This window comes from Bradyrhizobium sp., from assembly GCF_049519115.1.
In the GTDB taxonomy this organism is placed as follows: domain Bacteria; phylum Pseudomonadota; class Alphaproteobacteria; order Rhizobiales; family Xanthobacteraceae; genus Bradyrhizobium.
Map to the genome: position 1 here is coordinate 1 of NZ_JBEKRB010000040.1, position 57,671 is coordinate 57,671.

Below are 57,671 nucleotides of genomic sequence, written 5' to 3' on the forward strand. Positions count from 1 at the left end.
GGAGTCTTCGGCAGACAAGGCGAGGAGCGTGCCGGGTATAAGTTCGCGCTTTGCAGAGTTGGCGATAGAGACCAGTTCTCTCGGTTGAGAGAGAACGATTTAAAAAAGGGTCGGTTAGAATCCGTTGTTACATCCGGTAAATCGGAAACCAGACGTTTTAATGCGGTACAGAGGCTATGGAGAAAAATGCATTCTCCGAGCCTTATCGAGCGCAACTGAGGGCGCCTCGCCAAAATCTCCTGGGCGAATCTTCGACAAAATCTGCGGAATTCCCGTAGCTTTCGCGGGTCGCGGTACGGTTTGCTGCAATTTGGCGGCGAAGCGAGCGGGATTCAAACTCAACGTACGACGCGAAGTGCCTGATTGCGCCTCCGTGAATGCGGCCTGCTGGCTCTTGCAGCCCCAGAGTCTGCCGATTCCGTTCTGATGACACAGTGTTGACACGAGTAGAATGCGCGAAACTGCATAAAAACAAGCCGCCCAAGTTATTGACCTAAGCGGTGTAGAATGGCGCGCCATTAAACTATTGAAGCTGCGTGGTAATTTTAGCCGTTTTTGCGATTTGCGTCAGCGCGGGCGGCGCCGGTCGTTAGCTTGTACGTCCCCCAATCAAGCTCAACACCAGCTTTGCTGGCCGCTTTCAGAAAATCATCTCGCGATCGAACAACAGCTTTATGCTCGATCCGCCACCATTATCCTTGATGATGCGCAGCTTCTTGCCACCGTCGACAATCTCGAAGAGCGATTGCCTTCTATCCGGCACCTATATGTCCAGACGAAATTGTCGATTGGCCGGACGTAGGTCAGGAACAGCACGTCGCCGGCGGTTAGAGATATCTCCATCATCTTTGGATCGCGATCCATAATCGCCCCAATCGCCGTTCGGCAGATCGCCTCGACCTTGAAGGCGGGCTCCGCCGATGCAGGTGCGGTGCCGGCGAGCAATATCGAGAATGTGACAACGCGAAGAATGAAGAGCAGTGGCAACACCCGGCGCTCAGTATTCGCGGGGTGCGTTGCCAAATCGTCGAAGAATTTGCTTTTTATCGAACATGCCGATCTCGAAATCACTGGTGCGGCTGAGCGCCACCGCGCCTGCATGGCCGAAGAACTTCCAAAGGTCTTGCGCATGTTGAATGGCTTCTGCAGGGCTTGGACATTTTACGGGGTCACCGGCAACGATGCCGTCATTTGCGTAATCGAAAGGCACTGCCACGAACTCAACGATCTCCGTCATAGGTTATCCTCCCTCACGCCGTTACTTTTTTTCCAAGCTAGTGGACGCCCGGCCGGTTATTTTGAGTTAGATCAATTGGGTCGCGCAAGGACGCCACCGGCGCTCGGCGGTTCGGTCGGCATGGGCCATTGATGGACCAGCTACGGAGTTCCGATTGACATGATTTCCAGAAGCACACCGAGATCGACTTCTGCACAGGCTAAGATTATATTCACAAAAAAAGCGCCGAACCGCGCGCTAACATGCCGGGCCTGCTTTGAGGACAAGACCCATGATCGGGCTATTTTTTGAGGTGACCCCCCGGGAAGGCCGCGCCTCGCGTTATTTCGAGCTGGCGGCCAGCCTGAAGCCCGAACTGGAGCGCAGCGGCGGCGTCCTGTTCATTGACCGCTATACCAGCACTTCAAGAGCTGACGTCGTTCTCTCGCACCAATGGTGGGAAGACGAGGAATCCCTTATCCGCTGGCGCCAGAATACGCAGCATCGCGCGATCCAGCGCGCCGGGCGCGAGCAGCATTTCAGCGATTACCGTCTGAGGATCGGTCCTGCCGTGGATCCTTTGCGCGCTGTTCCCGCACCCCGGACCCTTTGGGTTTCCTACCTCGATGCCGCACCGGCGGCGCCTGCCGGTGAGCTCTTCAAAAGCGTCTATCGGGAAAACAAATTTCTTGTGCTTTCCGAGCACGCGCCGGCTGCGCAGGAAGCATCGGCCGACAGCAAGGTCTTCGAGATTACGCGCGACTACACGATGTATGATCGCGTTGAGGCGCCGCAGTCATACCCGCCGGTGTTGCGCGACCGGCCGCGGTAGCAGAGAGCGTAATGGCGGCGCCTCTCGATCAGGCTGCCGCAGAGCTGCGGACGGCGGTCACGATGACCCGGCGCAACGAAGACACCGCTTCGTTGACATCGGCGGCGCAGTCATGAACCCGCCCGGCCTCGCCGCCGAGCCGCGTCGCCTCGCCCGACACTTCGGTAATGCGGTTTGAGACCTCGCGGGCGCCATTGGCCGTCTCGGTCACATTGCGCGAAATTTCGCTGGTCGCGGCATGCTGTTCTTCGACGGCCGCGGCAATCGATCCTGCAATTTCGTCGATCGTGCGCACGGTGCTGCTCACCTCGTCCATGCCGCGCACGGTTTCCTGGGTGATGCTCTGGATTTCGCTGATCTGGCGGTTGATCTCTTCCGTCGAGCGTGCGGTCTGGGTCGCCAGCGACTTCACTTCGCTCGCAACCACTGCAAAACCCCTGCCGGCTTCGCCGGCGCGCGCCGCTTCGATGGTGGCGTTGAGGGCAAGGAGATTGGTTTGCGAGGCAATCTCTGAAATCAGCGTGGTCACCTGGCCGACCCGCGTGACGGCTTCGGCCAGGGTCGCGATCGTGGTGCGGGCGGTCTCGCTGCGGGTGACCGCGACACCCGTGGCTTTGGTGGCATTGGCGACCTGGGTGCTGATTTCCCGAATCGAGCTCGACAATTCTTCGGTGGCGCTGGCGACCGTCTGCGCGTTGGCGAGAGATTGTGCCGACGCGGTTGCGACGGTTTGGGCGCTCGCGCCGACCAATTCGGCCGACCGGCTCATCACCGAAGCAGCCTCGGTCATCGCCGTCATCCGGTTGTCGATGCCCGTCACGGCGGTGTCGGTTTCGGTCTCGACGGTTGCAACCATGTCGGCCAGGGCCTTGCGGCGTGCAGCTTCGGCCTCGCCCTTCTGGACATCGACCTGACCGCGCAGCCGTTCGGCTTCCGCCGACCTCCCCTTGAAGCCCTGGAGCGCGCGCGCCAAGGTGCCGATCTCGTCCTTGAGGCGCAGATCGCGTTCGAACTCGGCTGACGGTGCAGCCGACATCGGTTGCTCGGTAAACTGCACGAGACGGTTAAGGGGCCGGGTGATCTGGCGCGACAACCAGTAGGCGCAGACCGCCATGAACAGGCCGACAAGGCCCGCAACCAGGAAGAACTGCCAGGCGATTTCGGAATAGCGTGCATCGATATCGTCAACGAACATGCTGGTGCTGACGACCCAATGCCAGGGCTCGAAAGCAATCGCATAGCTTAACTTGATGACGGGTTCGGTGGAGTTGCCGCGCGCGACCGGGCTCAAGGCAAAGACAGCGCCGGTTCCGCTGCGGCCAGCTTCGATCTGCTCCTTGATGATCTGCCGGCCGCTGCCATCGACGAAGTTGATGTAGTTGTTACCCTCGCGCTCCGGCTTGCCTCCATGCAGGACGCAGGTGCCTTCGTAGTCGTGGATGTAGTAATACTCGCCGCTGTTTCCGTATTTCACCGTCCGCAACTGGTCCTTGACCAATTTCTTGGCGGCCTCCTCGGTCAACTCGCCGCTCTGAAAGCGCGCATAGGCGGTTTTGACCATGGACACGGCGACCTCATCGACATGGTGGACCATTTCGATGCGTTCGGAGGTAATGGTCTGGTGGATCTTGTGGCTGGCGAGCCAGGCAAGAAAAGCATAGCCGGCAAAGATGATCGCAGAGAACATGAGCAGCTTTGCGCTAATTCCAAACTTGGCCATCGATAACTCCGATCATCCAGATCGCCTTAATTGACACTAAATCTTAAACCTGCCGTTAATCTTAAAGGCGATTGAGCGTCATGGTTGTCGAGTGGAGACGGTGACCGAGTGCCGTAAAATTGGGCCAACCGGAAACGGCGCGGGTTGCGGCATGGGTTATCCGCTGGAACGAATCAGCCCAAATCTCTAAGAACGGCTGACCTCAAAGGTTTTCCGGCCAGTCAATCATTGGAAAGCGCGATGCCGACCGCAAACGCCGAACAAGCAAAGCTCCTGCTGCTGGAAGGCGTGAACGACAGCGCGGTGGAATTGCTAGAAAGCTCGGGTTTTTCAACCATCGAGCGACTGCCGAAGGCATTGGAAGGCGAGGCGCTTCGCAAAGCGCTCAAAGGCGTTTCCCTGCTCGGGATCCGCTCCAGAACGGCGCTGACACAGGACGTATTCGCCGCGGCCGATCATCTGGTCGCGGTGGGCTGTTTCAGCGTGGGGACCAACCAGGTCGACCTCAACGCGGCCCGGCGACGCGGCATCCCGGTCTTCAATGCACCGTTCTCAAATACGAGGAGCGTTGCCGAACTTGTGATCGGCGAGATCGTGATGCTGCTTCGGCAGATCTTCCCGCGTTCGGTCGCTGCCCATGATGGCGGTTGGGACAAATCCGCTGCCGGCAGCCGCGAGGTGCGGGGCCGCACGCTGGGTATTATCGGTTATGGCAACATCGGCTCCCAGCTTTCGACGCTGGCGGAGGCGATGGGGATGCGGGTCATCTATTTCGACCGCACCGACAAGCTACGGCACGGCAACACGGAGCCGGTGGATCGGCTGGAAACTTTGCTGGCGCAAAGCGACGTCGTCAGCCTGCATGTTCCGGAGACGCCCGAAACCCACAACATGATCGGCGCGCGGGAGTTGCGCCTCATGAGACCCGGCTCCTGCCTGATCAACAACAGCCGCGGCACCGTGGTCGATCTGGATGCGTTGGCGGCAGCGCTTCGCGACGGACATTTGGCCGGTGCAGCGCTCGATGTTTTTCCCGTTGAACCTTCATCGAATTCCGAGCGCTTTCAAAGCCCGGTCCAGGGTCTCAAGAACGTGATCCTGACCCCCCATATCGGCGGCTCGACCGAAGAGGCTCAGGAGCGGATCGGCGGGGAAGTCGCGCGCAAGCTGATCGACTACTGCATCAACGGCTCGACCATGGGCGCGGTCAATTTTCCGCAGGTGCAGCTTCATTCGCGTGCCCATGGCGTACGCTTCAGCCATGTCCACCACAATGTGCCGGGCATGCTGAGGCGCCTGAACGAAGTATTTCTCCAGCGCGACATCAATATCGCGGCCCAATATCTCGAGACCGACAGCGATGTTGGCTATGTCGTGCTGGATGTAGATCTCGCTGACCACGACTGCAGCGAATTGCTCGACGAAATTCGCGCGCTCGATGGCACGATCAGCGCAAGGCTGATCTATCAACACTAAGGCAAAGATCGCCTGCGAAGCCCGGCGGCAGTCTGCTTGTCGAGGAAGACAACACAACAGATTCGCCGCCGCGTCGGCCTCGATTCAAGTAATCGCATGCCATGTGGGGCTGTTTGCCATGGCTGCAAACCTCACAACATGGGCAAGTGTCAAACCTTAACTTAGGCGGCGAGTTTTTTGGTCTCAGGCATTTGCACTGGCTCGAGCAGGTAGAACGCTGACCGGAAGCCGAATTGCATGTAGAGCAGGCTCAAGAGAAGAAGCGCAGGAGATTTCAGCGGCATGCGCTTGACCTCAACCAGCTTCAGGCCTCGCTCTGCGCCGAGCCGTTCGATCAGTCCGCGGAACCATATCGGGTACTGAATCAGAAGCCGGCCGTCATCGGCGAGGTGCTCGCGGACCTGCGCGAAAAGCATAGGCAAGTAGCGCACTGACGTTGCGAACTGTTTGTCGTTGTCTGCAAACTCCGCCTCGAGATAGGGCGGGTTGGCTAAAATCAGATCGAATTTGCCATCGACGGCGGAAAACATGTCGCTCTGCTTGACGGTGACATTGCTCAAGCCGTTGAGGCGGCAATTCTCCGCGGTATTCTTCACCGCCGATAGATTGATATCGACAGCGAGCAGCTCACTTGCCTTGGGTGCGCAGAACACGGCACCTACGCCGCTTCCGCAGCCCAGATCCAGTACCCTGTCGCCGGCGCGGCAATAATCGGCACAAGCATATTCGTTTTCCAGCGGTTTGTAGACGTCAGGAAATACGACGAGCCGTTTCTTCTGAACAACAATCGACGGCAAAATGACGTTCAGCATTCTGACGTAGGGATACCAGAAGATCATGAAGGTGTGCTTGGCAGACGACCAAATTCTCATAACCAAAACTCCGCTGATATAAAGATTCGACCAGAAGGCGGTTAAAGAAACTCTCATCGCAATCAGACCAACTGCGGAATGACACGAGAGCTTAAACTTAAGCAGCCTTTCGATCAGTACGTTCTGGCTCACGGTTAAGGCTTTCCATCTCCCGTGCAGCCTCCGCCTTTGCCGTTTTCATGATACGGACGGCATCGGTAATATTTTCTTCGGTGTGGTTGGCCATTACCTGCATGCGAATGCGCGCCGCGCCTTTTGGAACCGCCGGGAATTCGACCAGATTGGCAACCAGGCCAAGATCGGGCAGGCGGCGGGACACTAGACGCGCGAGCCCTTCCGATCCCATCTTGACGCAGACGATCGCAGAGGGGTCGCCGTAATATTCGAGGCCGGCCTCGGTCAACTTACGGCGGAGCGTCATGACGTTGGCGAGCAACTCGAGCCGCAGCACCCGTCCTTCGAGCGAATCGACGATATCGAACGCCTTCAGGATCGTCGCCGCCTGCACCGGTGACAGCGCGTTGGAGAACGTCGCCGGTGCGCTGTAGAAACGCAGATATTCTTTCACGGCCCGGCTCTTGCTCGCGACAAATCCGCCGTTCGAGGCGAATGTCTTCGAAAAGGCGCCCATCACCACGTCGATCTTGCCCAGCATGTCCTGAATGCCGATATGGCCGCGGCCTTCCTTGCCGAGGCAGCCGAGATCGTGCGCGACGTCGACGACGAGCGTCGCGTTGTATTCGCGGCAGAGTGTCTGAAGCTCGAGAAGCCTGGGCGTGTCCGAGTCCATCGAGAACAGGCCTTCGGTGAGCACCAGAATGCCGTTGTCCTTGTCCTTGGCGCGGATCTTGGCGAGCACGTCGCGGCAATAGTTGTTGTCGAGATGGCGGAACAGATGGATGTTGTTTGTGGCGGCGTTCGCGCCTTCCTGAAGGCAGGAATGCGCAAGCATATCCATCACGACATGGTCGGCAGAACGAACCAGACCCTTCACGACGCCGAATCCGGCGCCCCATCCCGTCGGATACAGCACGACGTGTTCCATGTTCAGGAATTCGGCGATCTTGCGCTCGAGCGCCACCGAGTGCGAGGTGTTGCCGACCAGAGCAGGCGAACCCGCGCTGTGGACGCCGCAACGCTCGATCGTTTCGATTGCAGTCGCCTTGATTTCCGGATGTGACGACAGGCTCAAATAGTCCTGCGATGCAAAGTTGACGCCCTGCATCTTGTTGCCGCTGTCGTCTTGCGCCGCGCAGATGGTTTTCGGCCCATCTTCAGTCGCACGCGAAAATGGCCAAAGGCCGTTTTGCCGTCGCAGGTCCTGCCAACGGTAGAATCCTTCGGTTCGACCCAACAGGTCCGCGCCGCCCGGTACGCGGAAATCGCGCATGCTTCCCGTCAGGGCAGCAGAAGGCACTTGGGCATAAATATCGCCGTTCATCGTCATCCCCGTTCGGCCGATTAGATTCTTATTTTGCCGAAAGGGGCACGATGCACGGTCGAGATTAACAACCCGGCGGGATTTGGTACCGAGCCGGGCATTTTTTCGGACTTTTTGATGACGTTATAAATTTTTGGTTGGCATCGACGAATTCAGGCGCAGCAACAAGCATAGCGCACTCAATGCCGGAATTTTCGTTTAGCGGAATATTAAACATAAAGGCTGGATCTCGATTGCCACAATCCTTAAGACGCCGCAGGCCCGTTGCAGCGTCTCGTGGCCAGTCGGCTGCTACGTCGCGAAATACTGAACAGGCTTTCGAATGAGAGCGCCTTTTCCGGCGCCCTCGTCTTAGGCGACTGCGGCGCCGGGTTGTTTTGCTTCAAGCAGCAATGCCCGCATCTTGCCGAGAAGGCGCTGCAGGTCGACAGGCTTGGTGTCGAAATCCGAGCAGCCGACTTCCACGCTCTTCGAACGGTCGCTGGCCAAGGCATGAGCCGTGAGCGCAATGATCGGAATCGCTGAGGTCGCCGGATTGGCCTTGATCAGCTGCGTTGCCTCCCAGCCGTCCATTTCGCCTAGCGCCACATCCATCAGAATGAGGTCTGGATCTTCGCTTGCGGCCATGGCGACGCCTTCGGCTCCGTCGTGGGCGCAGCAGACCGAAAAGCCGTGACGTTGCAGACGTCGGGTCAGCATGTCCCGGTTCATTTCGTTGTCTTCGACAAGCAGAATCTTATGCATGATAGATTTCAGCGATCGGCTCGAGCGAGGCGTCTGAAGCATCCGGTGCAAGCGTTGCCTCTACGTGAGCGTCGGTGCGCCGCCGGCCCGCGGTTAAGGGCATGCGAATCGTGAAGCGGCTGCCCTCGCCCAGCGTGCTTTCGACCGAAATCTCTCCGCCCATCAGTTTGCAGAGCTTCTGGCTGAGGGCCAGCCCCAGTCCCGTCCCGCCGTACTTGCTCGTGCTGGAATCGTCGGCGACGGTGAATTTTTCGAAAAGATGCGTGATCTGGTTGGGAGCAATACCGATCCCCGTGTCGATCACGTCAACCACCAGCTGGTCGCCATCCTTGTCTGGAGTGCGATTGGCGATGATCTCCACCTTGCCGTTTTGCGTAAACTTCGCCGCGTTATCGAGCAACTGCCCGGCCATGTTGCGGAATTTGCCGGAATCGCAGAGCGCTAGTCCAAGGTAAGGCGAAATCACGCAGCTGAATTCGTTTCCGTTGTTCGTTGCTGCGGACCTGGCGTTTTCGGCGATTTCCTCGATCAACTCGCAAATGTCGACCTCTTCCAGGTCGATCTCCATCTTGCCGGCCTCGATCTTTGACAGATCGAGGACTTCGTTGACGAGCTTCAGGAGGTGCTGGCCGGCCGTGTGAATCTTGGTCAGATCCGCGACGCTAGTATTGTCGTCCTCGATCTCGGCGTCTTCAAGCAGGATCTGGCTGTAGCCGATGACCGCATTGAGCGGGGTACGCAGTTCATGGCTCATCTTGGCCAGGAAATCGGCCTTTGCCGCGCCTGCCCTTTCGGCTTCCTCGGTCGCCGCGCGCAATGCCGTCGCGGTTGCCACGTGCTGGCGCATCTCGCTTTCCAGTTCGCCGTGCGAGGCTTGAATTTGCGCATAATAGAGCGCCATCATCGCGACGTAGAGCGCCGCCGCCGTGGTGGACACCAGGCCAAGGCCCTGCATCGCTGCGACCGGCAGGTTGTTATTGACCTGGAAACCAAAGAAATAAAATGAACTGAAGATTGCCACGTTAGCGGCAAACATCACCTGGACGATCAGGGCCAGCTTGCTCGAAGAGCCGATGTAGAAGAACGCAAGCAGCGGAATGACGAGAACCCAGGCGAGCGTCGGCGACGTGACGCCGCCATAAAAATAGCAGCTCCAGAAAATACAGAAGATCAGATTCTCGATCGAAACCAGGGCCAGCGGATTATACGGCACGCCGGCTCGCAGCACGAAGGGAAACACCCAGAATGCGATGATCGATACCGCCAGCACGGCGACGTCGTATCCGGGCGCGGGATCCAGTACGTAGATCGAGATCGGAACCACGCTTCCGATGAATGGGCCAAGGATGTGGCTGACAAGAAAGACGTGCGCCCGGTTTCTTGCATCCCGGTCAGCCGCAATGTTGGCAGGGATGAAATAATTAACCAGACGATCAAGGGCGGCAATTGCCGTTGCAAGTTTCGCTTTCATGAAAGTCGCGCCGCCTTCTGCAAAGTGATTCTGTCAAAATATCGGTGGGTCGCTGCTTCGACACACCGCGGACAAGCACGCAGAGTTGCCCACGGCTAACATTTTCAGGCTCGGCTTAAAACCGCGTTAATGCGGGGTCGGGCAAAGCTAAACCGATTTTTAAAGGCGGCCGCGCTAAGTTTCGCAGCGACAGAAGTCTGCGGGGGCGAAGAATGCAAATCTGGAGCCACATCGTCAGGTTCATCGACTGGTTCATTCCCGCTGAAGCCAAGCTGGAGCGCTCCGAGCTTGGGCTTGCGCAGAACTTTGTCTTCACGCATCTGGCCGGACCCGCCCTCTCGCAATCGATCAGCGTCTTTCTGTATCTCACCGACCCGCACCCCGGCATTGCCTGCTGGACCGTTATCGTCTGCATCTGGCTGTTCTGGACGCTGCCTTTTGTTTACAAATACACGGGCAATCTGCGGCTTGCGGCCACGATGTCGGTTGAGCTGCTCGCCTTTGCGTCGTTGTTCGGCGCCTATTTTTACGGCGGCGTCAGCTCGCCGTTCCTGCCGTGGATGCTTGTCAGTCTGCTGCTCGGATTTTTCTATCTCTCGGACCGGCCGATCCTTGTCGTCGGGCTGTTCACGTTCAACATCGGCGGCTTTACGGCAGCGTACCTCACCTATGGCTTTCCCGAACTGCTCTCTCATGATCAGTTGTCGATCGTCGGCTGGATATCGATCCTCTCGGCCACCGTCTACATGTCCTGGATGGCGATCTACTATGCCAACATGATTTCGGCGCGATCGGACCTTGAGCGCGAGGCCGAGCGGCATCGCGAGACCGCGATCCGGCTGCGCGAGGCCAAAGATTTGGCCGATGAGGCGAACCGGGAGAAGTCGATCTTCCTTGCCAAGATGAGTCACGAACTGCGTACACCGTTGAACGCAGTGATCGGCTTCAGTGAAATCCTTCTCGATGACGTCGAACTTGACGGCAAGAACAGCCGGAAGAGGGCCGATCTCCAGCGCATCAATTCCGCCGGAAAGCATCTGTTGTCGCTGGTGACAGACGTTCTGGATCTCTCGAAAATCGAATCCAACCATATCGACCTGAAGATCAGGGAGTTCGATCTCAACGAGATGGTGCGGGAGGTCGTGGCGACCGTCGAGCCCATGGTGGTCGAGAACAAGAACAAGCTCATCGTCAAGTGCCCGCAGGATCTCGGCGTTGTCTTGAGCGATCAAACAAAGCTAAGGCAGGCGGCGCTCAATCTGTTGAGCAATGCCGCCAAATTCACCCAGGATGGAACGGTCACGTTGAGCGTACAGCGCAGGAAGCGTCAGGCGGGAGACTGGATCGAGATCCAGGTGCAGGACACCGGTATCGGCATCGCGGAATCGGATATCGGGCGGCTGTTCCAGAATTTCGGTCAGGCCAACCGCTCGACTTCCAGCAAGTATGGCGGCACCGGCCTCGGCCTTGCGCTCAGTCAGAAGCTGTGTGCGCTCATGGGCGGCGGCATTTCCGTCAAGAGCGAAGTCGGCCAGGGCTCGAGCTTCACGATACGGGTGCTCGCCTGGATGAGTGAACAGCAGGATACGGAAGATTCCACCGGCGCCGTACTAAATTTCGCACATTCAGCAGCAGTATAAAAATCAGAAGCAGAATTAAAAATGTCGAATTCCTCCACTAACCTCCGCGAGGCTTTTTTGCCTCAAAACCAGGTGGCCGACGGCCGGCAGGAGGTGCAGCCGCGCCTCCTGATAGTCGATGACATCAGCGACAACCGTACCGTCCTCAAGCGGCGATTTGAACGCCGGGGCTTTGACGTTAGCGAAGCGGAGTCTGGCCTGATCGCGATCGATTTGATCGAGAGGAGCCAGTTCGATCTCGTGCTTCTTGACGTGATGATGCCGGGGATCGACGGAATGGAGACCCTCAAGCGCATTCGGGGCCGAAAGTCCGCCTCCGCTCTGCCGGTCATCATGGTCACGGCCAAATCGGAAAGTGACAATATCGTCGATGCGCTCGAGCAAGGTGCAAACGATTACGTCACCAAGCCGGTCGATTTCGCAGTCGCTTTGGCGCGCGTGAATACGCAGCTCAGCCGCAGGCGGGCGGAGCAACAGGCTGCCTTGGCCAACGAGGAGTTGCGCAAAGCCAACGAGGATCTCGAGCGTCGGGTCGAAGAACGGACCCGCCGGCTGATCGACGCCAATCAGCGGCTAAAGGAAGAGATTGCCGACCGCGAAGAATTGCAGGCCAGATCGCAATATCTCGCCTATCACGATTCCCTGACCGGGCTAGGCAACCGCCTGCTGTTCAAGGAACAGCTCGACGAAGCTCTCAGGGACGTCTCGGTGACTCCGCATCCGCTGGCGGTTCTGTTCCTCGATCTCGATGGCTTCAAGGCTGTCAACGATACCCTTGGACATTCCGTCGGCGATTTGCTGTTGAAGTCAATTGCGGTGAAACTGCGCGACTTGCTTCCGTCCACGGATCGAATTGCCCGGCTCGGGGGCGACGAGTTTGCCATCCTTCAGATGTCGAGCCCGCAACCCACATCTTCCACGTCGCTCGCTGAACGGATCATCGAAATCGTCGCTCAGCCACACATTATCGATGGCCACGACGTCACCGTCGGCGCCAGCGTCGGCATTGCGATCGCTCGTCCAGGCGAAATGAGCACCGAAAACCTGCTCAAAAGCGCCGACCTTGCGATGTACAGCGCCAAGTCTGAGGGGCGCGGTACTTACCGCATCTTCGACCCGCAGATGGATGCGATCGTTCAGACGCGCCGCTCGCTCGAGCGCGACATGCGGACCTCACTCGCGCTGGGCGGGTTCGAACTCTACTACCAGCCATTGGTCAACCTGCAGACCAAGCGCGTGACGGCCTTCGAGGCCCTGATGCGCTGGAATCACAAGGACCGCGGCGCGGTGCCACCGTCGGAATTTATCCCGGTGGCAGAGGATATGGGCCTCATCATCCAGCTCGGAGAATGGGCCTTGCGGCGCGCCTGCATGGAAGCGGTGGAATGGCCGGACGATATCCGCGTGTGCGTCAACCTTTCCCCCCTACAATTCTCCAAGGGCAATCTGGTCTCGACTGTCGTCAGCGCCCTTGCTTCCTCGGGTCTCCCGGCGTCGCGGCTGGAGCTCGAGATTACCGAGTCGGTCCTGTTGGAAAAATCAGAGCGCAATATCTTGATCCTGAATCAAATGCGCGAACTCGGAGTTCGCATATCGATGGACGATTTCGGTACCGGCTATTCCAGCATTGGCTATTTGCGCAGTTTTCCGTTCGACAAGATCAAGATCGACCAATCGTTCGTGCGCGACCTTTTGGTTGACGAGGGCAGCCTTGCTATCGTTCGCGCGATCGCGGGTCTTGGTGTCAGCTTCGGCATGACGACGACGGCCGAAGGCGTCGAAACCGAAGAGCAGATGCGTTGTCTCAATCTCGAAGGCTGTGTCGAAGTTCAGGGATATTTTTATAGCAAGCCAGTTCCGACCAGCGAGATCGCCCGCGTTCTCGCCGATATCGAGCAACATCGCTTGCGGCGCCCCTGATAAGACCGCCAACTACGCAGTGGCACCACGGCTGTTGTCCGGACGCAGTCGATCGCCCCACCGCTCCACTACCGCGGCTGAGCTGCGGCTGTTGCGGGAAGGCTGCCGGTCGCCTCGCCGGTTGAGGATTTGCGCAAGCGTATTTCGATGCGGCGGCGTTGCTGAATGTCGCCGGGCGAGCCGGAGATGGCGAGCGTCTCATCGGTATTGACGAGTTGCGCGCCCGACAATGGAATCAGTTTGTATCCGGCAAGCAGCGGGCTTTGGCGCAGAACGCTGACGACCGCAACCGCGCGCGCGAGTCCCAACCCGGCATTATCCGCGGGCACGAGGCTGACGATCCCGGCGTTGTTCTTCAACACCGGCAGCAGGTCGCGGTCGAGGTTGGAATATTGGCGTAGTCCGATCGGCCGCTCATCGGTATGGCCGACGACCTCGATGATATCGACGTCGTATTTACGGATGTAATTGAGAATTTCGGTTGGGGTCTTGGTGACCAATGCTTCCTGAAAAGTCGGCGACAACTCCGCGCTTCCCGATTTGAAGAAATAGCCGTCGGCCTCGCTCATCCGGATGATCGGTGGCCATTGATGGCCGCCGTTGCCCGGTGACATGCCGCGCGCCAGCGTATCAAGCACGTTTTGCGCCGACACCGGCGGGTCGTCCGGCTTGCCCATCGCGCGATTGATGGCGCCGACGATTTCCGCGTCACGAATAGCCTTGTCGACGTCGATGTGACTGGCGCGCATCGCCGCAATATTGGCGAGGCCTTCGCGAAGCTCATTCACGGTCAGGTTCTTCTCGATTTCCTTGACGACGCTGCGGCTATCCACCAGTTCGCGCCAGTATTGGTCGATCGCCTGGGGATCGCTCAAGCCCGAGAGGCCTTCGATCTTTTCCGCAACCGCGGCACTTTTGCTGAGTGTGTTGACGATTTCGCGGATTTGTACGTTTTGCAGTTTTTCCTCTTTGAGCTCCTGCTCGGCGGCGATGCGCCTGGTTTCCTCGCGTTTCAGGAAGGTCGCCATCGCGATCAGGAGGCAAAACACCAACAGCACCATGATCTCGGCCATGGTCAGGCCGAGCACCAGCCCCCGCCGGTACGATGATCGCTGCTGGAGTATCTGTCCTTCCACCGAAAGCCGGCCCTATCTCGGATTGTCGTTTGATCGTGGCATCATGTAGCCCAAAGCGCGCGGAATGATACCTCGTTTCGTGGCCTGGATCTCGATCAGAAGTTCCTTCATGGCGACCACGACGCTGTGGGCGTGTCGCAAGTTGATCTCCGCACTCCTTGCCTGCGTCTGCGCGTTATTGTTGAGCGCATCGACCGATTCGGTGAGGCGCTCGATCATCGGAACCAGTTGTGTCCCGATGGCTTCTTCAGAGGTCTGGTGCGCGGTGAGGCGCGCGAACAGCGCATCGATCGACCGGACAATGCTCGTGGTGTTCCTGGCAAGCTCTTCGCCTTCCTGGACCAGTTGCCTGGATATTTCGAGGACTTCGACCGTACGCTTGTTCAGGCTCGACAAGGTTGCGCCGGAAATCTTGGAGGACTCCTCGAACGGCAGGCTTGTGCTGGTCGCGAGCTTCGCCAACTCGCCGGCATATTGCTGATGCGCTTTGCCGATGCTCTCGCGCACTTCATCCAGCACATCGGTGATGGATTGCTGGGTCATGCGGCGGAAATAGCCGAATTCGAGTATCGAGCTTTCGAGTTCGCGCTTCACCCGCCGCGAGGCTTCCGCCAGTTCCAGCCGCGACGTGGCCTCGGTCTCGACCGGGTCGCGCCGCATCTGGTTGAACATGATGCGCAAGGTGATGCCGGCAATCGTCGAGGCAATCGCGATGCCGAAATTCTGCACGATCTGCTCGGCCGAGCCAGCCGCCGAAAATTGATAGAGCGAGACGGCAAGACTGGTCAGCGTGAACAGGAATCCCATGTAGTAGAGATTGTCGCCGGACTGGTCGTCGCGCAGGCGAAACAGCCGCGCCGCGAGCAGGACAGCATAGCCGATCATGACCATGACCGGGACGGCGGTCGCCGCCAGCGCGCCGAAATCGTGCAGTTTCGAGAAGATGATGTAACCGCTGCCGAAGATGACCACGCCGAAGAAGACGAGCCCGTTGAAGAGGCCGGGCGGCAAATTAGGTTTGAAGTCGTAACCCGCCATGGCGCTCCACTAGGCTCCCTGCAGCCGTTTGACGCCGCCAAACGAGCCGCGGTTGTCTTCGATCCAGGACTTCCAGAATTCCATGTGCTTGGTGCTGTCCACAATCTGCTGGTTACCGGTTTGCCGGGTCACGTAGCGGAGAATGACGGTGGCGCCGTGCAGGTCGGTGCGAAACTTCAGATAGGCCGGAGATTGCTTGTAGCGCTGGAACGACAAATCGCCCGCCCGCGGATATTGGCTGTAATCCTTCGTGTACTCGATCATGTCGGAGATAATATAGAGCGTTTTTCGGGCATTTTCGCTCGCGGCGCTGGAGAATTGTCCAATCGCAATGTCCTGTATCGCGGCCATGATCGGCGAACTGTTGGCCTTCGCGGACGAGATGCTGTTTTTCACGGCTTCCGCGGCCGGTTTGCGGAAATCCTCGATCCAGCGCAGCCGCGCAATCCGCGGATTATCGGTCCATGCGCTCAAGCCCGCGCCGTCGCCGGGATTGCATTTCGAAAACAGCGAGCGGCTTCGAACGCCGGCGATGTCGAGAACGCGGATGTCGAGTTTGTAGAACGGCGGCAGCGTCGTGATCATGTCATCGAGCTGGCCCAACACCTCGCGCCGCGTCGTATCCGGCAGGTCGTCCGACGTGTCGACCAGCACCACGGTAATTCCCTTCGGGCCGTCGACCGGACACAGCGTTTGCGGATCGAGCACCGGCCGCTCGGGGGCCGCGAAATAGAAATAAGCCAGTGTGCCGCCGGCTCCGATCGCCAGCAGTAGCAGCAAGACACCGCCGAAGCCTGACCAGCCGAGTGTGGACGAACCGCGCTGCCTCGGCCGGCGTCTAGCCACGCTTCTTCTCCGGCAGCAACTCGTCGATCTCGCGATAGGTGCGCACGGCCTGATCGAAGGCTTCGTGGATGGCCTTGATCTGCTGGCTCAGCAGTTCCTGCGTCTCGGCAATCATGCTGCGTAAATTTTCCCGGGCGCCGGCGCTCGGCTCGCTGCCCGCGTAGCTGATCCGCTCCATTGTGTAGGGCTTGGCAAAATAGCCGGGAGCAGGCGTCGAGCGGGCCTTGCGATTGGCCTCGCGGTAGATCTCGAGCAGCGCGCGGGTGGTTTGCTCGATCTGTTTTTGATGCTGGTCGAAGCGCTGGGCGAGCCGTGCCCGGCCTTGCAATAGCGAATCGTATTCGCTGCGCCGGACCGAAAGATCGCGCGCGGCTTCGTTCATGGCTTCGGTGGCGTCCTCGCGGATATCGCGAAGCCGCTCGATCAATTCACCGCGCACATCGGCGAATTGACGGGTTGCCTCGATCCATCGCCGTTCGAGACCGGCATAGCCCATATAGGGATCGAAAAACATCAAACCGTCGGCCATCGCAATCAGCGAGAACACAAAGCCAAGGGCAAACAGCAGCCACGAATTGATGTCGGTGAGGGCATAGGGCGCGGTCAAGAGGCGATGCAACACCTCCTGTCCAACATTGTCGCTTAAGGCAACGGCGGGCGGAATCTCGCGCAAGTGCGACAGCGTCAAATTGAGTGCGATTGCGAAGGCGAGATAGGCAAGGAACGACAAAACGCCAACCAGCTTCAAAAAGTAGTTCCGGCGGTTGACGAGCCGGATCAGCACCAAGCCCCAGAAGAAGCTCGCAATGATGTTGAGCGCGGCAAACGTCACCGCCTGCACCGCGCCGCCGAGCAGGCCGCCGAGATTGGCCTTGGCGAGAAAGCTGCCGTTGATCACGACCTCGAGGATGAACAGGATCGCCAGAATGCCGGCTTTCAGGACGATCTTGCCGGGGCTTGCCAGCCGGGCCGGCCGCTCGATGCGGTGGTGCTTGCGAAATTGCTCGCGCTCGAGTTCCGATTCGTTGAGGCGGCGTCGCAGCACGAAAAGCTCGTCGCGGCCGACGGTGGCTTCGGCGCGAAAATCGCCAACCGCTTCCGGCGCGGCCTGCTGGATGGTCGCAAAACGTTCCTCGAAGCTCAGCGCATTCATCCGCTCGTCATAGGTGTGAAGCTGGTCGAGGTAGATGACGTTGGCATCCTGCTTGTGAGCCTCGATGCGCTCGACGATCTTGTGCTCGACATCGTCCATCGTTTGTGCGTCCGACGTCGGCCGATTTTCCGCGCCACGCTCGCCGCCGAGCACGGCCAGTCCAAATTCGTCCGCGACACGGTCGACGTTCAGGTCGAGAAAGACCGTGGTTGCCGGGCGATAATGGTGGGCGGGCTGACTTAGCAGGGCCCGGATGCGCGCGATCGCTGACGGGCGGGTTCCGGGGACGCTCACGATGTCTTCAGCCTGCTAGTAAAAGGGACAGCCTGATTCGAATTATCACGGATTGAATGCTCCTGTCCGCATCGCCCCGCGCCCCTCCCGATGATTTTAGGCGTAGGACTTTGTCCGGCCAAAGGTGTATCGCCGGTGGTGGGCCGATGGTCAGGGCGGATAAAGTGGCTAATTCAGCCGAAGAAGTCGCGCAGCATCTTGTTGACGATATCGGGGCGTTCGACTTCCGGAAGGTGGCCGGCGCCGTCGAGGATTTCCAGCCGGCCTTGCGGCAGAGCCTCGACCAGAACGGCCGCATTCTCGTCGATCGGGTTGACGCGGTCCTCGCGCCCGGAAATCAGCAACACCGGAAAGGTGAATTTCGGCGCAACTTCTTCCGGGCTATAGCCATCGACCAGCCCGAGCTTGACGCCGTGCATTAAGCCGCGCGGATTGGTGGCGCGGACGACATCGCGCACCAGCTCGACGGTCTGTGGCGAGGCATTGGCGGCAAGCAGCGCATTGACGCGTGCACCGAAGGCATATCCGCCCTTGGCGATCTGGGCCTCGCGCGCGGCGATGATCTCCTTCTTTTTCTCCTCGCTGAGGCCATGCGGGCCGATCCCGGTCCCGGTCATGGCGAGCTTGATGACGCGGTCGGGATAGTGCAGCGCGAAGCATTGCGCGACGCGGCTGCCGAATGAATTGCCGACCAGGTTGATGCGGCCGAGCTTCACCGCCGTGAGAAAATCGTTGAGAGCGTCCGCAAAGGTTTTGCAATCGGGATTATCGGTCTTCAGAGCGTCGGAAAGCATATATCCCGGCGCGTTCCAGGCAATGACGTGATAGTGGTCGGACAGCCCCGCAAGCTGATAACGCCAATGCATGGAATTGGCGCCCACGCCATGAAGCAGAACGAGCGGCGGAGCATCGGAGCGTCCCGTCTCCATATAGCTCCAGCGATCGCCGAGATAATTGGCGCGCGAATCGGCCGGGATTTCGGCAAATTTCAACTCGGGCAGCGGCGGAATCGAAGGCATCTCTGCCTGCGCAGGGACAACCGAGCACAGGACCACGAACAGAAGCCAAAATTTACGAAAGGGCATCGAAAAATCCGAACCTAGCTAACAACCTGCACCTCAACGAAGCCCAATCCCTCGAGTGTGAAGCGATAATGCGCATCGTGCTCGGGAAAAATGGTTTTCATGACGCTTCCGGTCATCACAATCTGGCCGGCCCTCAGTGTTGTGCCACGCGAAGCCAGTTGGGTGGCAAGCCAGGCCACCGAATTGAAGGGATGCCCGAGGATGTCCCGGCCATATCCTTCACCGATCAAATCGCCGTTCTTGGTGGCGCGGCCGAGCACGGCCTCGAGGTCGGGCCAGACCGGTTTGAATTCCGAAAGCACGATGCCGGCGTTCCAGGAATTGTCCGCAACCAGCGAGCGCACGTCGATACTCGCGTAATCCGCGGACCTGTCGTCGACCAGTTCGATCGCTGCGCAAACGCCGTCGATGTGAGGGGCGGCTTCAGCCGTGAAAGCCTTATCAGTCCCAGGAATGTCCGATTTGATGCGAACGGCGATTTCGAATTCGAGGCCAAGCCGCCCGAAATCCCTGAGCAGGACCCGGGCTCCCGATCGATGCAGGCGGGAAGCGAGCACGACGCCCGCGATCGGGTGATCTATCCGACAAAACGCCTGCATCGCCGCCGAGGTCAGCCCGACTTTATAGCCGACCGGCTCTCCATTGCCGCGACGCAGCAGCGCCACATATTTTTCCTGGACATCATAGGCATCCGCGATAGTGACGGGTGCAGCCGGCGGACCCAGTGTCGTGAAGCGATGTCTGGCCCGATGTTCAGCCAGCAGCCATTCGGCCGTGCGCTCCGCCGCGATGTCCTCCATATTTCTTCTCCCCTTTTTCCGGCAAATCTTAGCGCGGGATCATCCGGGGTCAAACAAGGCGGGCGAAGGGACATGCTGCGGTCGAATTCATGGCGCGACAGCGACGGGGGTCCCGCCGGCCAGACTGGGAGATAAGCCGGTCAAACTTTCGCTTAAGGTCCGACGGCGCGGGCAATGACTTCGGCCAATTCGCGCTGGCTGAACGGTTTGGCGAGACGCGGCAATCCTTCACCTTCTCCCGGTCCCAGTTCGGCATAGCCGGTTGCGAGGATAATTGGCATGTGCGCATTTTCTTGCCGGATACGAGTGGCGAGCTCCAGGCCGGTCATGTCGGGCATCAATTGATCGGTGATGATCAAGTCGATTTTCTTTTCCCGGTGCAAAATCTCGAGCGCATGCAGGGCTGATGGCGCGGAATAAACCGTATGGCCAAGCTCTTCGAGTAACGCGGAGGTGTTGAGGGCGACCAGGGGATCGTCGTCGACGGTGAGGATCGTAAGTTTCTTGTCGGTATGTGACGTCTGGGCCGTCAGGTCTTGCGTTGCGGAAATCGGCTCGCCGAGTGCAACCGGCAGACAGAGCTCGGCTGACGTTCCACGGCCCGGCCTGCTTTTCAAAAGCAGCGTCCCGCCGGATTGCTCGGCCATTCCATGGACCATCGGCAGCCCAAGTCCAGTGCCTTTGCCAACACCTTTTGTCGTGAAGAATGGCTCCATCGCACGCTTGAGCGTTTCTTCGTCCATGCCAGTGCCGGTGTCCGTCACGCTAACGCAAAGATAGTCTCCTGCTTTCAACCCGGGCACGTCGGTTCGCTTCGTCGCGCTGATTGTGACCGTTCCCCCCTTTGGCATCGCGTCGCGCCCGTTAATTGCCAGGTTGAGAAGAGCCAACTCGAGCTGGTTGGCGTCGGCGTTGATTCTCGGCAGTTCGAGCGGGAAATGCGTTTCAACCCGGACCGACGGCCCGAGCGAACTTTGCAGGAGGTTTGCCATTCGCTGTACAACATCTTGCACATCGAGCGGGACGAGTTTGAGTTCCTGACGGCGCGCGAATGCCAGCATCCGTTGGGTCAGCGCCGCGCCACGCTGGGCACCTTGAAAAGCGTTGTCGATCAGTTGCGTGACTCTTGGGTCATCGCTCGGCAGCCTTCTTCGCAAAAGCTCAAGGCTACCCTGAATGGCCATCAACAAATTGTTGAAGTCGTGGGCGATGCCGCCGGTCAGGTGCCCGATCGCTTCCATCTTCTGTGACTGCAGGAGCGCCTCGCGAGCCTCCTCCAGCGCGCGCTCCGCCTTCGTTCGCTCGGTGATGTCACGGGTGATTTTGGCAAAGCCAAGCAGCGACCCGTCGGGGTTATGGATCGCGTCGACCACGACGTTGGCGAAGAATTTCGTTCCGTCCTTTCGAAGGCGCCAACCCTCCCGTTCAAACCGGCCCTCGCGCGTGGCGATCGCCAGCGTCTGCTGCGGTAATCCGGCCTGCCGGTCCTCTTCCGTATAGAAGCGCGAGAAGTGCTGACCGATAATCTCTTCGGGAGCGTAGCCCTTGATTCGTTGAGCGCCCGGATTCCAGCTCGATACATATCCTTCGGGACTCAGCAAGTAGATCGCGTAGTCAGTGACGCCCTGCACCAGCAGGCGAAACTGCTGCTGGCTTTCGCGCAAGTCGGCTTCGGCTCTCCTGCGCTCGGTCAGATCGCGCGTGATCTTGGCGTAGCCAACGAGCCTGCCGGCACCGTCCCGGATCGGATCGATGACGACATTGGCCCAGAACTTCTTCCCGTCCTTGCGGACGCGCCAACCCTCTTGCTCGAATTTGCCTTCGCGTTTGGCGATCTCAAGCGCGCGTTGGGGAAGCCCGCTCTTGCGATCTTCCTCGGTGTAAAAGCGCGAGAAATTCTCGCCGATGATTTCGGACTCGTCGTAGCCTTTGAAGCGCCTGGCCCCGGGATTCCAGCTTATAACGGTGCCGTCGGGGTCGAGCATATAGATCGCGTAGTCGGTAATCGCATCGATGAGCAAACGGAAGCGGCCGTCGCTGGATTTCGAGGCCTCGAACCGCTCCGTATGCTCCACGTAAATTCCCCCCCCCCGCTGTCTTGAAGGCGTCAACTTAACTGAAATAAACGCGTGACTTAAGGACAAGTTCCGGCGGGTGGCCAATTATGGCGGCCTAACCCGAAGGCCCGGTGCCGGTTGTAATATCAGCTGCGACCGTGCAAGGCTCAATTTTTCGTCCTTCCGGCCGCACGTCCATGACCGTCCCCGCTATCGCCCCCTCGAAAATCCGCAGCATGTTGCTGCTGCGCGAGGAAATCGCCCTGCTCGATCTGCGCCATGAGGCGGCCTATGCCACCGGTCATCCTTTGTTCGCAGCCAATATGGCGGCGAACCGGATCACGCTCGAGGCCGAGGTCAGGTTGCCACGCAAGGATGTGCCGATCGTGGTCTTCGATGCCGGCGAGGGTCTTGTTGTTGAGGCTGCGGATCGTTTTGCCGCGCTGGGCTACACCGACGTCCGCCAACTCGAAGGAGGCCTGGAAGGTTGGCGGAAAGCGGGATTTGAGATTTTCATCGACGTCAATTCCTACGCCAAGGCGTTCGGTGAACTGGTCGAATCTCGCCGCCATACGCCGTCATTGTCGGCGGAAGAAGTCGCCGCGCTGATCGCGAGCGATGCCGATGTCAGGGTCCTCGATGTGCGGCGGCCGGACGAATACGCGACGATGAACATCCCCGGCTCGGTCAGCGTGCCCGGCGCGGAACTGGTGCTTTGCGCAGGCCGCGTCGCGCCCGATTCCGAAACCACCATTGTCGTGAACTGCGCCGGCCGCACCCGATCGATCATCGGTACGCAGTCGCTGATCAATGCAGGCATTGCGAACAAGGTTGTGGCGCTTCGCAATGGCACCATCGGCTGGACGCTGGCCAATCAGACGCTTGAGCACGGCGCCGACCGACACGGTGGCATCGGCCTGTTCGAGGGCGCGAAGGACAAAGCCCGTGAAGTCGCATACCGCGCCGGCGTCCGGTATTTAAACCCGAACGAGGCGGCTGCACTTGAAGCAGAACCAACGCGAACGCTCTATCGCTTCGACGTCCGTCCGGTGGGAGATTATGCGGCGGGGCATATCAAGGGTTTTAGGCACTATGCGGGCGGCCAGCTCGTCCAGGAGATCGACATGGCCGCGCCCGTGCGCGGCGCGCGCATTCTGCTGACCGACGACCGGGGGATTGGCGCCGACATGACGGCGTCCTGGCTCGCGCAGATGGGTTGGGAAGTCTACGTGCTCGAGGGCGGTTATGATGACGCGCTCGAAGCCGGGCCACCGCAGATTTTGCCCAAGCCCGATCCTCAGCATCGCTACCTGCGTCCTTACGAAGGCACCGAGGCATCGAGGGATGCGATGCAGGCCTATCTCGATTGGGAATACGGTCTGGTCGAACAGCTCAAGCGCGACGGCACCCACGGTTTCGTCGTGATTTGAGAAGGCCTTCGCCTTGTTTGTGGTTAACGCCGAGGCGAAATGCCTATCCAGAGAGCAGGTGGCATAACCGGAACGCGTGCCGCGGGCGCATGATCCCGACATTCATATTATTGCCCGAATTTCATCCGCTTTTCACGGTTCCGTGCGATCAATAGACGCGGTTGCTCACGATTTCGTGCGATCCACACAAACCCAAGAGCAGGCGTGGCTGAACAGAATCACCACACGAAGTTGGGGAGATCGAAGATGTGCGATGCGGCCGGGCGGCAATCGATTGAGATTGTCAGGAGAAAAACTTCGACGGTGAAGCCGGCGGTGCTGGCTTTCGCATTCGCGGCAGCGCTGCTGCCGTGGCCGAATTTTGCGCTCGCCGCTTCCCAATTTGGCACCAGGGACGAAGCCGTTGCGATGGTTCACCGCGTCCAGGAGATGTTCAAGAGAGTCGGATACGAAGCAACGATCAAAGCTGTTCTGAGCAAGTCCGGGGGGACCATCGACCGCGATCTCTACGCCTATATCCTCGACCAGAACGGGGTCGTCATGGCCAATGGCGCGATACCCACGATGACGCCGGGAACGAACCTTTACAATTTTCGGGATCAGAACGGCAAATATATGATGCGGGAGCAGCTGGAAGTCTGCAAAGGCGCAGGCAGTGGCTGGGTCGACTTTCGTTTCCTGAGCCCCCTGACCCAAACCATCGAGGACAAGTCGACCTACATCGAACGCATGGGCAACTATTGCGTCGGCGTAGGCGTCTACGCAAACGAGCAGATCAACGAGAATACGGTTTCAATCATCTCGGGCAGTCCTACCGTCGACGACACGTATCTCGAAGTCGCGAGTGATCTCGCGTCGGTTCTGAACGACCATGATCGATTGCGCGTTGTTCCGTTGGTTGGAATTGGCGGGCCGCAGAACATTCGCGACGTGCGCTACCTGAAGGGCGTCGATATCGGATTAACGCAGGTCAGCATCATGGACGGGATGCGACGGTCGAATCAGGCGCTTGGCAAAGACGATGACAAGATCGTCTACATCACCAGACTGTTCAATGAAGAAGTCCATTTGATTGCGGGGCCGGATATCACCTCGATCGAGCAGCTTGCCGGCCGCAAGGTGAACATCGATGACGTTCGCAGCGGGACCAACTACACCATGCGCGATATATTCAAGCGCCTCGGGATGAAAGTGGAGGAGGTCAACGTCTCGCAAACGGAAGCGGTCAAGATGCTGAACGCCGGCGAGATCGCTGCCACGGCTTACATTGCCGGCAAATCCGCCAAACTGATATCGAATCTGCAACTCGACCGCGGCATGCATTTCGTTTCCATTCCATTCGCCAAGGATATCGCCACCGAATATCTGCCGACATCGTTCACCCACGATGACTACCCGAACCTGGTTGCTGTCGGTCAAAAGATCGATACGATTGCAGACCGCGTGGTACTGATAGGGTACAACTGGCCAAAAAATACGGATCGCTACCGTCGCGTCGCGCAGTTCGTGGATGCCTTTTTTCCGAAGGTCGCAGCATTCCAGAATCCGCCGTTTCACCCCAAATGGCGTGAAGTCAACGTCTCCGCAAAGATCGATGGCTGGAAGCGCTCCGACGCGGCCGAGGATTGGCTGGCAGCCCGATCGAACGCGTCCAGTTCCGACTCTCTAGCACCGTCGAAATTCAAAGAGCTTGCAATTTCTAACGGCGCTGTTGACCCCAATTCCGCCGATGCCAATTCGAAGGCCAGCCAACTTTATCAACAGTTCCTGAAGTGGAAACAAACGGGACATTGACCATTGAGCTGCCCCCGGGCAGGTCAGCCGGTCTACCCTGCTGAATCGGGGGAAAACCAATGATGAGAAGCTGGCTTTTTGCAGCATTGTTTCTCGTTCCTGTCGAATGCGCCCAGGCCGGGTGTCCGGATTCCTTTACCGCGAAGTCGGGACTTCCCGGACACGTCGGCGACTGGACGGCGACCTACGACTTGAAAACTGGAACATTTACAGCGCGCCACGTCAGCGGCAATTCTATCTCCGGCAAAATAACGGCTTCCTGCACGGACCAGAAAATTCTGCTCCAGGAGTCGGAAACCACCAATAACAATGACGGTCGGTGCGAGTTGAGCCGCACCGATTCGCATCAATACCGCGGGATCTGCACCCCGCGCGGATTCGAAATGCGCATTGCCGGGTTTTGATCCGCCAGCCCTGATGGGGTGAGGGTACGAGGCCCGCTAAATCACTGCCATGAGGGCGCTTCGCGCCGGAGCTCGCATCGGGTGCGGGCAGTGCCGAAAATCGTTTTTCGCGTCAAGACGACTTTTTCGCCGCACTTCCAATTGAGCCGCAATGTCATCCAAGTTTCCGCCCAGATTCGCGCACTATTGATTCTGGTGATTCGGCGGGATGATCTCGAGGATATTAAAAATGGCATTTTTCAAGCGGGAAGTCGGCCCGGTCGAGCGGTTCGAAAGTACGCTCAGGGACCGGCGTGCGGCGCGCCAGAGGCAGGCTGACCGGGTGAGCGTCGTTGAAGGGGTCGTTGGAGAAAAACGTGCTCTTGCCGAACGGCTGGCGGTGACCGGTGCGACCGCTGACAAACTCGGCCGAGCAGAGACCAAGCTGCGCGCCGTCGAGGAACGCGCCAAGGTTCTCCGAGCCGAATTGACGGAATTCGATGAGCAGATTGCTTCAACCGAACGTGCATTGGCTGACGCCAGGGCGCAACGCGAACGCGACACGCTGGCGGATCAGATAGAAGAGATGGCCGCGGCAATCGAGCAGACTGCGCCGGGATTTGGCGCCAGTGCTGCCGCGCTTGTGGACGCCGTCACAAAAAGTTCTGCGTCGGTACCGGAGGCGACGAGGTTCTCGACCAGCGTGGATGCGGTACGGCGGGAAGTGCTCGCGGCTGCGGACTTGATCTGCTGGCAGCTTCGATCTGCCGCGGTGCGCACTCGCGCTGGCAACGCGAACGTTGCCGTCGACGCGACGGCCGAGCTTGAGCAACTGCCAGATCAAGATAGGCAATTAATTTACACGCTCAATACGCTGCTTTGGCGGGAGGGCGGTGAAGTGCGTAGAGCTCCAGCATTCGCGCTGGTCGAGCTGCCGAAAATCCTGCTGTCGGTCGCGCTGCGGCATCAGCACGTGGACTATCTGAATGCCCGGCGTGTGCAGACCCTGATTCACATTCATGGCAGCGAAGGGTCGCACGGCGAGCCCAGTCCTGACGATCCGCAGCTCATCGATCTCGATGCGCTTGCTGCGGAGGAGGAGAGCATCCGAGCTCATGTCGCATGAGCGCACCGAATGATGTCGGCCTCTATGCCGGCTGCCGATGTGCTCGATGATCGTTGCCAGTTCTGCTTCTGGCGGCAGAACAGGTCATCGAGTTGCAACTCAGTTGCAACTCGGTCGAGAAGACGGCAGCGCGCTACCGTGAAGGGTTTCGCGGGTGTCATTGATTTGTCATCGATTCCAATGATTCCGATTGTTTAACGCCTCGCCCGCCATTCCGTGACGCAATATTGATTATTCCGTCGCGAACATTGTTCGCGCCTTGCGCGACCAATTGGCCGCAGCCACATCTGCACCCCTGCAATCTTTGGCTGTCGCAAAATGATCCATTGGACGGATCGATTGCAGGCATCGGAGATGTCACATGGACGTCAATAGTCTGATTAACGGCTGGACCCACCCCGCGCTCTGGGCTGGCACCGTCATCGCCTTTCTCATTCTGCTGCGCATTGCCAACATCTTTCGCTACATACCGAACAACCAGGTCGGCATCGTCGAGAAGCTGTGGTCGACTAGAGGGTCGATCAAAGACGGATTCATCGCCTTGAATGGCGAAGCCGGCTACGAGCCAGAAGTGCTGCGCGGTGGTCTTCACGTGTTCGTCCCGTTCATGTACCGGATCCACAAGTCGGATCTGGTCACGGTCGGGCAGGGCAAGATCGCCTACGTGTTCGCGCGCGACGGTGCGGCGCTTGGCGCATCGCAGGTGCTTGGCGCCAACGACACGGAAGAGAAGTCGGACTTCCAGGACGCACGGAAATTTCTGCTCGCGGGCGGCCAAAAAGGCCCGCAGCGGAAAATCCTTCGCGAAGGCACCTACGCGATCAACACCACTCAATTCGCGATCATCACGGACGAGCGCGTCTACGGGCATGCACTCAGCCCGCAGGAGCGCGCCGTTCTCGACGGCATGCAGCTGACCATCAGCGAGCGGTGGGGCTTCACGCCGGTGATCCTGGCGGCGGATCAGGACCTCGTCGGCATCGTGACGGTGCACGACGGTCCGTCACTGCCTCCGGGCGAAATCATCGCGCCTGAGCTCGGGATCGATTTGCGCGACGCGCGCACCTTTCACAACAACTTTCAGGAGCCGGAAAAATTCCCGAACGCGGGCGGCTATCGTGGCCGTCAGTTGCAGATCATCGTCGAAGGCACCTGGTACATCAACCGGCTGTTTGCGACGGTCGAGGCAGTGCCGAAGACGGTGATTCCGGTCGGTAATGTCGGCGTGGTCATTTTCTATACGGGGCCGAGGACCGACGACGTCTCCGGTGAACAATATCGCCATGGCGAGTTGGTGCTGAACGGCAGTCGCGGCGTCTGGAAAGACCCGTTGTTGCCGGGCAAGTACGCGTTCAATACCTATGCCGGCAAAATCGAGATCATTCCGACCGTCAACTTCATCCTGAAATGGGTGCGCGGCGAAGTCGGCGCGATGAAGCTGGATGAGAATCTGTCGGAGATATCGCTGATCACGAAGGACGCGTTCGAGCCGACGCTGCCGCTCTCGGTGGTGATGCATATCGACTACAAGAAAGCGCCGATGATCATCCAGCGTTTCGGCGACGTGAAGAAGCTCGTCGAGCAGACGCTCGATCCGATGGTCAGCGCGTTCTTCAAGAACATCGCGCAGAAGATGACGCTGATCGAATTGCTGCAAAACCGTGCTTCGATCCAGGAGGAGTCGGCTGCCGAGATGAAGGCAAAGTTCGAGGCCTATTCGCTCGATCTCCAGGAGGTCCTGATCGGCACGCCGCGGGCGCCGGCCGGCGATCATACGATCGAGAACATCCTAATTCAGTTGCGATCGCGCCAGATCGCCCGCGAGCAGGTCGAGACCTATCAGGAGCAGGAACGGGCCGCGATCCAGGAGCGCACGCTGAACGAAGCCAAGGCGACGGCTGCGGCGCAGTCGGCGCTGACGCAGTCGCTCATTCAGGTCAAGGTCAACGAAAACGAAGGCGCGGCCGCGCTCGCCCGGGCCCAGAAGGATGCCGAGACCCGCAAGGTGACGGCGGCAGCCGTCGGCGAGCAGTCGCGGCTCGAAGGCCAGGGCGAGGCCGATCGGGTGCTGGCGGTTGGCGCTGCCACGGCTCAGGCCACCAAGCTGTCGGTCGATGCCTATGGCGGCCCGGAGTTCCGGTTGGCCGAGCAGAACTTCGCAAAGTTCGCTGAGGCGCTGACCAAGATCAATCAGCCTTTGGTGCCGCAGTTTCTGATGTCCGGCGGGCAAGGTCAGGAGAGCAACGGCGCCGGACTGATCCCAACGGCGATGTTGAGTTCGATGTTCGGCCAAATGATGCCGGACTCGCTGGCGAAACTGAAGGACGAAGCGCCGAAGGCGGTACGCAGGACCAACGGCTCCTGAACGCGCAAGGGGCGAGACGGCGACCGTGTCCACGCGGTCGCCGCCGCCGTCTAGACGCGCAAAGGGGGGAAGCACCTTCCGGGCTGGCCGCCCGGTCAAACGGCCGGGACCAACCCGGCCGTCCGGCCGATAGTCTGAGGGCACTGCATTCCGCAGTTTAGTTCCTATCTTCACCGATAGGAGTAACTCATGTCTTTTTCATCAGACGTACTCAGCCAGTTATCGAATGCGATATCGGCGCGCGCAGAAGCCGCCAAAAATGTCGTCGTTGCGGTTCGCCTCGGCGAGGGGCGGCATCTGACCGGATTGGTCTGGCAATCGGGCGTTGTCGTCGTCTCCGAACAGGCGCTGCCGCGCGGGGACGAATTCGAACTGGTCGCGCCGGGCGGCTCGACCGTGGCCGCACAGTTCGCCGGTCGTGATGCCTCAACCAACATCGCAATTCTGAAAACCACAGATTCGATTCCTGCGCCGGCTTTTGCCGCGGCCGAAGCTCATATCGGCGCGCTCGCTTTAGCGATCGGCGCCGATGGTGAGGGTGGCGCGAGCGTACGATTGGGCACGGTCAATCTGGTCGGCGGAGAGTGGCATTCCCGCCGCGGCGGCCTGATCGACCGGCGCATCGTCCTCGATATCGGGCTTGCTCATCGCGAAGAGGGCGGACCTGTGTTTGATGCAGCCGGCGGTTGCCTGGGCATGTCGACCTTCGGGCCGCGCGGTCACGTCATCGTCATCCCTCACGCGACGCTCACGCGCGTGGTGCCGCAACTCATCAAGGATGGCCACGTCGCGCGCGGCTGGCTCGGCGTCGCGCTGCAGGCCGTCGCGGTCCCCGATGCGTTGCGCGAGAACGCCGATCAAACTGGCGGGATGATGGTGATGTCGGTCGTGGAGGGTGGCCCGGCAGCGCAAGCTGGCATCGTGGCCGGCGACATTATCCTGAGCGTCGATGGCATCTCGGCGCACCGGGTTCGAAAGATTGCACGCTATTTCGGCGGTGACAGCATCGGACGCAAGGCGGACGTCCGCCTGATCCGCGGCGGTGCCGTCATCACGGTCCAGACGACCATTGCAGAACGGCGGGCTGCGTGAGCGAAGTGGCCAGCGATATCGTCGTTGCCAGCCGGTTGCGGGTCGCGGTCCATGCCGCCGATTCGCTTCGCCGCACCGCGCTTTGCAAGGTTGTCGCCGAGGCCGGCCACATCGTTGTCGGCCTACAAGACGAAGCCGACATCGTGCTGGCCGACGGCAGCCGTCCGACGGAAGAAGTCCGTAACGTCATTGGGCTTGGCATCGCGGACGATCGTCTGCGTGGTGCCTTGCCGCGCGAGGCTGACCCGCGCCAGATCGATGCGGCCATCCGCGCAGTCGCCGCCGGCCTCATCGTTCGTGCGCCCGTGCGTGAAAACGGCTTTGGCGCGACGCGCGAAAGCGAAGGCCATGCCCTGCTGACGCCGCGCGAACTCGAAGTACTTGCGGCGCTAGCCGAGGGTATGACCAACAAGGCGATCGCGCGCCGGTTGGAGATCTCGCTGCACACGGTAAAATTTCATGTTGAATCGCTGTTTCGAAAACTCGGTGCGCGCACGAGAACGGAAGCCGTAGCGAAGGCGGCCGAACGCCGCCGCAGCGAGATCATCATGTTGTGATCGGAAGCGGGTATCGGCATCTGCTTACCCCGATCGTCAATCAGATGCATCGTTAAGCAAAAAGCGCAGGAATAAAGTAGCGATCGCTCCAGTCTTCTCCGCATCGAATGATGCCTGACAACAAGATACGGAGCAGATCACATGACGAAAAATTCAGAATCAACGGAAGTGGCCGTCGTCGCAATATCGCGCGAAGATGATCGCTTCGACCGGACCAGCATTATTCTTCACTGGTTGACGGCATTCTTGATCCTTGCGCAGTTTGTAAGCATCTGGTCGCTCGAAGCCGCTGGCGACGAGAGCAGCCTCGGCTTGGCATTTCTATCAATACACCGGGCCACGGGGGTGTCGACCTTGGTCGCCGTCGTGGCACGGCTTTTTTGGCGGCATTATTTCGCCTATCTGCCGCCATTTCCGCCGAGAATGCCGAAACTTCAACAAACCATTGCAAAGGCCAATGAATATGGCCTCTACATTCTGCTGCTGGCGATGCCAATCACAGGGTTGGCAAGAGTTGTTTTGCGCGGTCAATCTTTCGATTTATTTGTCTGGCAAGTGCCGGCGTTAATGGAGCCAAATCCGGCGATGCGTAGCTTGTTCGTGGAGGCCCATGAGATCGGCGCCAAGGCGTTGATGATCCTCATCGGCCTTCATGCTGGTGCGGCGTTGTTCCATCGCCTGGTGCTGCGTGATGGCGTGCTGCAGCGGATGTTGCCGCGAATGCTGGCGCGCGCGAAATTGACGCCGGCTCTGGCCGGGGACGACGCGGAATAAAATCGATGCTTCGTAAGTCTTGTAGATGGGCGGGCTGGATCGCAACGGAGTTTAAATGATGTTTACCATATCGAAATCGATTACCGGACTTGTGGCTTCGATCAGTCTCTTTGCGGCGTTCGCGACGGCCACGCCGGCCGCTCGCGCCGACGACAAGGATATCGCGCAGGCCTTGCGCGCCGGCGGTCTCGTCCTTGTTGTTCGTCATGGTGCAACGGACCCGGACAAGGCGGACACCGATCCGCTCAACTTCGACAACATCGCCGCTCAGCGTAACTTGAACGACAAGGGTAAGGCGTTGGCGAAGGCATTCGGTGATGCGGTGCGTCAGGCCGGCGTTCCCATCGGTAAGGTGTACACCAGCAAATATAACCGCGCTTACGAGACGGCCGTCATCGCCGGCTTCCCGGACATCGAGAAGACGATCGACTTGACCGAGGGTGGGCTGATCGTTTCGCCGAACGAGAACAACCGGCGCGCCGCGGCCTTCCGCAAGATGCTCGCCGTGGCGCCGAAGGATCACTCCAATACGATCCTCGTCACCCATCAGCCCAATATCGTTGCCGCGCTCGGCAAGGATTGGTTCGATGTCAAGGAAGGTGAGACATCGATCTTCCGTCCCGCCGATGGTGGCTACAAGCTCGTTGCCCGTGTCCAGATGGACGAGTGGCCGCGCATTGCAACCGTCGCGTCGAAGTAACGCGGCCAGCTTCGCAGCATTTACAGCCAATCACCCGGCGCCGATCACGGATTGCGCAACCGCCCTTCTGGGCGGTTGTTGCATTTGTGGCAGCAGCTTTGAGGGCGCAGGCCGTTCCTGAACGAGTTCGGCCTTTGCCGCATAGGCGCTCGCATTGCGGCCGGATTGATCCGGGATACGAGGCCATATATGGAGAGATCATAACGGCGTTGCCGACAAGGGCGGCGCCCAAGACCGCGAAGGACAAGGGACCTTCAAGATCCAAGGAGCGGCAGAAGGCATGACCTCACCCAAAATTGCAATCATCGGCGCCGGAATGGGCGGCATGGCGGCCGCCGGCACGCTTCGGCAGGCGGGCCTTGACGTTGCAGTCTACGAACAGGCGCATCAGTTCGGGCGGATCGGCGCCGGCATCCAGATGCTGCCGAACTCGATGAAGGTCCTGCGCGGCATCGGCGTTGAGGACCGTCTGCGCCAACGCGCCTTTGCGCCTTTCTCTCATCTTAATCGCGTTGGCGACACGGGCGAACTCAAGCGCGAATTGCCGATGCCGGAAGACCTTTACGGTGCGCCATTCCTGTGCATGCACCGCGCCGACCTGCATGAGGCGCTGACCTCGATCATTCCCGCTGAGATCGTCCATCTGAACAAGAAGCTGGTTCGGCTGGAGCAGAACGGCGGCCCGGTGACGCTGTTCTTTGCCGACGGGACGACGGCCACGGCCGATGCCGTGATCGGCGCCGACGGGGTTCATTCGGTCGTGCGCGATATCATCATCGGGCCCGACAAGCCGATCCATCGCGGGCGCATTGCTTACCGAGCGGTGTTCAACTCGAATCTTTTGCGGCAGGAAATCTCGCGCTCACGCGTCAAATGGTGGGGCGAGGACCGCCACATCGTGATCTATTACACGACCAAGGACCGCAGCCAGCTTTACTTCGTCACCAGTGTGCCGGAGCCGGCCGACTGGATGACCAAGGAATCCTGGTCGGCGAAAGGTGATGTACTGGAGTTGCGCAAGGCCTATGCGGGCTTTCATCAGGAAGTGCGGATGGTGCTCGATGCCTGCCCCGATTGCCACAAATGGGCGATCCTGGAGCGCGATCCGCTGCCGACCTGGAGCCAGGGCAGGGTGGTCCTGATCGGCGACGCCTGTCACCCGATGACACCTTATATGGCGCAAGGTGCGGCGACCTCGATCGAGGATGCGGCGGTGCTGGCGCGTTGTCTGAAGGGTGTGTCCGTCGACGGCATCGAAGCGGAATTCAGGCGCTTTGAGGCCCACCGCAAGCCGCGCACGTCGAAAATTCAGGAGATCTCGAGCGCCAACACCTGGATGAGCGGCGGCAATGACGATCCAAGCTGGCTCTACGGCTACGATGCCTGGAACATCTCGCTCGATGAACCGGCGCCGACGCCAGGCTCGTCAAAATCGGCCGCGGCATGAACGACGCCGTGAGTTCGTCGACGGCAAGCGCCATCGCGCCGGACGGTGCTTCGATCGCCTACACGCTCTACGCGGCGCCGCTGCGCGATGGCGCGCCTGCGCGCTCGCGTATCGCGTTGATCCATTCGCTGGCGCTCGACCGCAGCTTTTGGAATGGCGTGGTGCCGCTGTTGACCCCTCATGCGGATGTCCTGACCTATGATTGTCGCGGTCACGGCCAATCCGCCAAGGTCAAGATGACCTACACGGCTGAGCTCTTTGCCAGCGACCTTGCCAGCCTGCTCGATCATGTGAATTGGCCACGTGCGGTGATCGCCGGTTGCTCGATGGGCGGATGCGTCGCGCAGGCCTTTGCGGGCGTCTATCCCGACAGGGCCAGGGCGCTTGCGGTGATCGACAGCACGGCCTGGTACGGTCCGTCAGCGCCAAAAGACTGGCGCGAGCGTGCTGCGACCGCGGTGACCAAGGGGCTTGCGGCGTTGTCGGCGTTTCAGGCCACACGCTGGGTCAGCGACGGGTTTCGCGACGCGCATTCGGAAATCGTCCGCGCGCATATGGACGTGTTCCTCGCCAATGATGTCGATTGCTATCGCTCGACCTGCGAGATGCTCGGCGATGCCGATCTCAGGCACTATCAGGCGTCGATACGAATGCCGATGAGTGTGATCGTCGGCGAAGAAGATTACGCCGCACCGGTGGCGATGTCCGAGCAAATCCAAAAGGCGGTACCGGGCGCCACGCTTTCGGTGTTGCCGAATGTCCGCCATTTGACGCCGATCGAGTGCCCGGCGGTGATTGCCGAAAAAATTCTGGAGTTGGTCGCGCGGGCTCCCGGTATCTGATTAGACTCTGAATAATGGGCCGCTCGAAGCGGCCCGAAAAATAAGACAGCGGAGGAAGCCTTGTCAGTTGTCAGCGCCACGTCGCGGCCCGAGGCTTCCGGCGTCTCATCACCCTCGCCGGCTTTCGACGCCGAGCAAGTCGCTGCCGATCTGATCGCGCGGATGGAACAGGTGCCGACATCGCGCTGGTTCGTCGTTGCGCGGATCGTGATGGGAAGCGCGACTTTCTTTGACGCCTTCAACGCGCTCTCGATCGCCTTTGTTCTTCCGATCCTGGTGCCGCTCTGGCACATCACGCCCCCGGAAATCGGCATTCTGATTGGCGCAAGCTATGTCGGCCAGATCATAGGCGCGCTCGCGTTCAGTTGGGGCGCTGAACGCTACGGCCGCATTCCCTGCGCTGCCGCCGCCACGGCCATCTACGCGGTCATGAGTCTGGCCTGTGCCGCGGCCTGGAGTTTCAACATTCTGCTGGTTCTCCGCTTAATTCAAGGCATCGGCGTCGGCGGGGAAATGCCGGTTGCCGCGACCTATATCAGCGAGCTTTCCAGAGCCCGCGGCCGCGGCCGGTTTTTCCTGCTCTATGAGATGATCTTTCCGATCGGACTGATGGTGACCGGCCAGGTCGGCGCGTGGCTGGTGCCGTTGATGGGGTGGCAGATCATGTTCCTGATCGGCGGCATTCCCGGCCTCGTCATTGCGGTGATGTTGTTGCGGCTGCCGGAATCGCCGCGCTGGCTGATCGGGAAGGGCCGGCTTGCCGCGGCCGAGGCCGTTGTCAGGCGGTTAGAGGCGGCATCTGACAAGTCCGGCGCCGTCGATGTGGCGTTGCCGGCTGCGGTATTACCGGCACAGGTCGAGGTGCCGGCGCGATCGCGCGGCAAGTGGAGCGAACTGCTGTCGCCCGCCTATCGTGCGCGCACGCTGATTGCCTGGGTTCTGTGGGCTTCGGCGTTTCTGGTCGCCAACGGCCTCAACAACTGGATGCCGACGCTTTACACCACGGTCTATCATCTCGCCCTGCCGCAGGCGCTGCGCGCCGCCTCGCTGACCAACGTCGCTCAGGTGTGTCTGGTGCTGATCTGCGCGCTCGTGATCGACCGCACCGGCCGCAAATACTGGATGATGGGGGCCTTTGGTCTTGGCGCGGTGACGCTCGGTATCTTAGGGCTTGGCGGCGCGCAAGACGTCTCGTGGTTCATCGTTCTGAGCACGATCAGCTATGGGCTGATCGGATCGATCGCGGCCGTGGTCTATCTCTACACGCCGGAAATCTATCCGACGCGGATGCGCGCGGTAGGGACGGGGGTTGCGACCTCCTGGCTTCGGGTAGCCTCCGCGATCGGCCCCGCGCTGATCGGCTTCATGCTGGGTAAAGGCGGCGGTGTCGATGCGGTCTTTTTAATGTTCGCCATCGTAGCCATCGTGGGACTGATTGCCGCAACCCGCATGATTGAAACACGAAATTTACGCTTGGAAGAAATTTCGCGCTGATATCGGGTTCAATCTCTGCCCACGTTGCCGTGATCAATAGCGCTTGATCCCTCACGCTGCGCGCAAAAATGGATATAATCGGCCTGTGGTCAATGACAGGTCATTCATTCATGAGCGCTTCTGAACGTAATCCTTCACCCATCGATCCCGTGAAACTCGATCGCCTCGCGGAGGTCGCCATCAAGGTCGGGTTGCGGCTTGAACGGGGGCAGAATCTCCTCGTGACGGCGCCGACCGTCGCGTTGCCTTTGGTCCGTAAGGTCGCCGAGCATGCCTACAAGGCCGGTGCGGGTCTCGTGACCCCGATCCTGTCGGACGAAGCCATCACCTTGCTGCGTTATCGATTTGGGCACGACGAGGGTTTCGACCAGGCGGCCGATTGGCTCTATGAGGGAATGGCGAAGGCATTTGCCGCTAATACGGCGCGGCTTGCCATCGTTGCCGACAACCCGATGCTGCTTTCGGGCGAGGACCCGACAAAGGTTGCGCGCGCCAGCAAGGCCAACTCCATTGCATACAAACCGGCGCTCGAGCGGATCGTCAATTTCGATATCAACTGGAACATCATTGCCTATCCGTCGCCATCATGGGCGAAACTCGTGTTTCCCCAGGACGAAGAAGATGCCGCGGTCACAAAGCTTGCGGACGCCATTTTTGCCGCTTCCCGGGTCGACAGGGATGACGCCGTCGCGGCTTGGCAGGCTCACAACGAGATATTGCGCGGCCGACGGGAGTGGCTGAACGGACAGCGATTCGGCGCACTGCACTTTTCCGGACCCGGCACCGACCTCACGGTCGGTCTTGCCGACGGACATGAATGGCAGGGCGGCGGTTCCACGGCAAAGAACGGCATTACTTGCAATGCGAATATTCCAACCGAAGAAGTCTTCACCACGCCGCATGCCAAGCGGGTCGACGGTTACGTCGTCAGCACCAAGCCGCTGTCCTATCAGGGCTCGCTGATCGAAGGCATTGCGGTTCGCTTCGAGGAAGGCCGCATTGTCGAGGCCAAGGCGACGCGTGGCGAGGAAGTTCTCAATAAAGTCCTCGATACCGATGAAGGCGCCCGTCGTCTCGGCGAAGTAGCGCTGGTGCCGCATTCGTCGCCGATCTCGCACAGCGGGTTGTTGTTCTTCAATACGCTGTTTGACGAGAACGCCGCCTGCCACATTGCGCTCGGCCAATGTTATTCGAAGTGCTTTGTCGACGGTACGAAACTGACGCCGGAGCAGATCTCAGCGCAAGGCGGCAACTCGAGCCTGATCCACATCGACTGGATGATCGGCTCGGGCCAGATCGATATCGACGGTCTTTATGCCGACGGCCGCCGCGTGCCGGTATTCCGGAAGGGCGAGTGGGCCTGATCCTCGCTGCGCCAGCCGGATCATGGCAATGCATGCCATGCACCGTGGCCCCACCGGCCTGTGGAGTCCTGGGCCGTAAGGAAAGCTTAAACGATTGTTATTAGTTTTTGCTCGCAAACGTTATCGGGCGGAAACTAATCGCAATTTTAAGCAGGCGTTTCGGAAAATTTGAGGGGCGAGAGGTGGCATTGATCGAAACAACCAATCTCGTTGTCAACCTTGAGCTAAGGCCGATCGAGCCGTCCTGGATCATCGAAGGCAATCCGGTTGCGCAATCCTGCGTGCTGTCGAAGAGCGCCGATGGCCTCGCCACCACCATCGTCTGGGAGTGCAGCGAAGGTCGGTTCAACTGGTATTACGATTTCGACGAAACCATCCTGATTCTTGAGGGATCGATCGTGCTTGAAAGCGACACGCTGCGCCCGACCCGCTACGGTCCGGGCGACGTGATCTTCTTCCGGAACGGCGCGCATGCGCGGTGGTATGTCGAGGGCCGCGTTCGCAAGCTCGCCTTCTGCCGGACCACGCAGCCGATGGTGCTGGCCTTCGTGGCGCGGGCGTTCAACAAGATCAAGCGCGTGGTGTTCCTGTCGGAGAAACGCGCGGCGCCGGGCCTCGCCTCGACCTGAGAAAGTCAGGCTAGTGGAGTGGATTTGACATTCGCTACCTCCGGCCGCGCATTCGCCATGCGAATGTCAAATCCAAAACGCCACTAGAAACGCATGTCCTACTAGTGGTCCTTTGATTCTAACATTTGCAAAAGCGCATGCCTCACCGGGATGCGAATGTAAGAATCGGACCACTAGTTCTCCAGCCGATAGACCTTCATCGCCGTCTTCGAAAACAGCGCGTCCTTCTCCGTCTCGCTCATGGAAGCCGTGATGCGTTTAAACGCGTTGAAAATCACCTGATAGCTGCACTGGCCTTTATCGGGCGGAAAATTGCTCTCGAACATCGCGCGTTGGACGCCGAACGCCTCAATGCAGGTCTCGATATAAGGCCGCCACGCCGTAGCGAGCTCTTCCGAGGACGGCGGCAGCGGACGCTCGTGAAAGTCATAGCCCAGCAGACACATCGCCAGACCGCCGAGCTTCACGGAGACATTCGGACATTTGGCGATCTCGTGAATTGAGGTTTTCCAGGTCGTAAAAATTTCCTCGCGCCGTCCGGCATATTGGCCGGTACCGGCCGGGCCACCACAATGGTCGAGCACGATGCGTGTGTCCGGAAAGGCGCAAGCGAGATCGGCGAGTTCGCTTATCTGCGGATGAAACAGCCAGGCATCGAAGCTCAGGCCGAGCGGAGCCAGACAGCTAAAGCCTTTGCGAAATGTCGGATCGAGCAACAGGCCCTTCGGCCGCGTCGCATACATATGGGCGACGCTGGGGTCTGTGTCCCAGGCCGACGAATGCCGGATGCCGCGTAAGCGGCCCTGGCCCGCCGATATTTCTGCCTCCAACACCGCACGGGCGCCGTCCCCCGACAGAAGATTGACGTGGCCGATAATGCCGGCGCAGACGGCGGCAGGACCATAGCCGCCGCTCGCGCTCATCGCGGCTGCGCCATTGGCGAATTCAACCTCGCCTACGGGACGAAACGCTTCCGGTCCGTTCGCACGGTACATCGAGCGCGCTTCGACATAGACGGTTGCGATAACGTTGTGGCCCGAAGCGATATCGGAGGTGAGTTCGTCGAGAAGGTAGCGCTGGCCACCGCGATCCCACAAATGATGATGAGGATCGACGATGGGCCGGGCCGGATCGAGCACTTGCTCTTCGTGCAAGGCAAGCCAGTCCGGCCGTGGGTCGGCATAGAGGCCGGTCTTGGCAGATGGCAATGTGCTGGTGACCACGAAAATCCTTCCCCGGTATTTTATTGATCAGGCTGGATGCCGCGAAGACTAGTGCCGCCTATTTGAAATTCCTGCACCCAAGCGGCGAATTCGGTTCAGGAACTTCAAATGAAAGCGGCACTAAAATAGTAAGTTCGCTAGTGCCCATGACTTTTCGAAGTTCGTAAAAGTGGGTGTTGCGATGGGGCACGAACTTCGAAAAGTGGGCACTAGACGCCGCGCAGAATGATGACAGTTGGCGCCGCAGGCAAGGAATCCCGCGATATCGTCAGGCTGCGTTCGGTCCGCTCGTCGATCGCGAATTGCTGGCCGATCTTGCGCATGAACTCGTCGAGCGGGGTGGCGAAGCGATGCATGGGCAACACCACCGAGGCGCGCACGCGCCGCGTGATCTCGGAGACGCCGTCCAGCGACATCGTATAGGCGCCGTCGATCGGCACCATCAGGATATCGAGCCGTCCGATCGCCGCGAAATGGCTGTCGTCAAGCTTGTGATGCAGGTGGCCGAGATGGCCAATGCAAAGGCCGGCGACCTCGAAGATAAAGATGGAATTGCCATCCTTGATCATCTCCCCGCTGGAGTCGTCCATGAAATAACGGCGGATGTCGGTGGTCACGTTGCGAATGAGAACATCACCGATGCGCTCGTTGATCCGGGCCGGACTGCCGTCGTCGTTCCAGCCGTGCAGGACGTGAGGAATGCGCGGGTCAGGAAATAAAGTGTAGTGCGTGCTGTGCGCCCGGTTCATGGTGACGACGTCGGGCAGACGGCCGCTGGTGTAGACGCCGCTGAAATCGGTCGCGATCCGCACGCCGCCGGGCGTGTCGATGTAATAGGTCGAATGGCCCGCATAGGTGATCGTGACGTCGTCGGCTTTCGCCGACAGTCGGCGCAGCGACACCGGCGTGGCGCGAGGCGGCGCTTCCGCCATCGCGAGGCATTCGCTGCCTCGTGGAGTGTCCTGCGCGGCGGCCATCGAGACCGAAAGGCCCGCAAGACCAAGGACGAGGGCGGCAACTCGCAACATGAGGGTCATGCAACCGGCACTTTTTCGCGAAGTCCCACTCTATCGCCGAATTTCTGCGCCGTCACGATGGCGATCGCGCATGTCTGGGCTGACGCCGCATGTCATGGTGCGACGATTTGAATGACTGTCTTCCGGCTTTCTGGTTAGACTTTATCGGATCGCCGCGCGTTCGGATTGTCGATCCGGGTGCTGTGATATCCAGGGTGCCATGATGTCAGAATCTGTCGATCGCCGGCACGTCCTTGCGTTCGGTGCGGCCCTAACCGGAGGTTTTGCGATGGAATTCGCTCAGGCAACTGCGGCCGATAACGGGGCAGGGCAAACCGCGACGCCTTCGCGCGCGGCTTCATCGCGCCGTCTGGAGCCGCTTCGTTCAGTCGAGGCCGGCGTCCTCGATATTGCCTATTATGAGGAAGGGCCCGCCGATGGCCCGGCCGTCGTGCTTTTGCACGGCTTTCCCTATGACATTCACTCCTATGTGGATGTCGCCCCGCTATTGGCCGCCAAAGGCTGCCGTGTCGTCGTGCCTTATCTGCGCGGCTACGGCCCGACCCGTTTTCTCGATTCCAAAACGCCGCGCTCGGGTGAACAGGCCGCTGTCGGTGCCGACCTAATCGCGCTGATCGATGCGCTCGGGATCAAGCGCGCGGTCTTTGCCGGCTACGATTGGGGCGGTCGTGCCGCCTGCGTTGGTGCTGCGCTATGGCCGGATCGCTGCGCGGGCCTGGTGAGCGTGAACGGCTACCTGGTCCAGGACATTGCGCACGCGATGGTTCCTGCGAAGGTGCCGCGGGAAGTCGCCTATTGGTATCAATACTATTTCCAGATCGAGCGCGGTCGGGCGGGCCTCGCCGCCAACCGGCGCGAGATCGCGAAGATATTATGGCAGCAGTGGTCGCCGAACTGGCACTTCGACGAGGCGACCTTCGAGCGGACCGCACGGGCCTTCGATAATCCCGACTATGTCGATGTCGTGATTCACAGCTATCGCCATCGCTACGGCCTGGCCGATGGCGATCCGCGTTATGCGGAGCTGGAGCGACGCCTGGCAACGCAGCCGGTGATCGCGGCCCCCGCCATCACGCTCGACGGTAACGCGGACGGCGTTAATCCTGCAACCGATGGCACGGCCTATGCGGTGAAATTCAGTCGTCGCCTCGCCCATCGCGTTATCCCGCGTGCGGGCCATAACCTGCCGCAAGAGGAGCCGGAAGCCTTTGCGGTGGCGGTGATGGAGCTGATCAAGACGTAAGAGCGGCGGAGCCGTATTTTGCTAGGGTGAGAGCCGTGCTCTTATTTTTGTTTCGACGCGTCTTCTACCGCAGATAAGTCTGCGCAATCTGCGTAAACTTGATTGCTATGCGAACCGGTGCCCACCCCCGGATCAAGTCCGAGGGCATGTTTCGCTTGAAAACGCTTTAATCCGGCCGCGGGCTGAATTTCCAGGTCGCTGCCAGGATGGCGACGGTCATCAGTCCCGTGATCAATGCGGCCCCGGGCAGCGAAAGCACCAGCGCCGTGGTCGCAGCCCAACCGATCGACGAAAAGGCTTCTGCGAAAGTTGCAATCCGCGATGAGGTCTGTCGGCGACGGAACTGGCTACGGCGGGCCTGAACGCGGAACCAGAGCTGGATCGCGGTGGCGGAGGCGGCTGCAACGACGATGCCCACCGCGGTGACGGCGGCCTGTTGCGGCGAGGCAAACACCAGCGCCATCACTAGCGGCGCGAACAAGACGCCGATTACCAGCAGCACCACCTCGATCTTTGCGCGGATCAGCCGCGAGGGGGAGATTGGTGAGGCGGTCACGAGATCGGGGGCGTCCTCGCCGGAGATCGTGAGCCATCCGAGACCGCCGGCGAGTTGCCCCGCCGCCATCACGATCACGGGTGTAATCAGGAAGATGGCGACTGAACTGTCGCTGAAGCTTCGCCACAAGAGAACGGCGGGCGGCACGAGATAAAGCAGTTGCATCAGGCTTTGCGACACCAGCCAGGGGTCGCGGCGCAGCAGCAAGAGTTCTTTCCGCCGCAGCGCCTGTTGCCGCGATCCCGGCCGGAACGCTCGCGAGCGTGAACTGCGGCGGGCGGAGACAGTGCCTGTCGAGGCCCGGACGGCCGTGTCCGCAAACCCGGCCGAAAAGGTCACCATCACGGCGCCGAGCAGCAAGAGACCGCTCGCCAGCAACAATAACAGCGCTTCACCATCGCCCAGCGCCGCGCGTGCGGGCCACCACACCACGCTGTCGGGGTCGGGGGCAAATCCCGCCGCAGCGTCCGAGGTGAGGATCGCAAAGCGCGATAGCGTGCCGTAAGACAGGATCGCGGCGATCTGGAGCGCGATGACGAAGCCGGCGCCGATCACGGCGGCGACGATCTGGGCGACCAGCCGGGTTCGGCGTGGGCCGATCATCCGAAACAGCAGGATGGTCACGGCGACGGCGACGGCGGCCGCGGAAAGGCCGATGGCGATGACCAGGCCATAGACCGCGAGCCAGCGCGGGCCACCACCGAAGACCAGAACATCGATGAAGGGTGTTGCGAGCAACGTCGCCATCGCGGTGATCGAAAGCGCGATAGCGGCGAGCCGTATCGAAAAGACCTGGGTAATCGCCGCCGGCGAAGACATGATGAGATCGAGATCGGCCCGGGCGTAGAAGACCCGCGTCACGGATTCAATGGCCTGCGACAGCATCAAGGCCCAGGCCAGGAAGATGGTCGCCGTAATGACGATCAGTCCCGACTTGACGAGGGGCGATTCCAGCGTCGCGTACTTACCGATCACGGCGTAGGCCGGCACGTGCAACAGCGCCCCAAATACCAGCAGGCCGATGACCAACGCACCGCGGCGGCCGCGCCGTCCGCCGGTCATGATCGCCAGCCATTCCCGCCAGGCCAGCCGGATTTCGTGCCGGGCAAACCAGCTTAAGGCGGCCGTCGTCATGCCGCGGCTGCTTCGCTGTCGACAAGCGCGATGAATACGTCTTCGAGGCTGGTGTCGCCTCTGCCGTTTTGCTGCCGAAGCTCAGCCAATGTGCCTTCGGCGACAAGCCGCCCCGAAGAGATCACGCCGATGCGATCTGCCATACGCTCGGCTACTTCCAGAATATGCGTGGTCATGATGACCGTGCAGCCGTTGCGCACGCGCTCGCCGAGCAATCCCTTGACGTGGCGGGCGGACACGGCATCGAGGCCGGTCAGCGGCTCGTCGAGAATAATCAGCCGCGGATCGTGAACCAGCGCGCCCGCCAGCGCGACCTTCTGGCGCATGCCTTTGGAAAATCCCTCGCAGCGTTCATGCATATTTGCTTCGAGCCCGAGCGAGACGAGCAGCTCGTGCGCCGAGCGTTCGGCCACGGACGGATCGACGCCCCACAGCCCTGCGACGAATTCGAGATATTCGAGCGGCGTCAGCTTGTCGTAGATCATCGGCTCATCCGATACCCACGCCGTGACTTGCTTGGCCGCGACGGGATCGTTGAGCGCATCGATGCCCATGATCGAGATGGAGCCGGCATCGGGCCGCAACAGGCCGCCCACCATGCGCAGCGTCGTCGTCTTGCCGGCCCCGTTCGGGCCGAGCAGGGCATAGAATTCGCCGCAACGAACGGTGAGATCGAGCGCATCGACGGCCGGACGGTCAAAACGCTTTGTTAACCCTCGCAACTCGAGGGCCGATTGATCGAAAGCCATGATCCCAGGAGATCCTCGTTACAGCCGAAAGGACCATGGACTGAAAACTGTTTCGGCGGGGTGAATCGATGAGCCCAAATTGCGAGATGCGCGCGACGAGCTCGCGCGCATCTCCTTCACTTTAACGCTACTTCTGTGGCGCGGTGTTTGCGCCTTGGGTCGTGGCATCCGCGGGCTTTGGACGCACGGCGTCCGCTGTTCCCTGGATGAAGGCCTGGATCTTGACGACATCGGCATCGGTCAGCTTGCCGGTGAAGTCCGGCATGCCCTTATCCGTGTAGGGACCCTTGAAGACCATGTCCTTCAGGTTAGTGATGTTTTCCGTCGTCGTATAACCGAGGTTCTTGACGTTGCCGCCCTTGTCGACGCCAGGCACGCCATGGCAGGTGGCGCAGGCCTCGACATAAAGCGCGGTGCCGTCGGGAACGTCATTAGGATCGTATTTGACGCCCGAGAGCAGATTGCCGAGCTGGTATTTGGTGAATTCCGGCAGCGGCGCTTTTCCACCAACGGCAAACGTATAAACCGTGCCTGGTCCTTCCTTGTCGGCGACGTGCTGTGTGATGCCGAATACGCCGCCCCAGCCGACCGCGATCGATACATATTGTACGCCGTCGATCAGATAGGTCGCGGCCGCGGCGACCGCGCCGGTGCCGGTCGGGGTCTCCCAGAGCTTCTCGCCCGATGTGGCGTTATAGGCGATGAAGCGCGCGTCGGCCGTACCCTGGAACACGAGATTGCCGGCAGTCGTGAGCGTGCCGCCGTTCCAAGGCGCGACATATTCCTGATGCCAGGCTTCCTTCTGCTTCACTGGATCCCACGCGATCAGCCGCCCGAAGGCCGGGTTTTTCGGCGGAACGGCGTTGAGCGTAAAGCCGACGTTCCATCCCGTAGTGGCGCCGAATTTGAAGGGGGCGGGCGCATTCTGCGCCAGCGCCTTCTCGCCGGTGAGGTTCAGCGGCACGCCTTGTGCCGGCAGATAGACGAGGCCGGTTTGCGGGTTGTAAGACATCGGGTGCCAGTTATGCGCCCCGAACGGGCCGGGAATACTATCGAAGGATTGGTCCGGCGAGCGCGCCGCGGTCACCTCGATCGGCCGTCCGTCGGCGTCGTAGCCGGTCGCCCAGTTCACATCGACGAAGTTCTTCGCCGAAATGAATTTGCCGTCGGTGCGATCGATGACGAAGAAGAAACCGTTCTTCGGTGCATGCAGGATCACCTTGCGCGGTTTTCCGTCGATATTGATATCGGCCAGGATCATCGGCTGGGTCGAGGTGTAGTCCCAGTTATCGCCGGGCGTTTCCTGATAGTGCCAGACGTACTTGCCGGTATCGGCATTCAGCGCCACCAGTGATGCCAGATAGAGATTGTCGCCACCAGCCGGGCTTCGCAGGTTGCGATTCCACGGCGCGCCGTTGCCGGTGCCGATATAGATCAGGTTGAGATCGGGATCGTAGGTCATCGTATCCCACGGTGTGCCGCCGCCGCCGTTGACCCAGTATTTTCCGGCGGGATCCCAGGTCTTGGCCGCCTTCTCCATCGACTCGTCTTCGAACGGCTTGGAGGGATCGCCAGGCACCACGAACCAGCGCCAGGCCTGTTCGCCGGTATCCGCGTCATAGGCGGTGATGTAGCCACGCGCGCCGTATTCGGCACCGCCGTTTCCGATCAGCACTTTGCCCTTCACGACGCGCGGTGCGCCGGTGATGGTGTAGGAGTGCGTGCGATCGATCAGCGTGTCTTTTTCCCAGACCTTCTTGCCGGTCACAGCGTCGATCGCGACGAGACGCCCGTCATAGGCGCCGACATAGACCTTGCCCTTGTAAAGAGCGACGCCGCGATTGACGACGTCGCAACAGCCTTTGTATCCGATCTCGCGGTTGACGCCGGGATCGTAGGTCCACAGTCTTTTTCCAGTGCGGGCATCGATGGCGTGAACCACGCTCCATGACGCGCTGACATACATGATGCCATCGACCACCAGCGGTGTTGCCTCGACGCCGCGGATCGATTCGAGACTGTAGGTCCACTTCAGGCCGAGATCTTTGACGTTGCCGGCATTGATCTGGTTGAGTTTGCTGAAACGGGTCTCGGCGTAATCGAGCCCGATCGTGGGCCAATCTTTCGATGTCGACGTATTGGTCTTGATGAAGTTGGCGTCAACGGCGGAAGTCGCAGCCTTGATGTGATTCGCCGATCCTTTTTCCATCTTCTGGGCGAGCGCGACGCCGCCCGAAATTGCAAGACCGAAGCCGATCGCGACGGCTGTGCGCGTCAGGCGTCGGGGGTCGGATAATCTGACGGTGGGTTCGGGGAAAAAACGGCGAGCAGAGTCGGTATACGTCCAGCGTATCATCTGTTCCTCCCATTTTGATCTCTGACGGATCTCGCGGCAATCGTATGCTTCGATGAAGCGCGCCGTCAATCAAAGGTGATGCGGAAGATAAAACTTGTATCGCGGCTTCTTCCGCCACGCGAAATAAGCGTGGTCAGGTCCGCTGATCGAAATTCTAATTTCGAAATGAATGTTGGAAAGCAGACGTCCGTGTTTTACGGCCCGCTCAGCGCCATGCCGACGTCCACCGGCTGCATGGCCGCCGAACTGCAACGCCAGCTGCTGCCATTCTTCTGAAATGCAAACGACTTTTCGATGCGCAAGCGATATCCGACCTGCAACTGTTCACGGCTTCCGGGCATGGACTTCGGCCTTCCCGATTTCAAATCCCAGCAGGTGCCGGTGCAGCCCGATGCAATGGGGCTGCAGGCGGTGAACGGCGAGAGGACGACCATTTCGATTTCGGTGGTCACCTCGGCATCGTCCCCGGTCTGCTTGCTGTCGATCTGAAAGATCCGGTTCACCGCGAGGAAATCTCCGCAGGTTTGTGTCGAGTGGATCTGGGCAACGCACAGGTCGACCGCATCGGCGTTCGGCACGGGCGACATATGCTGGGTCCCGAACAGGTTCTTCGGGTCGCCTTTGGCCGCGGTGACTTCCGCGATCTTTCGGTCGAAATAATCGGACAGGCAGCCCTCGGAGGATGAAAGCTCCCGGAGCGGAACATTGTCCTTGTTCTCAAGGCCGCATTTACGGTCGCGCTCCCTGGTCCATCGCTCGAACTCCCCAAACGCGTCTCGCGCCTCGTTGTCCTTTAACTTGGTGATCACTCCCATCACCCGTTCATTGAGTTCCGCTTTGGCCAGCGCCAGCGAAGGGTCGCTGCAAATCAACAGACCGGCGGTGGTATTGACCGCGAGGCAATCGAAATTCGGGTCGGTCAATATCACGGTCCGCTCTTCGGTCTCCTTCAACAGACAATCCCTGACCGGCTTGATGTTCTCGCTCCTGATGGGCTCCCGCCCGAGAATTCCGCAACTCGAATTCCGGTCTCTGACCCACTCGGCATTTTCCTCGATGGCATGCAGCCGGTTCGGAAGTCGGTTCAGGCGGTCGGCGATGGCCTTGTTGAGTTTGACGCCGGCCGCGTTGAGGTCGGCATCGCCACAGAAAAGCTGATCCGCCGGTACCTTGTTTTCCTCGCAATGATTTTTGACGAACCAAGGCAGGATATCGGTAATCGATGGATTGGAATTGGCCGCATTGTCGGCGTGCGCCGGCTGAGCCAGCCCGATTCCCATCGTCACAATTGCTAACGCGAATGCGCGCATCCCGATCCCCCGAAACGAAAAGCCAGACGATAGACCATCGTAGCTTTTTGGCCGTCGCGGCGAAATGAAATTGTTTGGGCCTCGGCGTCGCAGTCTTAGCGTCGCGGTCGGCGTCTGTTTGATGCGGGCCGCGGCTGATGATACCGTGCTTCTATTGCCGGGGCTGCGGGCCGCCATTCCCGCATTTGTTGTTTGGATTCGACCATTTTGAAGGGGCGAGATTTAAAGCCATGACATTGCGGCCTGGTATATTGCTGCGGGGACTATCCGCTGGATTTGTTTTGCAACTCGGTATTGTCCTGATCTCCGCGGCGTGGCCGGGCACGGGCATGGCCCAGAAGCTCGTCGACCCGAATGGGGTCGCGCCGGAATATCGCGCCGCGGCGGAAAAGCGCCGTGCCGAACAGATCAGGCTGTACGAGTGCTCGAAGAGGGCGGATATAGCCAAGGTGCTGCGCAGGGACCGCGTGGCCTTTATCAACGAATGCCTCGACAAGTAATGTGGAGCTCCCGGGCGTCCAAGGCGCCTCGGGAGCAGCGATTGTCGGCAATCAGTTGGAGTTTGAGGCGAAGTCAGCCCGCGTGACGAGATTCACGGCTACGGCCGGAGCGGAATCCTGGCGCGCCGCGCTGGCGGACGGGGACTGATCGTCGTAGCGCATGACGCCATCGTCATCGATGACGAACAGCGGCCGGTGATTTCTGACGTCGATGTCCTCGATCATCGCCATGCGCCGGTTGTCCAGCATCAACCAGTGACCGTCTAGCCGCGCGAGCACGGCCGCATGATCCTCGCCATGGAGCAAATCGCGCAAGACGACGATCCTGATATCCTCGGGCGAGACCCCTGCCATACGCAGCGCTGCGAATTTTGCGATGGCATAGTCCTCGCAATCGCCTGCGCCGGAAGCAAAAGTAGCCAGCGGCGAACTCCAGACGTCGATCTGGCCATGTTGAGCCATGTCGCTCGTCGCCTTGATCGCTAAATTGATCGCACGGTTGATCTCGCCGAGGCGGGCGCGGCCTTCGCGAGCCCGTGCGCCGTCCACGATGGCAAGGAATTGCAGGGCAGCAGGGGATACGCATCGCTCGCGGTCGCCGTCGCAGAGGGCGAGTTGCACCATGTCGTCCTCGAGCTTGCGCTCGACGCCGTTCCATTTGTCCAGCAGGCCGCCACCGGACAATCTTGTTGCAAAAAGCCCGAACGGCTCGGCCGATTTGCGGATCACATCCAGCATGCCCGGCGAAATCAGACTACCGGCGTTGGCCGCAGGTCCGACGCAGATCAGGCCCCAGGCGAGGACCAAAGCCAGAATGACGGCATGCCAGCTCCGCCTATGACCGAAATAACCCATTTGACACCCCTTCGTCCGGGCATCGGCGGGGCCATGTCGGCCGCGCGTGTCCGGATCGTTTTGCTGGGATGATCGGTTGGGCGGCTTTTATTCTGCTTAAAGACGGCGTCCCGGCGCAGGGTTTGTCCTAAACAGGCTGAAGGGCGCCTTACCATCTTGCTTAAAATGCTGTGGCAAGGGGGGCACAGCGGGCGATAGAACCTTTTTGCGCCTGATATGACTAATTCGATGAAAGTTGTTAATTTTGTAATCTAGTTCACATTCCCGGGACAGGAAATGACGCAGTATCCGCCGTGGGCAGACCTCGGGAAGCCATTCACAATACAGATGAAACTGACTGTACACGAAAATACATGCGATTACTCAATATCGCGCGGAAGTACGTTTCGAATATTGGGCGATCAAAGCTTTTCGAATACTTGCGCTAATCCTATTAAGCATAGGAGCGACAGAAGTCCGCGCCAATCGGGCCTTGAGGTGTCTTTTTGAAAGCAAGAGATGGTTTCGCGATCGGCTCGCTGATGATAAGGAAGATTAGACCTTTGAAATTATATACTTATTAACCATCGCGGTGACCGGGTGAATTACTTCGGCAGATTTGACGCCACGGTTTCTGATGCGCTGGGCAAGCACCCTGGCGGACACCTTTTTTCAGAAACGGTTCACGCTTCTCACGCTCCGTCGGATGCCATTGTTGTTCCCGATGCTCAGTTGCTGTTTGGCGGTGAGTTCAAGCGCGCAGGTGTTGATCTCGTTCTCTCCGGCGACGGCCGCGAATTCGTTCTGCACGATTACTTCAAGGGCGAGAAGCATGCGCCGCTGGCCTCGCCCGACGGCGCACATCTCACCGGCGATCTCGTCAACGCGCTCGCCGGCCAGGTTCAAATTGCGCAAGCCGGCGGCAATGCGGCGGCCGGCCAGGTCATCGGCCATGTGACCAAGCTCGCCGGCACCGCGACCGCGATCCGCAACGGTGTCTCGATCATTCTCAACAACGGCGACAACGTCGAAAAAGGCGACGTGGTCGCCTCCGGATCGGATTCGACGGTCGGCATCACCTTTATCGACGGCACCGTGTTCGGCCTGTCGTCGAATGCGCGGATGGTGCTGAACGAAATGGTCTACGACCCCAACGGGTCGAACAATTCGTCGCTGTTAAGCCTGGTGGCCGGCACCATCACCTTCGTCGCCGGCGAAACCGCCAAGCACGGCGACATGAAAGTGGATACGCCGGTTGCGACCATGGGCATCCGCGGCACGGCCGTGCTGGTCGAGATCGACTTCTCGGTCCCCGGCACCACGCCGGACGCGAAATTCCAGGTTCTGGTCGAGCCCGACGGCACGACGGGCTCCTACATCCTGTTCGACAAGACGACGCTCACACCGCTCGCCGTGGTCGACAAGGCCGGGATGCAGATCAACGTCTCGAACGGCGTCATGAGCCAGACGCTGGCTCCGCTGTCGCCCGAGATCCAAAAACTCATCACCGATGTGTTCTCGCTAAAATTCTCCGACAGCACGAACACCAAGGCGATCGAGCATTTTACCGATTCGATCGTCCCGAACGCATTCGGGCCGGTGCAATTTGCGCTGGCAAACGGCAATGTGGTTACTTTTTCCGCGCCGCCACCGGTGCCGACGACGTCCTCGGCGGCCGCGCCTTCTCCAGCCACCATCGGTCACATTCCGCAAGCGCCGAATTTCTTCGGTGAAGAAATCGGCAAGATTACAGAAGCGCCCCACGTCACCAACAGCACAGCGCTCGACACGGCGACGGGTCAATTCCAATACTTCGATATCAATACGTCTGATCATGACACGGTGTCGGTGAAGTTCTCTTCCTTCACCTACCAGAATGCGAAGGGGAACGATGTCACTGGTTCGTTGAGCAGCCTGCAGCTTGCGGACATTGCGAAAGTCGAAGCTGCCATCACCGTGTCCGACAATACCGGTCCCAACGCGATCGGAAACGGGACCGCGAACTGGACCTACAGCGTTTCCGACAAGGCCTTTGACTTCCTGGCTGCCGGCGAGACGTTGACGCTGACCTATACGGCAACCGTCGATAATAATTATCAGCCGCTCGACCAGACCGGAACGGCCACGATCACGATCACGATCACCGGCACCAACGACGCCCCGGTCATTACCAGCCCGCAGCAAAACGTCAGCTTCGTCTCGTCCGGCGCGGATACCAAAGGCGGCGAACTGATCCCGAACACCGCGACCCAGGGCACGCTGAACTTCACTGATCCCGATCTGACCGACACGCACACGGTCGCCGTCAAAATGGCGAGCGCGCTACTGGATGGGAAGCCCCTCGCAGACACGGCCGGGCAGACTGTGATCAACGAACTTGCTGCGGCGGTGACTGTCAGCCTCTCGAATGGTGGGCAAGACAGCACCGGAAGCGGCGCTGGCACGATCGCCTGGACGCTTGCGAACCTTCAGGTTTACCTCGCGGACCTCGTTCCCAACGGCGAGTCGCTGGTTCTCACCTACGCCGTCACCGTGACGGATTCGCAAGGAGCGACCTCCGTCCAGGACATCGTTGTCACGATTGGCGGCAACGAAGGGGCCGCCGTGGTCTGGGTCAACGTCAACCCGATTCCGGCGGGTGGCGTGGCGCTGTGGAGCACGGCTTCTAATTGGGAGGGTGACCGCGCGCCGAGCATTCTGGGCACCGATGACGTGATCATCGGCACCGACCAGGTGCTGCCGGGAACGCCGGTGTTTCCGGCGACGGTCAATGACGCGGAAGCGGCCAAATCGCTGACTATGGATTATTTCACCGACTTCGGGACATCGATCCCGGAGCTGGATGTCTTGTCGACCGGCAATTTGACAATCGTCGGCGCGCTCAACATGGACACCAGTACGGATGCTGGTTCTCCTCTCACTGCAGAATCCATCATCAAGAATTTCGGAACGATCAGCGTCGGCGGCATTGCCACGCTCTTGAAGAATAGTGTCCTCGACAACTACGGCACGATCACGCTCGCCAAAGGCGGCGTTTTTGCCGATCAGAGCAGCATCACGAATTCCGGAACCATCGAGGTCGTCAGCGGCACGCTCGATGTCGAGGTTGGAATCGCCAATTTCGTCGCCACGACCGTCGACGATTCGCCGGTCACGACCCCCGGCACGATCCAGGTCGACGGTGGTGCGACGCTGAAGTTCAGCGACGGCGCGACCGTCACCAACGGCGAAGTGACGCTCGGTAATCTGAGTGTGCTCGACGTCGAAAGGGGTGCGGCTTCGCTGCCGGCCGGGACGCCTGATGCAACGCTCGACGGCGTTACCGTCATCGGGACGAGCGGTCCGACCGGGAGCACGATCGAGATTGGCACGTTGGGCGCGGCGACCCTCTTGCTCGACGACGGCACAGCCATCAAGAACGGCGATCTGACGATCTCCGCCGGCAGCGCGTTAGACGTCACGGCCAGCGGCGCCACGCTGGACGGCGTCAACGTCACCGGCAGCAATGGATCGAGCGGCGGCGCGGGGGCAATGCTCGGTGGCCTCGAGGCGCACGCCGGAGTTTTGGTCAGCGCCAGCACGATCGAAGTCGGCACCACGGCGACGACCGGAACGGTGCTCACGCTCGATGACGGCACCACCATCACCAATGGCAACCTGATCATCGACAGCGGCAATACGCTTGAGATCGATAAGGGCACGGCTTCGTTGCCGGCGGGTGCTCCGGATGCGACGCTCGATGGCGTCAGTGTGACGAATTCCGGGGCGATCCAGATCGATTCTTCGGCAACGTTGACGCTGGAGGGCGGCACCACCATCAACGGCGGCACGATTGACGACGCCGGGACGCTCTCGGTCGGCGCGTTGAGCGAGATCGAGAACACCACGATCAACGGCGGCGGTGATCTGACGGTCACCAGCGGTACGCTGACCCTCTCGGAAGTGACACTGGACGATGTGACGCTGGCGGGCAGCTTTACGAATTCTGACACGCTGACGATCGACGAGACGGTGACGCTCAACGGCGCCACGATCAACGGCGGCGCGATTGACGATACCGGGACGCTTTTGGTCAGTTTCTCGAGCGAGATCGAAAATGCCACGGTCAATGGTGGCGGCGACCTGACCGTTACCAGCGGTACGCTGACGCTCTCCGAGGTCACGTTGGACGACGTGACGCCGGCAGGCAGCTTCACAAATTTGGACACGCTGACGATTGACGAGACGGTGACCCTCAAGGGCGCCACCATCAGTGGCGGCACGATCGATGACACAGGCACTCTGTCGGTCAGCGCCTCGAGCGAGATCGAGAATGCCACGGTCAACGGCGGCGGCGGCATCACGGTCACTGGCGGCACGCTGACCCTTTCGGAGGTGACGCTCGACGACGTGACGCTGGCGGGCAGCTTTACGAATTCAGACACGCTGATGATCGACGAGACGGTGACGCTCAACGGCGCCACCATCTCCGGCGGCACGATCGACGATACCGGCACGTTGTCGGTCTCTACCGCGAGCACGATCGAGAACGCGATCGTTGACGGCGGCGGCAATCTCACAGCGACAAGCGCCGTGCTGACGCTTTCCGGCGTGACGCTGGACAATGTGACGCTGGGGGGTCTTTTCACGAATTCGGGCACGCTGACGATCGACGGCACGGTAACGTTCTCTGGCGAGCTCACTGGCGGCACGATTGACGACACCGGCACGCTGTCGGTCACTACTGGCGTGATCGGAGGCGCGACCATCGAGGGCGGCGGCGATTTGACGTCGACGAGCGCCGCGGTGTCGCTTGCCGGCGTGACGCTGGAAGATGTGACGGTTGCGGGGATCTTTGCGGATGCCAGCACGGTAAAGATTGAAGAGACGGTGACGCTCGATGGCGCCACGATCAAAGGCGGCACGATTGACGATGCCGGCACGCTGTCGGTCTCTACCGCGAGCACGATCGAGAACGCGATCGTTGACGGCGGCGGCAATCTCACGGCGACCGGCGCAACGCTGACGCTTTCTGTAGTGTTGCTGGACGATGTGACGCTGGCGGGCAGCTTCACCAATTTGGATACGCTGACGATCGAAGGCCCGGTGACGCTCGATGACGCCACGATCTCCGGCGGCACGATTGAAGATGCCGGCGGATCGCTCACCGGAACTGGATCAATCGGCTCGGTCATTGCCGGTCCTGGTGCGGTTACGGCGAGCGGTGGAACGTTGACGCTGACGGGCGACGACACCTATGTCGGCGCGACCACGATCGACAACGGTGCGACGCTGGCGCTGTCGGGCGCAGGTTCGATCTCGGACTCGATCGACGTCGTCGATAACGGCACCTTTGACATTTCCGGACTAACGGGCGACACCTCGATCGTGACGCTATCGGGGGACGGCACAGTCAATCTAGGCGCCAACACCTTGACGCTGTTGGGTGCGTCGACGACGTTCAGCGGAGCGATCGGCGGCACCGGCGGTCTGACGCTGACGTCCGGCACCGAGACCTTGGCAGGCGACAACGGCTACACCGGCGTGACCACGATCGATGATGGGGCCCAAGTGACGCTGACGGGCTCGATCTCGGATTCCAGCAATGTGGTCGACGACGGCACGCTTGATATCTCGGGGACCTCCGGCGCCTCGATCAAGACGCTGTCGGGCACGAGCACGGGCATCGTGACGCTGGGTACCGAGACGCTGACACTGACGGATGCCTCGACCACGTTCTCAGGAGCGATCGGCGGTAGCGGTGGGCTGACGCTGACGTCCGGCACCGAGACCCTGGCAGGCGACAACGGCTACACCGGCGTGACCACGATCGATGATGGGGCCCAGCTGACGCTGACGGGCTCGATCTCGGATTCCAGCAATGTGATCGACGACGGCACGCTTGATATCTCGGGCACCTCCGGCGCCTCGATCATGACGCTGTCGGGCGATGGCACCGTCAACCTTGGCGCGGAGACGCTGACGCTGACAGATCCGTCGACCACGTTCTCAGGCGCGATCGACGGCACCGGTGGCCTGACGGTCGACGTGATAACCGTCGGCGGCACCGCCACCGAGACGCTGACGGGCGACAATCTCTATAGCGGTGTAACCACAATCGACAGCGGGGACACGCTGGCGCTGTCGGACCTGGGCTCGATCGCGAAATCCAGCGACGTCATCGACGACGGCATCTTCGATATCTCGGCGACGACCTTGGGCGCCTCGATCGTGACGCTGTCGGGGACGAGCGCGGGCGCCGTCAAGCTCGGCGCAGAATCGCTGACGCTGACGAATGCGTCGACCACGTTCAACGGAGCGATCGGCGGCACCGGCGGTCTGACGCTGGCGGCTGGCACCGAGACGCTGACGGGCACCAACACCTTTGGCGGCGAGACCACAATCGACAATGGTGCTAAGCTGGCGCTGTCGGGCACGGGCTCGATTTCGGACTCCAGCGATGTCGTCGACAACGGCACCTTTGATATTTCCGGACTGACGGCCGGCACATCAATTGAGACGCTGTCGGGCGATGGCGCGGTCAATCTCGGAGCCAACACGTTGACGCTGCTAGATGCGTCGACCACGTTCGGCGGAACGATCAACGGCACCGGCGAACTCGAGGTTGCCGGCGGCACGCTGACGTTCGCCTCGGCGACCCTGGACGGCGGAACGCTGGTGGGCAGCTTCAGCAATTCCGGCACGCTGACAATCAACAATACCGTGACGCTCGATAGCGCCGCCATCACCGGCGGGTCGATCGACGTCGTCGGCGACCTCGATACGACGGGCACCAGCTCCATCAGCGGCGCCTCGATCACCAATCTCGGCAATATTCATATCATCAGCGGTACGCTCGACATCGATCCGACGCCGTTCACCAACCTCGGCCTGTTCGACGTGCAGAGTTCCGTGACGTTCAGTGACGAACTCTTCACCAACAGCGGCACCGTCAAGAATGTCCCGACCAACGGTACGCTTCAGATCGAACAGAATGGCACGCTGACGCTCGAAAATTCCAGCATTACGGGCGGCATCGTCAGCAATAGCGGCATCGTTGACGTCACCGCTGCCAGCTCGATCAGCGACACCTTCAGCTTCACCAATGCCGGTACCGTGAACGCCGATGGTGCAGAGCTCGATCTTGTCGGTGACATCGTCGGCAACAGCGGCGGCCTGTTCAAGACCACAGGAAACGGCGTTCTTGATCTGATGAATACCACCATCAATCAGGGCACGCTGAAGGGGAAGATTGCAACAGCAACCGGCAATACCTCCTCCAGTACGCTAAACGGCGTCACTCTGGCGTTCGGCACGCTGGTGACCGCCGCTTTCGGTCTGCTGGAATTGACCGGAACCATCTCCAACAGCGGCGAGGTCGACGCCACCTTGGGCGCGCTCGATCTGTATGACGCGACCGTCGATGGCGGCACGTTCGGCGGTCATGGGACGATCATCACCGCGAGCGGCAACTCCGACAGCGTCCTGAACGGCGTCACCATCGCCAGCGGCAGCACAGTAACGGCGGCGGTCGGCACTCTGGACCTGACCGGCCTGACCACCAACAACGGCGAAATCGACGCCACCACCGGCACGCTTCACCTGCATAACGCCACCGTCATCGGCGGCACGCTGGGAGGTGCCAGCACGATCACGACGGACAGCCTCAATCAATTCAGCATTCTGAAGAATGTCACGATTGCGGCCGTCACCAAGGTCTCCGCTTCAACGGGCGTGTTGGAACTGACCGGGGCGATCAACAATCATGGCGAGATCGACGCCACAACCGGCACGATCGAACTGATTAACGCCGACGTCATCGGCGGTACGCTTGGCGGCGGTGGTACGATTACTACTGCGAGTGCCTTCAACACGCTCGACGGCGTCACGATCGCCAGCGGCACCACCGTCGAGGTGGCTGACGGCACCGTGCTCGACCTCATTGGCACCATCACCGATGTCGGCACTATCGCGCTGGATGCCTCGGGCCATTTCACAGGGCTCGAGATTTCCGGCAACGTCTCGCTCACCGGCGGCGGCAACGTGACGATGAATAGCGACTTCTACAGTTTCATCGCGAGCGACGGCTCGGCTGCCAAGCTTTCCAACTTCGATACGATCTCCGGCGCCGGCACGATCGGCGACAGTGCGCTGGTCATCGACACCGGCGCCAATTTCTTCACCTCGACCGGCCTCGTCGGCAACCTTCTGGTGACCAACAATGTCGGCGGCGTTCTCGAATCTTCTTCGGGCCACACGCTGCAGATCGACGACAACGTCTTCAACAACGGCTTGATCCAATCCGGCAATCCGGGCAGTCATTCGGGCGCATTCGTCGATGTCACCGGGAATATCTCGGGCACGGGCTCGATAGATATCTTCAACAACTCAACGGTTGAGATCGGTGGATCGGTTTCCCAGGGCGAGACCGTGACTTTCGGCGCGCCCGGCGGATCGGTAGTCCCCGACGGTACGTTGACCCTCGATGATTCGAAGGATTTCCATGGAACGATCGTCGGTCTGGCCGCTGGCGATGTGATCGGTCTCACCGACCTCGCTTATACGTCGAACGAACATGCGGTCTGGACGCAGACCACCACGGCCAATGGCGGCAGCGGTACCCTGCAGATTTACGATGGCTTGGGGACACTGGAATCGACCTTGGATCTGACCGGCACTTATACGCAGAACCAGTTTTCACTGGTGAAAGACGAGTCGCACGGGACCGACGTGCATATCAACAACTACGTTTCGTTTGACGAGGGGACAATCAATACCAACGGAGCTTACACACCGCAAATCAGTAATGCCGGCAACACGATCGAACTAACGAACGGAACGCTTGTTGAAGCAAGTAGCTGGTTCGACAACTCCGTTTATTCGATTTCCGAGTTCACGGCGTCATTCGATTATTCCGCGACAGGGGGGAGCAATCCGGCAGACGGGATGGCCTTCATCCTGCAGAATTCGAGTGACGGCGTCCACGCCCTGGGCGGCGCGGGGTCCCTGTTC

42 protein-coding genes (1 of these 42 running past the window's edge) are annotated in these 57,671 nt (G+C 60.1%); 21 read left to right on the forward strand and 21 right to left on the reverse strand.

Annotation, left to right across the window (positions count from 1 at the left end; all coding sequences use genetic code 11):
• Positions 1 to 640 precede the first annotated feature (640 nt).
• Positions 641 to 763: a hypothetical protein gene (locus ABSE61_RS25720; protein ID WP_423873957.1), complete on the reverse strand. Its 123-nt coding sequence runs from the start codon at positions 761 to 763 to the stop codon at positions 641 to 643.
• A gap of 234 nt (positions 764 to 997) precedes the next feature.
• Positions 998 to 1,237 carry a trafficking protein particle complex subunit gene (locus tag ABSE61_RS25725; protein ID WP_423873958.1) on the reverse strand — a complete coding sequence of 80 codons (240 nt, stop codon included), beginning with the start codon at positions 1,235 to 1,237 and terminating at the stop codon, positions 998 to 1,000.
• Between the two features lie 271 nt (positions 1,238 to 1,508).
• Here ABSE61_RS25725 and ABSE61_RS25730 point away from each other — a divergent pair, with 271 nt between their 5' ends.
• On the forward strand, positions 1,509 to 2,048 hold the full coding sequence (locus tag ABSE61_RS25730) for an antibiotic biosynthesis monooxygenase family protein (RefSeq protein ID WP_423873959.1): 540 nt from the start codon (positions 1,509 to 1,511) through the stop codon (positions 2,046 to 2,048).
• A gap of 28 nt (positions 2,049 to 2,076) precedes the next feature.
• Here the strand turns inward: ABSE61_RS25730 and ABSE61_RS25735 are convergent, their stop codons facing one another.
• Positions 2,077 to 3,768 (reverse strand): methyl-accepting chemotaxis protein, encoded by a 1,692-nt coding sequence (locus ABSE61_RS25735; RefSeq protein ID WP_423873960.1) that lies wholly within the window; start codon positions 3,766 to 3,768, stop codon positions 2,077 to 2,079.
• 240 nt (positions 3,769 to 4,008) lie between these two features.
• Between ABSE61_RS25735 and serA the strand changes: the two genes are divergently transcribed.
• Positions 4,009 to 5,244, forward strand: a complete 1,236-nt coding sequence (gene serA / locus ABSE61_RS25740; protein WP_423873961.1) for a phosphoglycerate dehydrogenase — start codon at positions 4,009 to 4,011, stop codon at positions 5,242 to 5,244.
• A 161-nt stretch (positions 5,245 to 5,405) separates the two neighbouring features.
• Here serA and ABSE61_RS25745 read toward each other — a convergent pair whose 3' ends face one another.
• The 4 genes from ABSE61_RS25745 to ABSE61_RS25760 all read right to left on the reverse strand — a co-directional run bounded on the left by ABSE61_RS25745 (position 5,406) and on the right by ABSE61_RS25760 (position 9,772).
• Positions 5,406 to 6,248 (reverse strand): methyltransferase, encoded by an 843-nt coding sequence (locus tag ABSE61_RS25745; RefSeq protein ID WP_423873962.1) that lies wholly within the window; start codon positions 6,246 to 6,248, stop codon positions 5,406 to 5,408.
• Positions 6,214 to 7,557: an aminotransferase class I/II-fold pyridoxal phosphate-dependent enzyme gene (locus ABSE61_RS25750; RefSeq protein WP_423873963.1), complete on the reverse strand. Its 1,344-nt coding sequence runs from the start codon at positions 7,555 to 7,557 to the stop codon at positions 6,214 to 6,216. Before ABSE61_RS25750 ends, ABSE61_RS25745 begins: the two co-directional genes overlap by 35 nt.
• Positions 7,558 to 7,908: 351 nt before the next feature.
• A complete protein-coding gene (locus ABSE61_RS25755) occupies positions 7,909 to 8,301 on the reverse strand; it encodes a response regulator (protein WP_423873964.1) in 393 nt (130 codons plus the stop codon).
• On the reverse strand, positions 8,294 to 9,772 hold the full coding sequence (locus ABSE61_RS25760) for a sensor histidine kinase (protein ID WP_423873965.1): 1,479 nt from the start codon (positions 9,770 to 9,772) through the stop codon (positions 8,294 to 8,296). The genes ABSE61_RS25755 and ABSE61_RS25760 overlap by 8 nt, the downstream gene beginning before the upstream one ends.
• Before the next feature lie 212 nt (positions 9,773 to 9,984).
• Between ABSE61_RS25760 and ABSE61_RS25765 the strand changes: the two genes are divergently transcribed.
• The gene (locus tag ABSE61_RS25765) at positions 9,985 to 11,412 is read left to right on the forward strand and encodes a sensor histidine kinase (protein WP_423873966.1); all 1,428 of its coding nucleotides are present in this window, start codon (positions 9,985 to 9,987) and stop codon (positions 11,410 to 11,412) included.
• Between the two features lie 21 nt (positions 11,413 to 11,433).
• Positions 11,434 to 13,332 (forward strand): putative bifunctional diguanylate cyclase/phosphodiesterase, encoded by a 1,899-nt coding sequence (locus tag ABSE61_RS25770; RefSeq protein WP_423873967.1) that lies wholly within the window; start codon positions 11,434 to 11,436, stop codon positions 13,330 to 13,332.
• A gap of 68 nt (positions 13,333 to 13,400) precedes the next feature.
• Here the strand turns inward: ABSE61_RS25770 and ABSE61_RS25775 are convergent, their stop codons facing one another.
• The 7 genes from ABSE61_RS25775 to ABSE61_RS25805 all read right to left on the reverse strand — a co-directional run bounded on the left by ABSE61_RS25775 (position 13,401) and on the right by ABSE61_RS25805 (position 21,759).
• Entirely contained in the window at positions 13,401 to 14,468 is a 1,068-nt protein-coding gene (locus ABSE61_RS25775) for a hypothetical protein (protein ID WP_423873968.1), read from the reverse strand.
• A 12-nt stretch (positions 14,469 to 14,480) separates the two neighbouring features.
• Entirely contained in the window at positions 14,481 to 15,506 is a 1,026-nt protein-coding gene (locus ABSE61_RS25780) for a hypothetical protein (protein WP_423873969.1), read from the reverse strand.
• Positions 15,507 to 15,515: 9 nt separating this feature from the next.
• Positions 15,516 to 16,352 carry a hypothetical protein gene (locus tag ABSE61_RS25785; protein ID WP_423873970.1) on the reverse strand — a complete coding sequence of 279 codons (837 nt, stop codon included), beginning with the start codon at positions 16,350 to 16,352 and terminating at the stop codon, positions 15,516 to 15,518.
• Complete coding sequence (locus tag ABSE61_RS25790; protein ID WP_423873971.1) at positions 16,345 to 17,799, reverse strand: MFS transporter; 1,455 nt, start codon at positions 17,797 to 17,799, stop codon at positions 16,345 to 16,347. Before ABSE61_RS25790 ends, ABSE61_RS25785 begins: the two co-directional genes overlap by 8 nt.
• Before the next feature lie 173 nt (positions 17,800 to 17,972).
• Positions 17,973 to 18,884, reverse strand: coding sequence for an alpha/beta fold hydrolase (locus ABSE61_RS25795; RefSeq protein ID WP_423873972.1), 912 nt, complete (start codon positions 18,882 to 18,884; stop codon positions 17,973 to 17,975).
• 14 nt (positions 18,885 to 18,898) lie between these two features.
• Positions 18,899 to 19,684, reverse strand: a complete 786-nt coding sequence (locus tag ABSE61_RS25800; RefSeq protein WP_423873973.1) for a 2-keto-4-pentenoate hydratase — start codon at positions 19,682 to 19,684, stop codon at positions 18,899 to 18,901.
• A gap of 152 nt (positions 19,685 to 19,836) precedes the next feature.
• Positions 19,837 to 21,759 (reverse strand): hybrid sensor histidine kinase/response regulator, encoded by a 1,923-nt coding sequence (locus tag ABSE61_RS25805; protein ID WP_423873974.1) that lies wholly within the window; start codon positions 21,757 to 21,759, stop codon positions 19,837 to 19,839.
• A 179-nt stretch (positions 21,760 to 21,938) separates the two neighbouring features.
• Between ABSE61_RS25805 and ABSE61_RS25810 the strand changes: the two genes are divergently transcribed.
• The 14 genes from ABSE61_RS25810 to ABSE61_RS25875 all read left to right on the forward strand — a co-directional run bounded on the left by ABSE61_RS25810 (position 21,939) and on the right by ABSE61_RS25875 (position 37,738).
• On the forward strand, positions 21,939 to 23,171 hold the full coding sequence (locus ABSE61_RS25810) for a rhodanese-like domain-containing protein (RefSeq protein WP_423873975.1): 1,233 nt from the start codon (positions 21,939 to 21,941) through the stop codon (positions 23,169 to 23,171).
• A gap of 246 nt (positions 23,172 to 23,417) precedes the next feature.
• A complete protein-coding gene (locus ABSE61_RS25815; protein WP_423873976.1) occupies positions 23,418 to 24,965 on the forward strand; it encodes a cache domain-containing protein in 1,548 nt (515 codons plus the stop codon).
• 59 nt (positions 24,966 to 25,024) lie between these two features.
• A complete protein-coding gene (locus ABSE61_RS25820) occupies positions 25,025 to 25,369 on the forward strand; it encodes a hypothetical protein (protein ID WP_423873977.1) in 345 nt (114 codons plus the stop codon).
• 229 nt (positions 25,370 to 25,598) lie between these two features.
• The gene (locus tag ABSE61_RS25825) at positions 25,599 to 26,474 is read left to right on the forward strand and encodes a hypothetical protein (protein ID WP_423873978.1); all 876 of its coding nucleotides are present in this window, start codon (positions 25,599 to 25,601) and stop codon (positions 26,472 to 26,474) included.
• Between the two features lie 361 nt (positions 26,475 to 26,835).
• Positions 26,836 to 28,839, forward strand: coding sequence for an SPFH domain-containing protein (locus ABSE61_RS25830; protein WP_423873979.1), 2,004 nt, complete (start codon positions 26,836 to 26,838; stop codon positions 28,837 to 28,839).
• Between the two features lie 189 nt (positions 28,840 to 29,028).
• On the forward strand, positions 29,029 to 29,931 hold the full coding sequence (locus ABSE61_RS25835) for a S1C family serine protease (RefSeq protein WP_423873980.1): 903 nt from the start codon (positions 29,029 to 29,031) through the stop codon (positions 29,929 to 29,931).
• Positions 29,928 to 30,488 (forward strand): helix-turn-helix transcriptional regulator, encoded by a 561-nt coding sequence (locus ABSE61_RS25840; RefSeq protein ID WP_423873981.1) that lies wholly within the window; start codon positions 29,928 to 29,930, stop codon positions 30,486 to 30,488. The genes ABSE61_RS25835 and ABSE61_RS25840 overlap by 4 nt, the downstream gene beginning before the upstream one ends.
• Before the next feature lie 141 nt (positions 30,489 to 30,629).
• Positions 30,630 to 31,262 (forward strand): cytochrome b, encoded by a 633-nt coding sequence (locus tag ABSE61_RS25845; protein ID WP_423873982.1) that lies wholly within the window; start codon positions 30,630 to 30,632, stop codon positions 31,260 to 31,262.
• A 55-nt stretch (positions 31,263 to 31,317) separates the two neighbouring features.
• A complete protein-coding gene (locus ABSE61_RS25850) occupies positions 31,318 to 31,962 on the forward strand; it encodes a histidine phosphatase family protein (protein ID WP_423873983.1) in 645 nt (214 codons plus the stop codon).
• 280 nt (positions 31,963 to 32,242) lie between these two features.
• Positions 32,243 to 33,409, forward strand: coding sequence for an FAD-dependent monooxygenase (locus ABSE61_RS25855; RefSeq protein ID WP_423873984.1), 1,167 nt, complete (start codon positions 32,243 to 32,245; stop codon positions 33,407 to 33,409).
• The gene (locus tag ABSE61_RS25860) at positions 33,406 to 34,251 is read left to right on the forward strand and encodes an alpha/beta fold hydrolase (RefSeq protein WP_423873985.1); all 846 of its coding nucleotides are present in this window, start codon (positions 33,406 to 33,408) and stop codon (positions 34,249 to 34,251) included. Before ABSE61_RS25855 ends, ABSE61_RS25860 begins: the two co-directional genes overlap by 4 nt.
• A 60-nt stretch (positions 34,252 to 34,311) precedes the next feature.
• On the forward strand, positions 34,312 to 35,745 hold the full coding sequence (locus ABSE61_RS25865; RefSeq protein WP_423873986.1) for an MFS transporter: 1,434 nt from the start codon (positions 34,312 to 34,314) through the stop codon (positions 35,743 to 35,745).
• Positions 35,746 to 35,855: 110 nt separating this feature from the next.
• On the forward strand, positions 35,856 to 37,109 hold the full coding sequence (locus ABSE61_RS25870; RefSeq protein ID WP_423873987.1) for an aminopeptidase: 1,254 nt from the start codon (positions 35,856 to 35,858) through the stop codon (positions 37,107 to 37,109).
• A gap of 182 nt (positions 37,110 to 37,291) precedes the next feature.
• On the forward strand, positions 37,292 to 37,738 hold the full coding sequence (locus ABSE61_RS25875; RefSeq protein WP_423873988.1) for a cupin domain-containing protein: 447 nt from the start codon (positions 37,292 to 37,294) through the stop codon (positions 37,736 to 37,738).
• 173 nt (positions 37,739 to 37,911) lie between these two features.
• Here ABSE61_RS25875 and ABSE61_RS25880 read toward each other — a convergent pair whose 3' ends face one another.
• Positions 37,912 to 38,961 carry an amidohydrolase family protein gene (locus ABSE61_RS25880; RefSeq protein ID WP_423873989.1) on the reverse strand — a complete coding sequence of 350 codons (1,050 nt, stop codon included), beginning with the start codon at positions 38,959 to 38,961 and terminating at the stop codon, positions 37,912 to 37,914.
• 209 nt (positions 38,962 to 39,170) lie between these two features.
• On the reverse strand, positions 39,171 to 39,989 hold the full coding sequence (locus ABSE61_RS25885) for an MBL fold metallo-hydrolase (RefSeq protein WP_423873997.1): 819 nt from the start codon (positions 39,987 to 39,989) through the stop codon (positions 39,171 to 39,173).
• 211 nt (positions 39,990 to 40,200) lie between these two features.
• On the opposite strand from ABSE61_RS25885, the gene ABSE61_RS25890 reads away from it, so the two are divergent.
• Positions 40,201 to 41,241 carry an alpha/beta fold hydrolase gene (locus ABSE61_RS25890; RefSeq protein WP_423873998.1) on the forward strand — a complete coding sequence of 347 codons (1,041 nt, stop codon included), beginning with the start codon at positions 40,201 to 40,203 and terminating at the stop codon, positions 41,239 to 41,241.
• A gap of 166 nt (positions 41,242 to 41,407) precedes the next feature.
• On the opposite strand, the gene ABSE61_RS25895 is transcribed toward ABSE61_RS25890, so the two are convergent.
• The 4 genes from ABSE61_RS25895 to ABSE61_RS25910 form a co-directional block, all read right to left on the reverse strand.
• A complete protein-coding gene (locus tag ABSE61_RS25895; protein WP_423873990.1) occupies positions 41,408 to 42,931 on the reverse strand; it encodes a permease in 1,524 nt (507 codons plus the stop codon).
• Positions 42,928 to 43,680 (reverse strand): ABC transporter ATP-binding protein, encoded by a 753-nt coding sequence (locus ABSE61_RS25900; protein WP_423873991.1) that lies wholly within the window; start codon positions 43,678 to 43,680, stop codon positions 42,928 to 42,930. The genes ABSE61_RS25895 and ABSE61_RS25900 overlap by 4 nt, the downstream gene beginning before the upstream one ends.
• Before the next feature lie 127 nt (positions 43,681 to 43,807).
• On the reverse strand, positions 43,808 to 45,889 hold the full coding sequence (locus tag ABSE61_RS25905) for a PQQ-dependent dehydrogenase, methanol/ethanol family (RefSeq protein WP_423873999.1): 2,082 nt from the start codon (positions 45,887 to 45,889) through the stop codon (positions 43,808 to 43,810).
• A gap of 341 nt (positions 45,890 to 46,230) precedes the next feature.
• Positions 46,231 to 47,346: a lysozyme inhibitor LprI family protein gene (locus tag ABSE61_RS25910; RefSeq protein ID WP_423873992.1), complete on the reverse strand. Its 1,116-nt coding sequence runs from the start codon at positions 47,344 to 47,346 to the stop codon at positions 46,231 to 46,233.
• A 230-nt stretch (positions 47,347 to 47,576) separates the two neighbouring features.
• On the opposite strand from ABSE61_RS25910, the gene ABSE61_RS25915 reads away from it, so the two are divergent.
• A complete protein-coding gene (locus tag ABSE61_RS25915; RefSeq protein WP_423873993.1) occupies positions 47,577 to 47,846 on the forward strand; it encodes a hypothetical protein in 270 nt (89 codons plus the stop codon).
• A 51-nt stretch (positions 47,847 to 47,897) separates the two neighbouring features.
• Here the strand turns inward: ABSE61_RS25915 and ABSE61_RS25920 are convergent, their stop codons facing one another.
• Positions 47,898 to 48,701: a transglutaminase-like cysteine peptidase gene (locus ABSE61_RS25920; protein WP_423873994.1), complete on the reverse strand. Its 804-nt coding sequence runs from the start codon at positions 48,699 to 48,701 to the stop codon at positions 47,898 to 47,900.
• 711 nt (positions 48,702 to 49,412) lie between these two features.
• On the opposite strand from ABSE61_RS25920, the gene ABSE61_RS25925 reads away from it, so the two are divergent.
• Positions 49,413 to 57,671: the 5' portion of a beta strand repeat-containing protein gene (locus ABSE61_RS25925; RefSeq protein WP_423873995.1), read on the forward strand. The gene runs 1,071 nt beyond the window's last position; 8,259 of the gene's 9,330 nt are visible here — the first part of the coding sequence; its start codon is at positions 49,413 to 49,415; the stop codon falls past the right edge of the window.

Coding starts and splice junctions, on each gene's coding strand:
- ABSE61_RS25890 (WP_423873998.1), top strand. CDS start 40,201: ATGTCAGAATCTGTCGATCGCCGGCACGTCCTTGCGTTCGGTGCGGCC.
- ABSE61_RS25835 (WP_423873980.1), top strand. CDS start 29,029: ATGTCTTTTTCATCAGACGTACTCAGCCAGTTATCGAATGCGATATCG.
- ABSE61_RS25830 (WP_423873979.1), top strand. CDS start 26,836: ATGGACGTCAATAGTCTGATTAACGGCTGGACCCACCCCGCGCTCTGG.
- ABSE61_RS25730 (WP_423873959.1), top strand. CDS start 1,509: ATGATCGGGCTATTTTTTGAGGTGACCCCCCGGGAAGGCCGCGCCTCG.
- ABSE61_RS25905 (WP_423873999.1), bottom strand. CDS start 45,889: ATGGAAAAAGGATCGGCGAATCACATCAAGGCTGCGACTTCCGCCGTT.
- ABSE61_RS25910 (WP_423873992.1), bottom strand. CDS start 47,346: ATGCGCGCATTCGCGTTAGCAATTGTGACGATGGGAATCGGGCTGGCT.
- ABSE61_RS25825 (WP_423873978.1), top strand. CDS start 25,599: ATGGCATTTTTCAAGCGGGAAGTCGGCCCGGTCGAGCGGTTCGAAAGT.
- ABSE61_RS25895 (WP_423873990.1), bottom strand. CDS start 42,931: ATGACGACGGCCGCCTTAAGCTGGTTTGCCCGGCACGAAATCCGGCTG.
- ABSE61_RS25870 (WP_423873987.1), top strand. CDS start 35,856: ATGAGCGCTTCTGAACGTAATCCTTCACCCATCGATCCCGTGAAACTC.
- ABSE61_RS25760 (WP_423873965.1), bottom strand. CDS start 9,772: ATGAAAGCGAAACTTGCAACGGCAATTGCCGCCCTTGATCGTCTGGTT.
- ABSE61_RS25855 (WP_423873984.1), top strand. CDS start 32,243: ATGACCTCACCCAAAATTGCAATCATCGGCGCCGGAATGGGCGGCATG.
- ABSE61_RS25800 (WP_423873973.1), bottom strand. CDS start 19,684: ATGGAGGACATCGCGGCGGAGCGCACGGCCGAATGGCTGCTGGCTGAA.
- ABSE61_RS25885 (WP_423873997.1), bottom strand. CDS start 39,989: ATGTTGCGAGTTGCCGCCCTCGTCCTTGGTCTTGCGGGCCTTTCGGTC.
- ABSE61_RS25815 (WP_423873976.1), top strand. CDS start 23,418: ATGTGCGATGCGGCCGGGCGGCAATCGATTGAGATTGTCAGGAGAAAA.
- ABSE61_RS25780 (WP_423873969.1), bottom strand. CDS start 15,506: ATGGCGGGTTACGACTTCAAACCTAATTTGCCGCCCGGCCTCTTCAAC.
- ABSE61_RS25725 (WP_423873958.1), bottom strand. CDS start 1,237: ATGACGGAGATCGTTGAGTTCGTGGCAGTGCCTTTCGATTACGCAAAT.
- ABSE61_RS25900 (WP_423873991.1), bottom strand. CDS start 43,680: ATGGCTTTCGATCAATCGGCCCTCGAGTTGCGAGGGTTAACAAAGCGT.
- ABSE61_RS25735 (WP_423873960.1), bottom strand. CDS start 3,768: ATGGCCAAGTTTGGAATTAGCGCAAAGCTGCTCATGTTCTCTGCGATC.
- ABSE61_RS25820 (WP_423873977.1), top strand. CDS start 25,025: ATGATGAGAAGCTGGCTTTTTGCAGCATTGTTTCTCGTTCCTGTCGAA.
- ABSE61_RS25755 (WP_423873964.1), bottom strand. CDS start 8,301: ATGCATAAGATTCTGCTTGTCGAAGACAACGAAATGAACCGGGACATG.
- ABSE61_RS25765 (WP_423873966.1), top strand. CDS start 9,985: ATGCAAATCTGGAGCCACATCGTCAGGTTCATCGACTGGTTCATTCCC.
- ABSE61_RS25810 (WP_423873975.1), top strand. CDS start 21,939: ATGACCGTCCCCGCTATCGCCCCCTCGAAAATCCGCAGCATGTTGCTG.
- ABSE61_RS25795 (WP_423873972.1), bottom strand. CDS start 18,884: ATGCCCTTTCGTAAATTTTGGCTTCTGTTCGTGGTCCTGTGCTCGGTT.
- ABSE61_RS25750 (WP_423873963.1), bottom strand. CDS start 7,557: ATGAACGGCGATATTTATGCCCAAGTGCCTTCTGCTGCCCTGACGGGA.
- ABSE61_RS25860 (WP_423873985.1), top strand. CDS start 33,406: ATGAACGACGCCGTGAGTTCGTCGACGGCAAGCGCCATCGCGCCGGAC.
- ABSE61_RS25845 (WP_423873982.1), top strand. CDS start 30,630: ATGACGAAAAATTCAGAATCAACGGAAGTGGCCGTCGTCGCAATATCG.
- ABSE61_RS25850 (WP_423873983.1), top strand. CDS start 31,318: ATGATGTTTACCATATCGAAATCGATTACCGGACTTGTGGCTTCGATC.
- serA (WP_423873961.1), top strand. CDS start 4,009: ATGCCGACCGCAAACGCCGAACAAGCAAAGCTCCTGCTGCTGGAAGGC.
- ABSE61_RS25770 (WP_423873967.1), top strand. CDS start 11,434: ATGTCGAATTCCTCCACTAACCTCCGCGAGGCTTTTTTGCCTCAAAAC.
- ABSE61_RS25920 (WP_423873994.1), bottom strand. CDS start 48,701: ATGGGTTATTTCGGTCATAGGCGGAGCTGGCATGCCGTCATTCTGGCT.
- ABSE61_RS25915 (WP_423873993.1), top strand. CDS start 47,577: ATGACATTGCGGCCTGGTATATTGCTGCGGGGACTATCCGCTGGATTT.